The 57,671-nt window shown below is 72.7% G+C and carries 43 protein-coding genes (2 of these 43 running past the window's edge); 16 read left to right on the top strand and 27 right to left on the bottom strand.

Annotated features, from left to right (window positions below):
* Positions 1 to 353, top strand: the end of a protein-coding gene (locus WMF26_RS48885; protein WP_437998301.1) for an aspartyl/asparaginyl beta-hydroxylase domain-containing protein. It extends 502 nt beyond the left edge of the window; 353 of the gene's 855 nt are visible here — the last part of the coding sequence; its start codon lies off the left edge, out of view; its stop codon occupies positions 351 to 353.
* Positions 354 to 573: 220 nt separating this feature from the next.
* Positions 574 to 1,047, top strand: coding sequence for a hypothetical protein (locus WMF26_RS48880; protein WP_437998300.1), 474 nt, complete (start codon positions 574 to 576; stop codon positions 1,045 to 1,047).
* Positions 1,048 to 1,064: 17 nt separating this feature from the next.
* Here WMF26_RS48880 and WMF26_RS48875 read toward each other — a convergent pair whose 3' ends face one another.
* From WMF26_RS48875 to WMF26_RS48855, 5 genes are read right to left on the bottom strand one after another with little or no spacing between them, the layout of a single operon-like run.
* Positions 1,065 to 1,421, bottom strand: coding sequence for a response regulator (locus WMF26_RS48875; RefSeq protein WP_437998299.1), 357 nt, complete (start codon positions 1,419 to 1,421; stop codon positions 1,065 to 1,067).
* A gap of 16 nt (positions 1,422 to 1,437) precedes the next feature.
* Positions 1,438 to 2,172, bottom strand: a complete 735-nt coding sequence (locus tag WMF26_RS48870; RefSeq protein WP_437998298.1) for a response regulator — start codon at positions 2,170 to 2,172, stop codon at positions 1,438 to 1,440.
* 21 nt (positions 2,173 to 2,193) lie between these two features.
* The gene (locus WMF26_RS48865; protein ID WP_437998297.1) at positions 2,194 to 3,711 is read right to left on the bottom strand and encodes a sensor histidine kinase; all 1,518 of its coding nucleotides are present in this window, start codon (positions 3,709 to 3,711) and stop codon (positions 2,194 to 2,196) included.
* Positions 3,712 to 3,736: 25 nt separating this feature from the next.
* Entirely contained in the window at positions 3,737 to 4,477 is a 741-nt protein-coding gene (locus WMF26_RS48860; protein ID WP_437998296.1) for an ATP-binding protein, read from the bottom strand.
* Positions 4,478 to 4,532: 55 nt separating this feature from the next.
* Entirely contained in the window at positions 4,533 to 5,138 is a 606-nt protein-coding gene (locus WMF26_RS48855) for a response regulator (protein WP_437998295.1), read from the bottom strand.
* Between the two features lie 559 nt (positions 5,139 to 5,697).
* Between WMF26_RS48855 and WMF26_RS48850 the strand changes: the two genes are divergently transcribed.
* The 6 genes from WMF26_RS48850 to WMF26_RS48825 all read left to right on the top strand — a co-directional run bounded on the left by WMF26_RS48850 (position 5,698) and on the right by WMF26_RS48825 (position 9,224).
* Positions 5,698 to 5,901: a hypothetical protein gene (locus tag WMF26_RS48850; protein ID WP_437998294.1), complete on the top strand. Its 204-nt coding sequence runs from the start codon at positions 5,698 to 5,700 to the stop codon at positions 5,899 to 5,901.
* A gap of 47 nt (positions 5,902 to 5,948) precedes the next feature.
* The gene (locus WMF26_RS48845) at positions 5,949 to 6,440 is read left to right on the top strand and encodes a GreA/GreB family elongation factor (protein WP_437316766.1); all 492 of its coding nucleotides are present in this window, start codon (positions 5,949 to 5,951) and stop codon (positions 6,438 to 6,440) included.
* A gap of 154 nt (positions 6,441 to 6,594) precedes the next feature.
* Positions 6,595 to 7,743 carry a Spy/CpxP family protein refolding chaperone gene (locus WMF26_RS48840; protein WP_437998293.1) on the top strand — a complete coding sequence of 383 codons (1,149 nt, stop codon included), beginning with the start codon at positions 6,595 to 6,597 and terminating at the stop codon, positions 7,741 to 7,743.
* 29 nt (positions 7,744 to 7,772) lie between these two features.
* The gene (locus WMF26_RS48835; RefSeq protein WP_437334803.1) at positions 7,773 to 8,345 is read left to right on the top strand and encodes an RNA polymerase sigma factor; all 573 of its coding nucleotides are present in this window, start codon (positions 7,773 to 7,775) and stop codon (positions 8,343 to 8,345) included.
* The gene (locus WMF26_RS48830; protein ID WP_437998292.1) at positions 8,338 to 8,727 is read left to right on the top strand and encodes a hypothetical protein; all 390 of its coding nucleotides are present in this window, start codon (positions 8,338 to 8,340) and stop codon (positions 8,725 to 8,727) included. The genes WMF26_RS48835 and WMF26_RS48830 overlap by 8 nt, the downstream gene beginning before the upstream one ends.
* Positions 8,724 to 9,224, top strand: coding sequence for a hypothetical protein (locus WMF26_RS48825; protein ID WP_437998291.1), 501 nt, complete (start codon positions 8,724 to 8,726; stop codon positions 9,222 to 9,224). Before WMF26_RS48830 ends, WMF26_RS48825 begins: the two co-directional genes overlap by 4 nt.
* Positions 9,225 to 9,234: 10 nt before the next feature.
* Here the strand turns inward: WMF26_RS48825 and WMF26_RS48820 are convergent, their stop codons facing one another.
* Positions 9,235 to 10,158, bottom strand: a complete 924-nt coding sequence (locus tag WMF26_RS48820) for an NAD(P)/FAD-dependent oxidoreductase (protein WP_437998290.1) — start codon at positions 10,156 to 10,158, stop codon at positions 9,235 to 9,237.
* A gap of 162 nt (positions 10,159 to 10,320) precedes the next feature.
* Here WMF26_RS48820 and WMF26_RS48815 point away from each other — a divergent pair, with 162 nt between their 5' ends.
* Together WMF26_RS48815 and WMF26_RS48810 are read left to right on the top strand one after the other, a co-directional pair.
* Positions 10,321 to 11,322 carry a DUF4349 domain-containing protein gene (locus WMF26_RS48815; protein ID WP_437998289.1) on the top strand — a complete coding sequence of 334 codons (1,002 nt, stop codon included), beginning with the start codon at positions 10,321 to 10,323 and terminating at the stop codon, positions 11,320 to 11,322.
* Positions 11,323 to 12,025: 703 nt separating this feature from the next.
* Positions 12,026 to 12,748 (top strand): hypothetical protein, encoded by a 723-nt coding sequence (locus WMF26_RS48810; protein ID WP_437998288.1) that lies wholly within the window; start codon positions 12,026 to 12,028, stop codon positions 12,746 to 12,748.
* Positions 12,749 to 12,798: 50 nt separating this feature from the next.
* Here the strand turns inward: WMF26_RS48810 and WMF26_RS48805 are convergent, their stop codons facing one another.
* The 16 genes from WMF26_RS48805 to WMF26_RS48730 form a co-directional block, all read right to left on the bottom strand.
* Complete coding sequence (locus WMF26_RS48805) at positions 12,799 to 13,725, bottom strand: cyclase family protein (RefSeq protein WP_437998287.1); 927 nt, start codon at positions 13,723 to 13,725, stop codon at positions 12,799 to 12,801.
* Between the two features lie 62 nt (positions 13,726 to 13,787).
* A complete protein-coding gene (locus WMF26_RS48800) occupies positions 13,788 to 15,185 on the bottom strand; it encodes a pyridoxal-phosphate dependent enzyme (protein ID WP_437316758.1) in 1,398 nt (465 codons plus the stop codon).
* Between the two features lie 140 nt (positions 15,186 to 15,325).
* A complete protein-coding gene (locus tag WMF26_RS48795) occupies positions 15,326 to 17,047 on the bottom strand; it encodes a helix-hairpin-helix domain-containing protein (protein ID WP_437998286.1) in 1,722 nt (573 codons plus the stop codon).
* Between the two features lie 187 nt (positions 17,048 to 17,234).
* Complete coding sequence (locus WMF26_RS48790; RefSeq protein WP_437998285.1) at positions 17,235 to 17,714, bottom strand: hypothetical protein; 480 nt, start codon at positions 17,712 to 17,714, stop codon at positions 17,235 to 17,237.
* Positions 17,715 to 18,176: 462 nt separating this feature from the next.
* Positions 18,177 to 19,775 carry a hypothetical protein gene (locus WMF26_RS48785; protein ID WP_437998284.1) on the bottom strand — a complete coding sequence of 533 codons (1,599 nt, stop codon included), beginning with the start codon at positions 19,773 to 19,775 and terminating at the stop codon, positions 18,177 to 18,179.
* Positions 19,772 to 22,726 carry a hypothetical protein gene (locus WMF26_RS48780; protein ID WP_437998283.1) on the bottom strand — a complete coding sequence of 985 codons (2,955 nt, stop codon included), beginning with the start codon at positions 22,724 to 22,726 and terminating at the stop codon, positions 19,772 to 19,774. The genes WMF26_RS48785 and WMF26_RS48780 overlap by 4 nt, the downstream gene beginning before the upstream one ends.
* 75 nt (positions 22,727 to 22,801) lie before the next feature.
* Positions 22,802 to 24,355: a hypothetical protein gene (locus tag WMF26_RS48775; RefSeq protein WP_437998282.1), complete on the bottom strand. Its 1,554-nt coding sequence runs from the start codon at positions 24,353 to 24,355 to the stop codon at positions 22,802 to 22,804.
* A 6-nt stretch (positions 24,356 to 24,361) separates the two neighbouring features.
* Positions 24,362 to 26,794 (bottom strand): type VI secretion system Vgr family protein, encoded by a 2,433-nt coding sequence (locus tag WMF26_RS48770; protein ID WP_437998281.1) that lies wholly within the window; start codon positions 26,792 to 26,794, stop codon positions 24,362 to 24,364.
* Positions 26,795 to 26,968: 174 nt separating this feature from the next.
* Positions 26,969 to 27,649 carry a hypothetical protein gene (locus WMF26_RS48765; RefSeq protein WP_437998280.1) on the bottom strand — a complete coding sequence of 227 codons (681 nt, stop codon included), beginning with the start codon at positions 27,647 to 27,649 and terminating at the stop codon, positions 26,969 to 26,971.
* An 18-nt stretch (positions 27,650 to 27,667) separates the two neighbouring features.
* Complete coding sequence (locus WMF26_RS48760; protein WP_437998279.1) at positions 27,668 to 31,621, bottom strand: DUF6531 domain-containing protein; 3,954 nt, start codon at positions 31,619 to 31,621, stop codon at positions 27,668 to 27,670.
* 442 nt (positions 31,622 to 32,063) lie between these two features.
* Complete coding sequence (locus WMF26_RS48755) at positions 32,064 to 32,495, bottom strand: hypothetical protein (RefSeq protein ID WP_437334792.1); 432 nt, start codon at positions 32,493 to 32,495, stop codon at positions 32,064 to 32,066.
* A 279-nt stretch (positions 32,496 to 32,774) separates the two neighbouring features.
* Positions 32,775 to 34,148: an SIR2 family protein gene (locus WMF26_RS48750; protein WP_437998278.1), complete on the bottom strand. Its 1,374-nt coding sequence runs from the start codon at positions 34,146 to 34,148 to the stop codon at positions 32,775 to 32,777.
* Positions 34,149 to 34,309: 161 nt separating this feature from the next.
* The gene (locus tag WMF26_RS48745; protein WP_437998277.1) at positions 34,310 to 35,434 is read right to left on the bottom strand and encodes a hypothetical protein; all 1,125 of its coding nucleotides are present in this window, start codon (positions 35,432 to 35,434) and stop codon (positions 34,310 to 34,312) included.
* A 319-nt stretch (positions 35,435 to 35,753) separates the two neighbouring features.
* On the bottom strand, positions 35,754 to 37,982 hold the full coding sequence (locus WMF26_RS48740) for a biotin carboxylase N-terminal domain-containing protein (protein WP_437998276.1): 2,229 nt from the start codon (positions 37,980 to 37,982) through the stop codon (positions 35,754 to 35,756).
* A gap of 112 nt (positions 37,983 to 38,094) precedes the next feature.
* Positions 38,095 to 39,405 (bottom strand): tetratricopeptide repeat protein, encoded by a 1,311-nt coding sequence (locus WMF26_RS48735; RefSeq protein WP_437998275.1) that lies wholly within the window; start codon positions 39,403 to 39,405, stop codon positions 38,095 to 38,097.
* The gene (locus tag WMF26_RS48730) at positions 39,402 to 40,106 is read right to left on the bottom strand and encodes an RNA polymerase sigma factor (protein ID WP_437998274.1); all 705 of its coding nucleotides are present in this window, start codon (positions 40,104 to 40,106) and stop codon (positions 39,402 to 39,404) included. Before WMF26_RS48730 ends, WMF26_RS48735 begins: the two co-directional genes overlap by 4 nt.
* 379 nt (positions 40,107 to 40,485) lie before the next feature.
* Between WMF26_RS48730 and WMF26_RS48725 the strand changes: the two genes are divergently transcribed.
* Both WMF26_RS48725 and WMF26_RS48720 read left to right on the top strand, forming a co-directional pair.
* Complete coding sequence (locus tag WMF26_RS48725) at positions 40,486 to 40,707, top strand: hypothetical protein (protein ID WP_061623997.1); 222 nt, start codon at positions 40,486 to 40,488, stop codon at positions 40,705 to 40,707.
* A gap of 337 nt (positions 40,708 to 41,044) precedes the next feature.
* Entirely contained in the window at positions 41,045 to 42,130 is a 1,086-nt protein-coding gene (locus WMF26_RS48720) for a hypothetical protein (protein ID WP_437334785.1), read from the top strand.
* A 57-nt stretch (positions 42,131 to 42,187) separates the two neighbouring features.
* Here the strand turns inward: WMF26_RS48720 and WMF26_RS48715 are convergent, their stop codons facing one another.
* Together WMF26_RS48715 and WMF26_RS48710 are read right to left on the bottom strand one after the other, a co-directional pair.
* The gene (locus WMF26_RS48715; RefSeq protein ID WP_437316745.1) at positions 42,188 to 43,342 is read right to left on the bottom strand and encodes a ferritin-like domain-containing protein; all 1,155 of its coding nucleotides are present in this window, start codon (positions 43,340 to 43,342) and stop codon (positions 42,188 to 42,190) included.
* Positions 43,343 to 43,629: 287 nt separating this feature from the next.
* A complete protein-coding gene (locus tag WMF26_RS48710; protein ID WP_437998273.1) occupies positions 43,630 to 45,120 on the bottom strand; it encodes a serine/threonine-protein kinase in 1,491 nt (496 codons plus the stop codon).
* 247 nt (positions 45,121 to 45,367) lie between these two features.
* Here WMF26_RS48710 and WMF26_RS48705 point away from each other — a divergent pair, with 247 nt between their 5' ends.
* The 4 genes from WMF26_RS48705 (at position 45,368) to WMF26_RS48690 (ending at position 52,114) form a co-directional block, all read left to right on the top strand.
* Positions 45,368 to 46,135, top strand: a complete 768-nt coding sequence (locus WMF26_RS48705) for a hypothetical protein (RefSeq protein WP_437952900.1) — start codon at positions 45,368 to 45,370, stop codon at positions 46,133 to 46,135.
* Between the two features lie 7 nt (positions 46,136 to 46,142).
* Entirely contained in the window at positions 46,143 to 50,414 is a 4,272-nt protein-coding gene (locus WMF26_RS48700) for a serine/threonine-protein kinase (protein ID WP_437998272.1), read from the top strand.
* 552 nt (positions 50,415 to 50,966) lie between these two features.
* The gene (locus tag WMF26_RS48695) at positions 50,967 to 51,287 is read left to right on the top strand and encodes a hypothetical protein (RefSeq protein WP_437998271.1); all 321 of its coding nucleotides are present in this window, start codon (positions 50,967 to 50,969) and stop codon (positions 51,285 to 51,287) included.
* A gap of 17 nt (positions 51,288 to 51,304) precedes the next feature.
* Positions 51,305 to 52,114: a sugar phosphate nucleotidyltransferase gene (locus WMF26_RS48690; RefSeq protein WP_438002497.1), complete on the top strand. Its 810-nt coding sequence runs from the start codon at positions 51,305 to 51,307 to the stop codon at positions 52,112 to 52,114.
* A 4-nt stretch (positions 52,115 to 52,118) separates the two neighbouring features.
* Here the strand turns inward: WMF26_RS48690 and WMF26_RS48685 are convergent, their stop codons facing one another.
* The 3 genes from WMF26_RS48685 to WMF26_RS48675 form a co-directional block, all read right to left on the bottom strand.
* Complete coding sequence (locus WMF26_RS48685) at positions 52,119 to 56,060, bottom strand: protein kinase domain-containing protein (RefSeq protein WP_437998270.1); 3,942 nt, start codon at positions 56,058 to 56,060, stop codon at positions 52,119 to 52,121.
* Positions 56,061 to 56,071: 11 nt separating this feature from the next.
* Positions 56,072 to 56,809, bottom strand: a complete 738-nt coding sequence (locus WMF26_RS48680) for a hypothetical protein (protein WP_437998269.1) — start codon at positions 56,807 to 56,809, stop codon at positions 56,072 to 56,074.
* Between the two features lie 300 nt (positions 56,810 to 57,109).
* Positions 57,110 to 57,671, bottom strand: the final stretch of a protein-coding gene (locus WMF26_RS48675) for a glutamine--tRNA ligase/YqeY domain fusion protein (protein WP_437998268.1). Its footprint extends 1,793 nt past the window's final position; only the last 562 of its 2,355 coding nucleotides appear in the window; its start codon lies off the right edge, out of view; its stop codon occupies positions 57,110 to 57,112.

Here is a 57,671-nt window from a genome sequence, read left to right as displayed (position 1 = left end):
ACCTGATCCTCGACTGCTACATGAACGGAACGCTGGAGGAGCTCGTCTCCAGCGAGTTCCTGCATCCGGACGCGCTGCGGGACAAGCCGAGGCTCTCGGAGGAGCGCTTCGCGGAGCTCTGCCGCACCGCCGACGGGCTGGCGAGCGGAGGACGCCAGGGCGCCGCAGAGGACCTGTTCCGGAAGGCGTTTCACGATCACGACCTGGGCTCCCTGTCGACCTACGACCTGCTCGCGCGCTATCACGAGGAGCGCGGCGACGCCGCCCGGCGGGATCACTGGCTCAGCGAGAAGATCACCTTCCTGAACCTCAACGTGCCCGGACACCCGTTTTATCAGCCCGCCCAAGCGTGAGGCCTGCAGCTCCGGCGATTGAGGATGGAGGACTGGGGCTCGGAGCGGCCCCCGCGGGTGCTCCCAGGTTCGCTCACATCGGCCATCGCACCGCGCGTCCGGCGGTGGAAGCGGCGCTGCGAACGGAAAAATGAGCCTGCTTGCCAGCGAGGCCGGCCCCCCATAGCATGAACGGTTGCGGGCTCGCGGAGCCTCCGCGCTTCGAGAGGACGGGCGGATCATGCTTAGGATCAAACACGCACAGACAGGCGCGCTGGACGACCTCTCGCTGACCGGCGCCGAGGCGCGCCCTCCGGCCCGATCGGAGCGGGAGCGGCTCGCCGGCCCGCGCGACGCCGCCCCGCCCGGCGAGGGCCGCCTCAAGCCCGCCCCGGCGCGGCGCTGCGTCACGGCGCGCGCCGTCCGCTCCGACATGCTGCTCGTGCTGCTCGCCGCGCTCGCCGCCGGCGGCGCCCTCGGGTGCGGCCACGCGTGCAACCACGGCTTCTCGCCGTGCCCGGCGGTGTCCCCCGCGACCACGGTGTCGAGCTCGGCGGCCGCGAAGGGCACCTGCCCGACCGAGTATCGCCCCCTGTGCCCGGGCCTCGAACCGCGCTGCGTGACCGACCGGAACGGCTGCCAGGTCTGCGATTGCGCCGAGACCGGCGCCGCCCCGCTCCACCCCCGCGACGTGCAGCCGCCCGAAGCGCGGTAATCCAGGCGCTCGAGGCGTCAGCCGACGAGCCGCCGCAGCCGCTCGAGCAGCTCCGGGAAGCCGATCCCCTTGGCGAGCACCGCGTCGGGCGCCGGCGCCCCGCCGAGGTCGTCGGCGCCGATCCCGCTGAGCAGCACCGCCTTCGCGGCCGGCAGGCGCGCCCGCAGCGCCGGCAGGAGGTCGGTGCCGAGGCCGTCGCCGAGGTTCTGATCGAGCAGCGCGAGATCGTACGCCGCGCCCTCCGCCGCGAGCATCCGGCCGGCCTCGGCGAACGAGCCGGCCAGGTCGACCTGGAAGCCCTCGTCCTCGAGCAGCGTCGCGAGCACCATCCGCGACGACGCGTCGTCGTCCACGAGCAGCACCGTCAAGCGCATGCGGCCCCCTCAGCCCTCAGCACGTCCCTGGATCGCTCCTGGCGCGCGCGATCGTGTGCATCAGCTCGCGCACGCCGAACGGCTTGTGCAGGCAGGCGTACCCGCCCCGGCTCGTGAACGCGTGGATCAGCTCCGGCGCCGCGTGGCCGGTCATCGCGATCACCGTGATCGGCCTGCTCATCCGCCGGAGCTGCTCGTACGTCTTCATCCCGTCCAGGGACGGCATGGCCAGGTCGAGCACGCACACGTCGACCGCCTCGTCGCGCGCGCGCTGGATCGCCGTCTGCCCGTCGTACACGGCCTCGGCGCGCAGCCCCGCCGCGTTGAGCCCCGCCACGATCGACTCCGCCACGGCGGGCAGGTCGTCCACCACGAGCACGCCGCGCGACCCGAGCGCCCGCGCGACGATCCTCATGAGGTGATCCATCGAGAACGGCTTGTAGATGACCGCGTACACCCCCTCGCCGATGCCCTCCTCGATGAGCTGCTCGATCGCGAACGCGGTCATCAGCACCACCGTGAGATCCGGCTGGACCCGCCGGAGCTCGCGGAACGTCTCGACCCCGTTGAGCCCGGGCATCTTCACGTCGGTCAGCACGAGCGCGAAGCGCTGCTGCCGCACGAGCTCGAGGGCGTGCGCGCCGTCGCGCGCCTCGACGACCTCGTACCCTTCGAGCTCGAGGTTCGCGGCGACGGTGGCGCGCATCCCCTCTTCGTCGTCCACCACGAGCACCCGCCTGGTCGCTTCCATCGACGGCTGTCCCTTCCCCGCTCACGCGGGCTGCGCCGAGTGTACCTCCGGCGCCGCCGCGAGCGGCAGCCGGATGATGAACGTCGTCCCCGCGCCGGGCGCGCTCTCCACCCCGATCGCGCCGCCGTGCATCCGGACGATGCCGGCGGTGATGGCGAGGCCGAGGCCCGTCCCCTTCAGCTTCGTGCTGAAGAGCGGCTCGAAGATCTTCGCGAGGTGCTCTCGCTCGATCCCCGCCCCGTTGTCCTCCACCGTCAGGACCAGCGCGCCGTCGCACACCCGCGCAGACGCGACCACGCGGCCCTCGCGCCCGGCCGGGATCGCCTCGGCCGCGTTCTGGATCAGGTTGACGAGCACCTGACGGAACTGGTCCTTGTCGAGGCTCGGCACGGGCAGCGCGGCCGGCACCTGGTTCACGAGGCGCACGTGCGCGGGCGCCTCGACGACCGACATCGCGTCGTCGACGAGGGGCGCGAGCGGGCACGCGGAGCGGCAGAGCCTGCGCTCCCGCGCGAAGTCCAGGAGATCGCCGATGATCCGGGTGCACGAGAGCAGCTCCTTCTCCATGAGGACGAGGAACTGGGCGACGCGCGGGTCGGCGCCGAGCTCGGTGCCGGCGAGGCGCTTCTTGAGGTAGTACGCCGCGTTCCGGATGGCGCCGAGCGGGTTGCGGAGCTCGTGGCCGACGCTCGCCGCGAGCTGCCCGATGGCGGCGAGCCGCTCGACGCGCAGCCGCGACTCCTGGGCCTCGCGCAGGCGCTCGGCCATGTGGCGGAGCGCGGCGCCGATGCGCCCGAACTCGTGCTTCCCGAGGTCGGGCACGCGGTAGTCGAGGTCGCCGCCGGCGATGCGCCGCGAGCACTCGGCGAGCGCGCCGAACCCCCGCGCCATCGCGCGCAGGAGCCCGCCGAGGAGCGCGACGAGGAGCACGAGCGCCGCCGTCATCAGGGCGACGCCGGCGATCCGGATCCGCGCGCTCTCGCGGCCCGCCGCCGCGGCGTTCCGCGCGACGTCGCGCCGCGCGTCGCGGATGGCCGCGTCGATGTGAGGCACGAAGCCGCGCTCGTACTCGGCCTCGGGGCGCTCCACGAACCGCCGGTTGGCGGCGAGCCGCTCCCCGCCGCTCGCCATGCGGGACACCTCGCCCACGTCCCCGGTGATCCTCGCGAGGCTCGCGCGCATCTTGCGCAGGCGCTCGTCGTTCTCACGCGCCTCGCCCGGCTCCTCGCGGAGGTGCGGGTGCTCGACCCACGCCCGCTCGATCGCCTCCACCGCGGCGAGGTCCCGCGCGACGACCTCGGTCAGGTAGCGGAGCTCCTCGGTGTCGCCGCCGCCGAGGGAGATCTCCGCCGCCTCCCGCATGTAGCGGCCGGCGTGGTTGGCGAGCGTGATGTGGCGGGTGAGCTGCTCGTACGACAGCTCGGAGCGCCGCTGGAGCAGCGAGAGCCGGTCGGACGTCACGTAGAGCGCGCCCGAGGCGAGCAGGACGACCGCCGCGGCCACGGCGAAGATCAGCGCGAGGGTAGCGCGGATGCTCATCGCGGCGCCTCCGGCGCGGCCGCCGTCACGGCGGCGGCTCCGCGGGGCCGGCCGCGGGCGGCGGCCCGGGCGTGGCCGCGAGGGGCAGCTCGACGCACGCCCGCGTGCCGCGGGGCGCGGCGTCGGCGATGGTGAGCGTGCCGTAGTAGCGGCGCGCCACGCGCCCGGCGATGTTGAGCCCGAGGCCGAGGCGGCCGGGCTTGGTGGTGTAGAACGGGCGCGCGATCGCCTCGCGCTCCGCCGCGGGCACGCCGGCCCCGGCGTCGATGACCTCGATGCGGTAGCGCGCGCCGACCGCGCGCCCGCGCAGCGTGACCACCCCGCCGCCGGGCATCGACTCCGCCGCGTTCTCCACGAGGCACCGCACCGCCACGGACAGCTCGGCCGGATCGAGCTCGACAACGCCGTCCACCGCGTCGAGATCCACGCGGACCCCCGGCTCGGCGATGCGCGCGCACGCCGCGGCCAGGCGGACGCACTCGAGGGCGCTCGCGCTCACCGGCTTGCGCCGGAGGTGCGGCCTCGCGTCGGTGACGCCGTCGACGAGCGCGCTCGCCGCGATCGCCTCCTCGTCGATGACGTGGAGGAACTGCTCGACCCGCGGATCGCCCTGGAAGGCCTGCTCCCGGGCGATCTTGCGCTTGAGGAAGAACGCCGCGTTGCGGATCGTCCCGAGGCAATTGCGCAGATCGTGGCGCATCGCCGCGACGATCTCCTCGGCCGTCGCGATCTGCTCCGCCGCGCCGAGCGGATCCCGGCTCATCATCGCGGGGCGCCACCTCCGCCGGCCCTCTCGGCGCCGTGCGCGCCGCGGCGGGCCGTCACTTGAGGGTTCGGGCCGGGAGCCCGGCGTCCACGAGCCGCGCCCCGCCGAGGGAGATCGACGTGCGGGAGGACGGGGGCGGGTACGAGCTCACCCTGGCGCGCTGCGAGGACTCCGGCGCGTCGCGGGTCTCCGGCGACCTGAGCGACGGCGCGCTCCGCAGCGAGGGGGGCGCGATGGTCTCGCGCGGCGTGGACGACGAGCCCGCGAGCGCGTCGACCGACCGCCTCGTGCTGGCGAGGCGCGCGAGCTCCAGGACGATCCGGGTGGTCCGGGCGGGATCGAACGGCTTGAGGATGACGTAGTGACGGCCGCCCTCGCTGGAGCGGATGAACTCCTCGGCGCCGGTGATCAGCAGGCAGCTCGTGTAGAGCGGCAGGGCGGCGACGCGCTTGAGGAGCTCTTCGCCGTTCATCCCCGGCATCTTGTAATCGGAGCAGACCACGTGGAACTGGCCTGTGTGCAGCAGCTCGAGCGCCCGGTGGGCGGACGCGCAGGTCGTGACGTCGACGTCATCGGCGAGGATCGCCGCGATGCTGTCCAGCATCCTCTGCTCGTCGTCGACGACGAGCACGCGCAGCCGCTCCTGGGCATTCAGGCTCACGATACTCCTCTTGTGTGCTCGTACGGGGATGGAACGCCTGCCTGGCGAGCGATCACGGGAGCCCTCGCGTCATGTCCCGCATGCCGCTCGGATCGCTCGCCAGAGCGAGGTCTCACGGCGCAACCGCGCCGCGGCCTCGCGCCCTCGTGCCGATGCATTCCGTCTCGGAGCAGCGGCGTGGGCAGATTAGGAATCTACACCACCGACCCTACTCGGTAAAGGAATTCCTGAGCTCGTGCGCGATCGTCATCGCGCAGGTGCCTCGTCGCGAAAGGAGCGCCCGTTGCTCCAGGCTGATCCTGGCCGCTCGGGGCTGCTCCTGGCCGCTCTTGCTCACTGCGTTGTTCACCGTTTTGAAACACTCGATTCACGCGAACGATAAGCGCGTCTGCAGCCAGCGCTCATGGATTGCACCTCTGCAAGGAACGCGTGATTTCAACTCTGCTCCACGAGAGAGGCCTGCATTGCAGATCCGCAAGGAGCGCCTCGATGTCGCTCGTCGGTCCTCGGTCGCCTCCTGTCGTTCTCGGCCGCCGTCGAGCGCGGCTCCTCCGGGAAGGTGGGCCCGAAGGTCGATGTGCTCGCCCGGCTCGAGCGCGATGGGAACACCGTGCGCGGGCGTCACTTCTACGCTCACCTCGGCGTCGATCTCCCGCTCGCCGGGTCGGTCACCGACACCGGCGACATCGCGCTCAGCGCCCGGGGCGAGGGGCGCTCCGGAGCGCGCCAGCCTGCCGCCGTCCCGGGCAGCGCTCCTGGCTGACGGCGGAGTGACCGCCGCGATCCGGTCTGGTAGGGTGTCGGCCGTCCATGCCTCCGGCCATCGACAAGCGCGCGCTGCTCGCGGCCCTCAAGGACCAGCTCGCCCGCGAGCTCGAGCGCTCGACCGAGCGGGCGCGCGACGCCGCGAGCGCGGCGACCCACGAGGAGAACCGCGCCGAGGGCGACAAGGACATGCGCGCCACCGAGGCGTCGTACGTGGCGCGGGGCCACAGCGAGCGCGTGCATCAGCTCGAGCAGGCGCTCGCGAAGCTCGGCGCCTGCGCGGTGCGCGACTTCGGCCCCGGCGCCCGCATCGAGAGCTCGGCGCTCGTCGAGCTGGAGAGCGGGAAGCGGCGCGCGCTCTATTTCCTGCTGCCGGCCGGCGGCGGCGAGCGCATGCAGTTCGAGGGGGTCGAGGTGCAGACCCTCGCGACGACGAGCCCGCTCGGCGCGTCCCTGCTGGGCCTGTCGGAGGGCGACGAGGCCGAGGTCTCCACGCCGCAAGGGACGCGCATCTACCTGATCGCCAGCGTGCGGTGAGGCCACGCCGCGCGGGCCCGCGTCGGCGGGCAGCCGGCTGGCTGCCGGGCCCGCCTCCAAAAAAAGCGGACCTCCGTAGGGAGCCCCTGCCCGGCGGCGTCCCAGGGACGAACGACCCGCTCGGCACGATGCGGGCGACCCAGGAGAAGAGTCCATGATGCAGTCTCGTTGGTGGAGGCTTGGTGGGATCTTGCCGCTCGTCGGCGCGCTCGTCGGTGCGGCCGGTTGCACGGCGGAGACGGGCCAGAGCGACACGTCGCCGAGCGAGGAGGCCGCCGCGGCGGCGCTCGCCCAGGGGCCTTCGAGGGGCGGCCGCCCCGGCGAGGCCGCGGGTCATCGGAAGGGCTTCGGCGGGCACCGCGGCGGCCCGGAGCGCCTCCTGGGCGCCGCGCTCCACGAGCTCGACCTGTCGGACGCGCAGAAGGCGACGATCGAGGGCGCCCTCGAGGGCCTGCGCGAGGGCGCGCCGGCGCGCCCGAGGGACGGGGCCGGCTTCGCGGCGCTCGCCGAGGGCGTGCGCGCGGGCAAGATCGATCGGGCGGCGATCGCGGCGAAGCTGCCCGACGCCGGCCGCGCCGACGAGGAGCGCCGCGCGCGCGTCGCCGGGGCGCTGAGCACGCTGCACGCCACGCTCACCAAGGAGCAGCGCCGGCAGCTCGTCGACGCGATCGCCGCGAAGATGGACGAGCATGGCGCGATGGCCGCGCGCGGCGAGCGGGGCGGCCGGCACCACCGCGGCCCGGACGGCGAGCGCGGCGGGATGGGCGGGCCGGGCATGAAGGGCGGCCCGGGCATGAAGGGCGGCCCGGGCATGAAGGGCGGCCCGCTGGGCCACCTCCTCCGCGGGCTCGACCTGCGCGACGATCAGCGCGCGCAGATCGACCGGGCCCTCGAGGGCATGCGGCCGAGCGACGCCGACAGGAGCGCGCGGCCCGCGGATCACGAGGCGAGGCGCGCCGAGATGCGCGCGCGGCTCGAGGCGTTCGCCGCCGATCGCTTCGACGCGAGCGCGCTCCTTTCGGCCGCCGACGCGAAGGTGGGCCCGCGGGCGCACCTCGACCGCATGGTCGACGCGCTGGCCGCGATCGTCCCGGTCCTCGACGAGGCGCAGCGCAACGCGCTCGCCGACCGCCTCGAGCAGGGGCCGGCCGCGGGCAGGCCCGAGCGCGGCCCGTTCCGCGGCGAGCGCGGTCCGTTCCGCGGCGAGCGCGGTCCGTTCCGCGGCGAGCGCGGCGAGGAACGCGGCGAGCGCGGCCCGTTCCGCGGCGAGCGCGGCGGGGAACGCGACCTCGAGCGCCGCTGAGCGCTGGTCCCGATGGCGCGCGCGGAGCGATGGGCGCAGAATCGCGGGGGCACGTGATCGTCGACCTGAGGCTCGTCGCAGCGCGCGTCGCCGGGGGCGACGACGCGGCCTTCCGGCAGATCGTCGAGCACACGCGCGCGCCGATGTACCGCCTCGCCGCGCGCCTCGTCGGCGACCTCGCCGAGGCCGAGGACGCCTTGCAGGAGGCGTTCGTCGACGCCTACCGCGCCCTGCGCGAAGGGCGCTACGACGGGAGATCGAAGGTGGAGACCTGGCTGTACCGCATCGTGACGAACGCCTGCCTCGACGCCCTCCGGCGCCGCCGCGACACCCCGCGCGAGGCGCGCGAGGCGACCGAGCCGCGCTTCGACGGCCTCGTGTCCGCCGAGGCGCGCGTCGCGCTCCGCGAGCTCGACGCCCTGCTCGCCGCGCTGCCGCCGCAGGAGCGCGCCGCGCTCGTCCTCGTCGCCGTCGAGGGGCTGCCCGCGAAGGAGGCGGCGGCCGCGCTCGGTTGCTCCGAGGGCGCCGTCGAGCAACGTTTGGTGCGCGCCCGCGCGGCGCTCCGCGCGCGACGGACCGAGGAGGAGGCGCCGCATGCCTGACCGCGACGACGACCGGACCGAGCTCGATCGGGAGCTCGCGCGCCTCGCGGCCGCGACCGCTCGCCTCGACGCCGACGACCGCTTCACCGAGGCCGTGCTGCGCGCCGCCGCGGCGGCCGACGACCCGCTGGCCCGCATCGCGGCCGCGACCGCCGATCTCGCGCCGGACGCCGCCTTCACCGAGGCCGTCGTCCGCGCCGCGACGGCCGCGCCCCGGCCCGCGCGGCCCGCGATGGCCGACGGCATCGTCCGCTCCGGTCGCGCCGCCATCGTCGTCACCGCCCTCGCGGCGGCCGCGAGCGTCCTCTTCTTCCTGCAGACGCAGCGCGACGTCGACAGCGCGATCATGGCCTCCGTGGAGGCCATCGAGGCGTTCGAATGACCCCGTCCTCCTCCGCTCCCGCGCCCCCGCCCTCCGCGCCCCCGCCCCCCGCGCCTCCGCCCGCCGCCCCTGCGCGCTGGAAGCCCCTGGCCGTGCTCGCCGCCGTCTTCCTCTTCGGCGGCGTCGCCGGCGCGGCGCTCGGCCGCGGCATGGCCCTGCGCGACCTCGAGGCCACGTTCCGGGGTCCTCCGGCCGAGGCGCGCGCGCAGTTCCGCCTCCGGGCGATGCGCCGCCACCTCGACCTCACGGACCGCCAGGTGCGCGAGCTCCGCGCCACCCTGGCCGACGCGGAGACCGAGCGGGACCGGCTCCTCTCCGAGTGCCGCCCCGGGCTCGACGCCCTCCGCGACCGCACCGACGCGCGCGTGAAGAGCGTGCTCACGCCCGACCAGCTCACGCGCTACGAGGAGTTCGAGGCGGAGCGGCGGCGGCGTCCCGGCCCGCCGCCGCACGGGCCGGGGCACCGCGGCCGCGGCCCGGGCGGCCGCGGCGATTGAGGGCCGCCGATCAGAGGAGGTCCTCCTCCTGCAGGGCGCAGTTGACCCCGAACGCCGCGTCGGCGCCCTCGGCGGCGGCCATGATGGCGAGCAGCACGTCCTTCGACGCGTCCCCCGCGACGAAGACGCCTTCGCAGGTCGTCTCCTCGTGCTTGGCCGCCGTCTCCACGCCGCGCTCCTCGGTGACCTTGCAGCGGAGCTTCCTGGCCAGCTCCGACCCCTGCTCCTGCTTCGTCTTCAGGAAGAGGGAGCGCCGCTCCACGGCGCTGCCGTCCTCGAGCACGACGCGCTCGAGCGCCCCGTCCCTGCCCTCGAGCCGGGCGATCCGCTCCTCGCGCACGCCGATCCCGTGCCGCGCGAGCCGCGCCGCGTCGGACCTGGACAGCGACGCTGCACCATCCGTGAACAGGATCACATCATCGCTCCACGTCTTCATGTTCAGGGCCAGCGCGACCCCCGTGCAGCCCTGTCCATAGACGCCTATCGGCTGTCCGCGCGCTTCCCAGCCATCGCAGTAGGGGCAATGGTGCACGCTCGTTCCGTACATGGCGGGGAGGCCCGGGAGATCCGGCAGCCGGTCGACGAGCCCCGTGGCGAGCAGCAGCTTGCGGGAGCGCAGGCGCTCGCCGCCCTCCAGCGTCACCTCGAACCGCTTCCCGTCGCGGCGCACGTCGGCGACGGCCACGTCCCGGATCTCGACGCCGTAGGGCTCGAGCTGCTCGCGCCCCAGCCGCCTGAGCTCGGGCGGCGCGATGCCGTCGCGCGACAGGAAGCCGTGCATCGCGACCGCCGCGTCGTTGCGGTACCGCCCCGAGTCGCACACGAGGACGCGCCTCCGGCACCGACCCAGGATGAGCGCCGCGCTGAGGCCGGCCGGACCTCCGCCGACGATGATCACGTCGTATTCCTGGGTCTCTTCGGTGCTCGTCGACATGGCTCGGCGGCCGCCGAGCAACGAGCGCGCCGAGGCCCCGTCGCGCTCGCTCTCCCGCGAGCCGCACGGGGGGAGCTGGGCTCAAGGCGCCCGGCAGGCGTCCTCGCGACCGATCCCTGCGCCTCGTTCGCGGGGCGCGCCCCTCGCCGCTACGCTCACCGCATGCGCCTGCGCCCGAGCCTGTCCGCCGCGTTGCTCTCCGCCCTGACCCTGACGAGCGCTTGTAGCCGATCGGATCGCTCGAGCGCGGCGCCGGCGGAGCCCGCCCCCGCGCCGGTGCAGGCAGCGGCGCTCAACCTGCAATCCCAGGGACCTTCGCCCGGGGCGCCTCCGCTCGCCCAGCGTGCGATGAGGATCACCGTCGAGACCACGATCCTGGTCGACGCCCTCGATCCGGCGATGCAACGGCTCCGGGCCTCGGTCGAGGAGCACGGCGGTTACGTGAGCGAGGCCAGGATGCACGGCGGCCCGCACCAGAGCGCGTCTCTCGAGGCGCGTGTCCCCTCGGCGCGGGTAGGCGCATTCCGCGCCGTACTGGCCTCGCTCGGCGAGGTGGTCGCCGACGCCGAGAAGGCCGAGGACGTGACCGAGCAGCGCGCGGACATCGGCGCCCGGCTGCGCAACGCTCGCGCTCAGGAGAAGCGGCTGCTCGATCTCCTGTCGGACAGGACCGGGAGCCTCGCGGACGTGATCGCCGTCGAGAAGCAGCTCGGGGCCGTGCGCGAGGCGATCGAGCAGATCGAGGCGCAGGAGCGGCTGCTGGAGGGGCAGATCGCCTATGCGAGCGTGAAGATCTCGGTGACGACGCGCCGCGAGGAGCAGACCCTCGGCGCCGGCGCCAGGATCGCCCGCGCGGCCAGGGAGGGAGTCGAGAACGCGGACGCTTTCGTCGTGAACACCGTGGTCCTCCTGGCGGCGGCCGGGCCTACCTTGCTGCTGCTTTCGGCGCTCGGCGTGGCGCTGTTCTACGCCATTCTCGCCCTCGTCCGGCGTCAGCAGCGGCGCTCCGCGGCGAGCTTCCGTCCGCCCTTCCAGGCGGGTCCCATACATCCTTATCATCATCCTCCGACCGGCGCGCCGCCGGCCGAGGGCCAGCAGCCTCACCCGACCGGCGCGCCGCCGGCGCAGGCTCCGCACGGCGGCGGCGAGTCCGGCCCGGGGTGAAGCCCAGGCGAGGCTCCGTGCCCATCGAAGATCGCCTGCTCGCCCGGGCGCACGCGCCTCCCCGATAACGCCGCTCGAAGACCTCGGCGACGCGCTCGGAAGCGTGGTGTCTCCTGCCGTCGGGTGGCGGCGGACCTGCCCCCCCGGAGAGGCCGCATGAAGGCCGCAAACCACGAATACACTTCAGCTTTTCCCTTCCCGCCCTCGTGTCGTAATCTTGCTATCACGTGCCGCTGCCCGCCCGGGCCATGCGCGCGCACGCCGTCGCACAGCGCATGTCAGCGGCACACAAGCCGCTCGCCCTCGTTCTGTCATGCCTTCATTCATTGTGAGGTTTCGATCATCAATCGCCCTTCGTTCGATTCGATACGAAGCGCGATGAGCGGCGGCGCTTGGCGCGACACACAGCCTTGCGCTCGCCCTCCACGCTCCGGACAGAGCAGACTCGCGATCATCGATTCAATAATTTTACATAGGTGCTCTCTTGAGCACTGGACACCGATGGCCATTCACCGGTAGAAAGAATTCGACCTTCGACGAGACCGCGAAGGGACGAACCCGGGGGGGGACGACTATGTACCGGATCAGCACCGCTGATTTCGCAGCGCTGGCGCTCGTGTTTCTCGTGTCCTGCGTCACGGACCAGGGAGAGGAGGAGGGGCCTGTAGGAATTGCCCCTAATGCGCTTGAGTACCTCAATGCGATGAACCCCAACGCGCTCAACCCCAATGCGCTCAATCCCAACGCGCTCAACCCGAACGCGTTGAGCCTGAGCGCCCTCAGCCCCGGCGCCCTCAGCCCAGCGGCCCTGAGCGCGATCCAGGATCCGGGCGCAGCGGGCGACCTGTCGCGCCAGCTCCTCAGCTATGTGGTCGGCTGTGCGCTCACCCCCGCGCAGTCGTTCCGCTTCTCGTGGACCGACGGCGCGGGCACGGTCCGTCATGAGGTGTACTGGGGGCTCATCGGCCTCGTGCCGAGCTGGATCGACAAGCCGCTCGGCCAGACCGACCAGCAGTGGATCTCGGCGTGCCTCGCGTCGCGGACGAACTGGTACGGCGTCTCCGTGACGATCTCCTCGAGGGCCAGCCACCCGGCCATCGACAAGACGGACTCCCCCGAGCTCGCGAGCTACACGCGAATGGAAGGCGCGTTCTGGGGCAATCTCTTCGCCCCCGCTCCGTACCTGAATGCTTGCTACAACGCGGCCAACCGTGATCACTCGCGGTCGCTGGCCCGAGAGTGCGCTGCCGGTCACCTCGACGCCAGCGGAGCCGCGCAGCCATGCGGGATGGTGAGCATCCGCGGGACGTGCGACAGCTACTGCCAGCAGCTCAATCTTCGCGGGATGTACTACCCGAGCTGCGTCAACAACCTCACCGGCAGCCCGGACTCGACCACGCGGGTGATCACCGTCTTCCTGCCTTAGCGCGCCTCACGGCCCCCGTCGACAGAGCGGCTCGCGCCCTCGATCACCGCCTACTTCCCCTGGCCCCCGGACCCCGGCGGCACCAGCGCCAGCACCCGGGCCGGCGCCCCGCTGCCGTGCGCGAGCGGGAGCGGCGCGACCACCACGACCGCCCCGGCCTCGGGGAGCTGCTCCAGGTTGGCGAGGTTCTCGATGTGGTAGCCGCCCGCGCCGAGGAAGGCCTTGTGCTGCTCGAACGTCTGGCTCGGCCCCGGATCGGTCGACAGCGTGTCGATACCCACGCACCGCACGCCGCGCTCGTGCAGATAGCGGCTCGCCTCCACGGAGACCCCGGGAAAGTGCATCACGCCCTTCGCGTCCTGGTTCAGGTACTTCACCGGATCGGACCAGCGCGCCCCCCACCCGGTCCGGATCAGCACGATGTGCTTCGCGCCGAGCGCCCCGTGCCGCGCCTCCCAGCCCCGGAGATCGTCCACGGTGACCTGATGGTCGGGGCTCGCCGCGACCTTCGCCGTCACGTCCACGACCGCCGCCGGCCCGACGAGCTGCTCCGGCGCGATCTGCTCGACGGTCGGCGCCCCGGTCTTGAAGTGCGCCGGCGCGTCCACGTGCGTGCCCGCGTGCTCGTCCATCGAGAACCGGCTGGAGTAATACGCATCCTTCTCGACGGTGCTGAGCGTCTCCGACGCATAGGGCTTGTTGCCGGGGAACAGCGGCATCTGCGGCGTGATCGGGTGCGTCAGGTCGACCACCCGCGCCGTGGCGACGTCGAGCGCCGCGGGCGCCGCCTGCGCCGCGGACGACGGCGCCGCCCCGCCCGCGTGCGCCGCGGGCGGCGGCGCCGCGGCGGGCGGCGACCCCGCGGCCGACGCGCACGCCGACAGGGCGAGCGCCGCGGGGCCCAGCGCGTACGCCGCCGCCCCCCTGGCACCCGCTTGAAGGAAGCCGACCACGCCCGTTCCGTGCGCCTTGTGCATGGCGCGCATGTCACCACGAGCCAGCCCCCGCCACAAGGCGCGCGGGCGGGCCCTCGCCCGGCTCAGACCTCGTGCAGCTTCACCCGGCGTCGCAGGTGATTGAGCAGATCGATGCGGGTGACGAGCCCGACGAACTCGTCGCCGTCGGTCACGATGGGCACGAGCCCCGCGTCGAACATCGGGAGGAGATCCCGGATCGGCGTGCGCACGTCGACCGTCCGGAGCCGCGTCGTCATCGCCGTCTCCACCGGCTGCCGGAAGCGCGACACGTCGTCGACGGCCGCGAGGAGGAGGTCCGACTCGTCCACCAGGCCGACGATCTTGCCGTCCTCCAGGACCGGGAGCTGCGACACGTCGTAGAGCTTCATCCGCGCATAGGCGACCAGGAGCGCGTCCGTCCGCTGCACCGTGACCACGGCCCTGTCGGCGTGGCGGCGCGTGATCACGTCGCGCAGGTCGCCTGTGGGCTCACGGTCCGTGAAGCCCTGATCGGCCATCCAGAAATCGTTGTACATCTTCGACAGGTACTTGTTGCCGCTGTCGCACACGAGCGTGCAGACGCGCTTGGGCGACGACTGTTCGCGGCAGTAGCGCAGCGCGGCCGCGAGGAGCGTCCCCGACGACGAGCCGGCGAGGATGCCCGTTTTGGAGAGGAGCAGCCGGGCCGTCTCCAGGCTCTCTCGGTCGGAGATGGTGTACGCGTGCTTGACCCGGGAGAGGTCGAGGATCGGGGGGAGGAAGTCCTCGCCGATGCCCTCGACGAGCCAGGAGCCCGCCTTGCCGAGGTTGCCGGTCTTGACGTAGCCCGCGAGCACCGAGCCCTCCGGGTCGGCGAGCACCATCTCGCAGCGCGGCTGCGCCGCCGCGAAGTAGCGCGAGAGCCCGGTCATGGTGCCGCCGGAGCCGACGCCGCACACCATCGCGTCGATGCGGCGATCGAGCTGCGCGTCGATCTCCGGGCCGGTCCCGGTCTCGTGCGCGAGCGCGTTGGCGGGGTTCTCGAACTGGTTCACGTAGAACGCGCCCTCCTCGCGCGCGATGCGGGCCGCGAGGTCCTGGTAATAGCTCGGGTGGCCCTTCTCGACGTCGGAGCGCGTCATCACCACCTGCGCGCCGAGCGCCTTCAGGTGAAAGACCTTCTCCTGGCTCATCTTGTCGGGGATGACGAGCGTCAGCCGGTAGCCCTTCCGCGCCGCGACGAGCGCGAGGCCGAGGCCCGTGTTGCCCGCCGTCGCCTCGACCAGGTGCCGCCGATCGCCGCCGAGCTGCCCGGCGCGCTCGGCCGCCTCGATCATCGACAGGCCGATGCGATCCTTGATGCTGCCGCCGGGGTTCTGGCTCTCCATCTTGAGAAAGAGCTCGCACGGGCCGGTGTCGAGCTGAGTGACCTGGATCATCGGGGTGCGGCCGATGAGAGAGACGATGTTCTCGGCGGGCGGAGGGATCGGCATCGGCGTCATGACCGCTCAACGGTCACACGGCGCGCACCGTCTGTCGAGGTGCTCGGCGCGCAGGTGGCGATGACGCGCGCGTCAACGCGGACAGCCTGGGAAAACGGACAAAGGTCCGCTATGATGGATTGTCCCTGACGGCGCGCGCGTCAGGCGGCGGGCCGCACGGCCTTCTTGAACGCGGCGGGGCCGAGCGCGTTCAGCACCTCGCCCCGGCGGAGGCCGCCTCGCCGCGCGGTCCCCACGCCGAAGCGCAGGTTGTGGAGCGCGTTCGTCGAGTGGGCGTCCGTCGAGATCACGAAGCGGATACCGCGCTTGCGCGCCTCCTTGATCCACCGAGGCTCCATGTCGAGGCGATACGGATCTCCGTTCACCTCGACGGCGGCCCTCGACTCGGCCACGGCGTCGAGCACCTCCTCGACGTGGCACGCGAACGGCTCGCGCCGCTGGATGAGCCGGCCGAGCGCGTGCCCCCAGATCTTGAAGACCGGCTGCTTCATGGCGCTCACCAGCCTGCGCGTCATCTGGTCGGCGTCCATCTTCATGCGCGAGTGGATGCTCGCGATGATCACGTCGAACTGCTCGAGGATCGCGTCCGGATAATCGAGCTTGCCCGACTCCAGGATATCGGACTCGGTGCCCCGGAGGAGCTTCACGCGCACGCGCTCCTGCACGCGGGCGATCTCGTCCCATTGCTGCTTGAGCCGGTCGAGGCCGACGCCGCCCGCGTAGTGGGCGGCGGGCGAGTGATCGGTGATGGTGAGGTATTTCATCCCCATCGCCTCGGCCTCCAGGGCCATCTCCTCGACCGTGTTCTTGCCGTCCGAATACACCGTGTGGCAGTGCACCATCCCCTGGATATCGCCCTCCTCGATGAGCGCGTCGTCGCGGCCGTCGCGGGCGGCGGCAGCGACGATGTCCTCGGCGCCCTCGCGGAGCTCGGGCGCGATGTACGGGAGGCCGAGGTGCCGGTAGAGATCTTCCTCCGTCTTGGCGGAGAGGCGTTTGTTGCCCCGGAGGAGGCCTCGCTCGTCGAGGGTGAGCCCGAGCTCGCGCGCGAGCGCGCCGAGCGCCGAGAGGTACGCGGGCGCGCCGGTCCTGTGGTGGAGCGCGGCGGCGTAGTACCGGGGCGGCACGCAGAGGAGCTCGCCCCGGAGGCCGCCCGAGAACCTCACCGTGCACCGCGCGTCGTCGCGCGCCTCGACCTCGGCGACGCGCGGGAACCGGGCGAACCAGTCGACAACCTGCGCGGCGTCGTCGGTCGCGGCCACGACGTCGACGTCGGCCACCGTCTCTTCCCAGCGCCGGATCGCCCCCGCGAGGTCGGCTTGCGCGGTGGCCTCGCACCCGCGCACGTGGGCGAGGAGCGGCTCGGCGAGCTCGAGCGCGTCCACGAGGAGGACGCGCTCGTCGCGCGTCTCGTAGCGGTAGATCCCCTCGAGCAGGCTCGCCTCGGTCTTCGCGCCGAAGCCCTTCACGGCGCGGACCTTCCCGGTGAGACAGGCCCTCTTGAGCTCCTCGACGCTGCCGACGCCGAGCGCGTCGTGGAGCGCCTTGATCCGCTTGAGGCTCATCCCCGGCACCTGGGAGAGCTCGAGGACGCCGGGGGGCAGCTCGGCGCGGAGCTTCTCGAGCTGCTCGGAGCGCCCGGTCTTGTAGAGCTCGGCGATCTGGCTTGCGAGCGCCGCGCCGATGCCCCTGAGCTCGGTCAGGCGCTTGTGCTGGATGAGCTCGCCGAGGTCGTCCGTGAGCTCCTCCAGGGCCTCGGCGCCGGTCTCGTAGGCGCGCGCGCGGTAGGGGTTCTCTCCCTTGATCTGGAGGAGCATGGCCATCTCGCGGAGGGCCCGGGCGATGTCGAGCTTGTCGAGCATGGATGGCGGCAATTATAGCATTTGCAGGCCACGGGCCATGCCGCGCGGGCCGCGACGGCGAGGCAGTTTGCCACAGCGACACGCCAGGTGACGCGGGTACGTCGTCGACGCGGGCGCCTGCGGCTTCAGCGCAGCCGAGCATGGCGGCGGCCGCGGCCGTGAGCCCCGCCCGTCGCCCAGCTCCTGGTCATCGCTGGACTCCCGGAGCCGGCTCTTTGATCTGCACCGTGACACGAGCTACCGAGCACTCGGGCGGGCAATCCGGACCGTTGGGTCGCTCGACCTCATAGAACGGCGCCACGCGGGTATCCAAGAGGACCGCCTGGTCACGCACCACGCGGACAGCGACCACCTTCGGTCGCACGCCGTAGACCGTAACGCCCGCCAGGGAGCCGTTCCCCTGACGGATGCTGCACTCGTCGATGATCTCCTGGTTGCCGGAGCTGGGCAGGGATGCAGCGCAACGCCGCGTCACGCCGTCGACATCGATCATGAAATAATAGCGACCGGTCGCGACGAGCTCGGGCTCGAACTGGATTTCGAGGTAGTCGCCGCAAGCGGCCTCCGTGCACGCCTTGGTGCCTCCGGTCCGGCACGAAGCCAGCCCGATGAAGAGGATGGCGGCCGTGGCGCGATCGAGTCTGCGCGGCATGGATGTCAATGACATGCGTGTCCTCCTGATGTTCCGAGCACGGTCCGCAGCAGCGCGACCTCCCCGAACGCTCATCACCACCCCCGGTGAAGCCCCAGCCACTTCTCGCTACGTCCTCCGCCACCTCCGGTGAAGCCCCAGCCACTTCCCGCTACGTCCTCTACCACCCCCGGTGAAGGCTCAGGCGCTTCTCGCTACGTCCTCTACCACCCCCGGTGAAGGCTCAGGCGCTTCTCGCTACGTCCTCCGCCACCTCCGGTGAAGCCCCAGCCACTTCCCGCTACGTCCTCCGCCACCTCCGGTGAAGCCCCAGCCACTTCCCGCTACGTCCTCCACCACCTCCGGTGAAGCCCCAGGCACTTCCCGCTACGTCCTCCACCACCTCCGGTGAAGCCCCAGGCACTTCCCGCTACGTCCTCCACGACACCCGGCCGAGCCCGGCGCACCTGAGGAACCAGCGCCGCTCGGTTCCCGCCCCTACTTGCACCCCAGCCGGCACACCATCGCCGCCGTGTAGGCGCACCCGTGGTCGCCCCAGATCGAGGAGCTCGGCCCCGTGCACCGGAACGCGCACCCGCGCCCGTCCGCGGTCGCCTCGGCCGTCAGCCGGTAGCCCTCCGCGTTGCAGCTCCCCGTCGACGACAGGCAGCTCGACAGCTGCGGCTCGCACTGGTCCACGACGTACCCGGCCGGGCACGTCCAGTCGACGCTCGCCCGCCCGTAGTCCGGCGACCGCCCGGTCTCGGTCGCGATCGGCTCGTGCTTCGAGAAGGTCGGCATCCCCGTCGTGACCTGGAGCGGCACCACGACCGCGCGCTCGCGCGGCACCACCGGGGAGGCCGCGTCCTTGGGCTGCACGACGAACGTGTCGCGCCGCGTCTGCCGCTCGCAGCCGGCCGTCGCGCCCTCCGGCGCCCACGAGAACGTGAGCTCCGCGCTCCCGTGCGCGGGGACCTCGACCGTGCGCTCGCCGTGCGTCACCCGGATGTCGACCTGCGCGCGGTTCGTGAGGAGCGCCTGCGCCGTCCCGGCGGCGCCGTACGGCACCACGCCGAGATCGACCGGCTGCGGCGTGATCTCCGGCTCGGCGAGCGAGAAACGGCACACGTCCGCCACCGGGTAGATCGCGTACGCCAGCGGCACCGCCTTCTTCACCTCGAGGCGCAGCGCGCCGAACGCCTGCCCGCCGCCCTTCGCGCCCGCCACCGGCGCGCCCTCGACGCCCTCGATGGCCAGCTCCCCCACCGAGGTCATCGTGACGCGGCGGTCCCCCGCCTCGATCCGGGCCTTGAACAGGCCGATCGCCGTGCCGTGCGCCTCGCCGGCGGTCACGTCCGTCTCGTAGGCGACCATCGCGCCGCGCTTCACCGCCCCGATGAAGTGTGTCGCGCGGCCGCAAGCGCAGCCGCCGCCCGACGCCGGCACGACGCTCTCGGTCGGCTCGAAGAACTGCGGGTCCTCGTCCGCGACCAGCGCCATCGCGACCAGCCGCAGCCGGCGCTTGTCGAGCGTCCCGCCGGCGCTGAAGTACGCCGGCAGATCGACGTCGGCCCCCACGAGGACCGAGTCGACGGCGATGCCCACGTAGCGGAAGTCGATCGCGCGCTCGCCCTCGCCAGGCGCCGGCCCGCCCTGCGCCGCCGCGGAGGCCGTGGCGCCCGGCGCCGCCGTCGCGCCCGGCGCCGACGTCGCGCCCGGCGCCGACGTCGCGCCCGCGACCGCCAGCGCAGGCGTCGCCGCCGCCTTCGGCTGGGCGCAGGCGACGCCGACCGGCGAGAACGCCCCCGCCGCGCTCCGCGACAGCCCGCGGCCCGGCACCATCGCGCTCGAGGTGTCGAGCAGGTAGTCGTGCCGCACGTCGCTGAACGCCCGCGCGGCCTCGAGCAGCGCCCCCGCCTGCGAGCAGCCGCCGCCCTTGCAGGCCGGCAGGACCGCCGCGCCAGGCCGGCGCGACGGCGGCGCCGGCACCTCCGGCGGCCCGGGGCAGCCGAGCGCCGAGGCCAGCACCCCCAGGAGGAGCGCGCCCGCGCGCGCCGGCGCGGCGCGCCCCGGGCGAGCCCGACCCGCGCCGCTCACGGCCATGCGATCGTCATCCACCGGACGCGCCCCGAGCCGCTCACCGCGTCGTCCGCAAAGAACAGCGACGCGCCGGACCGCCCCGCGAGCGCCGGCGACACGTCCCGCGACGCGCTGCCCGTCAGCCACGCCAGCGGCTTCAGGGGCGGCGCCGCCGCCTCGCCGGGCGCCAGCGTGAAGGCGCTCAGCGCCACCGAGTCCCCCGGCGCCGACGCGAGCACGCCGCGGCAGGCCTTGTCGCACGCGAGCGCGATCGACGACACCGAGGCGCCGTCCGGACCGTCGATCGTCACCGGCGGGCCCTGCATCGCGCCGCCGTTGTCGAGCCACACCAGCCGCGCGCGCCCGCCCGCCCCGCCGGCCGCGCCCCCGCCGCCGGCCGCCGCGCCGTCGCCTGCAGGCTCGTCGACCCAGCCGACGAGGACCCCGCCCTCGTGCGGCGCGAGCACCGGGCTGCGCGAATGCTCGGGCGACGCGTGGAGCCGCGCCTCGTCGCCGATCCGCTGCAGCGTCTTCGCGTCGAGCCGCGCGAAGAACACGTCGCCGGTCGCCTCGCCGCCCGCCGCGCCGGCCGCGGCCGCGTCGCCCGCCGGCCGCGCGTCCGACCAGACGAGCCACGCCTCCTGGCCGCGCACCGCGATCTGCACCTCGGCCGCGTCGAGCGGCGCGTTCGTGATGCGCCGGTCCGGCGCCGTCCGGTTCAGCGCGCGGTCCACCCGCGCCGCGTACACCTCGGCGTTGCCGTCGCGCGTGTCGACCCACGCGACGATGAAGCCGCCCGCGCCGTCATAGGCGATCGCCACGTCGGACGCCTCGCTCGCGGCGCCGCCCTGCTTCTTCCGCGGGGCCGTGGTGAGCTTCTTCTGCGCGAGCTTCGCGCCGGTCGCGTCGACCTTGGTGACGTAGACCTGCGTCTCGCCCCGCTCGCGCGCGACCCACGCGATCACGCTCTCGGCCTGCGCCGCGCCGCCCTTGCCCTTCGGATCGGCCGGCGCCGGCGGCGCCGTCGCGATGGCGACGCCGCCGAGCGACGACGCCTTCTGCGAGAGGACGTTCAGCTTGCCGAGGCCGCCGGGCGACGCGGCGCGCACCGCCAGCGTCGCCGACAGGTCCTGCCCGCGGGGCGCGCCGTCCGACGCCCCCTCCACGAAGTACGTGACCCACGCCGCGAGCGCCGCGCCGCCCTCGAGCTCGGCGGCCGCCACCTTGGCGAGCGGGTCGCCCTCGGCGAGCGCGCGCACCGCGGTCGCGCGCGGCGGCGGATCCCGGTCCTCCCGGAACGCGGGCGCGCGCCACGCGCTCTCCCGCACCGGCAGCGACACGAGCGCGAGCGGCGCCCGCGCGCCCGCCGCGCCCGCCGCGCCCGCCGCCCTGGCGGCGCCGCCCTGCTGCGCGCCGCCCTGCTGCGCGCCGGCCCCGGCCGCCGCGCTCGCCAGCGTCACGCACGCGCCCTTGTGGCAGCTCAGCCCGCGCACGAGGTACGGCACGCCGCCCGTCGCCGCGAACGGCGCGGCGCGCACCGGCTCCGCCGCCCGCACCGAGAGATCCGGGCCGAAGCGCACGAAGGTCGGCCAGATCGGCGGCGCGGCCGCCGCGTCGCGGGCGGCCTTGAGCGTCGCCGGCGCGAGCGTCACCGCGGCGAAGCCGTCGCCGTCGGCCGTGAGGTCCGGCGGCCCGCTCGCGCTGAAGACGAGCGCCGCCCGCTCCGCACCCAGCGCGCCGTCCGGTCCGACCGACGCCAGGTGGATGAGGCGCCCCGCCCCGCCGACCTCCGCGCCGCCATCGCCGCCGCGGGGGCGCAAGACGTCCTCCCACGCGAGCAGCGCCCGCCCGCCCGCCCCGGCGGGCGGCGCGACGAGCGACACGAGCGCCTGCTCGCCGGACGGCGGCGTCGCCTGCCGCGGCGCGACGACCACCTTGCCGCCCGGCTCGGCCGCCGCGAGGTACACGGCGCTGTCGATGTCCCGCTCGTCGGTCCAGGTGAGCAGGTAGCGCCCGCCGACCTCGGCGATCTCGAGATCGATCTGCGCGGTCGGCTCGGGGCTGACGGCCACCGGCGCCGAGACCTTCCCGGCCGCGTCGATCTCCAGGAGCGAGACGGAGCCGAGCTTCGCGGCCTCGCCGGCGTCCTCCGCGTCCGCCTTGCGCGCGGCCTTGCCCTGGGCCCTGGGCGGCGGCGCGGCCGGCGGGAGCACGAGGGCGACCGCCGCGCCGCGCTTGGTGGCGACCGCGTTCCACCCGAGCACCTCGCGCGCGACCGACGCGGGCGCCGTCGGCTTGATCGCGGCGCCCTTGTCCTGCGCGAGGACGGTCATGACCACGTCGACGCGGTCCTCGCGCGGCATCTCCCACAGCACGAGCGCCCCCTTCGCGTTCGGGAGCACGTCGAGCCACGTGATCTCCTCGGCCGTCTGCGCGACCGCGCTCGCCGGGGCGACCGGCTTGCCGGCCGGGTCGAGCGCGAGCGCGCGCACCGCGCGGCTCCCCCCGATCTGCTCGATCCACGCGGCGATGTAGCCCTGCGGCCCGGCGCGGAGCGCGGCGACGGGCACGTCGGCGGCGGCCGGCCCGGCGTCGACGACGTCCCCCCGCGGCGCGCCGTCGGCGCCGATGACGCGGGTCCTCCACCTGCCGCCCGCCGCGTAGAGCAGGAGCGCCTCGTCGCCGCGCCGGGCGAAGTAGGGCGTCGCGTCCTCGTCCTCGAGCTCCGCGACCACCTGGGCCGGCAGGAGCGGCGGCCCCTCCGGCGCCTTCGGCTGCGCGGGCGGCGTCTTCACGACGCGCGCCGGCCGCGCGGCGGGGGCCTGCGCGGCGCCGGAGCACCCGAGCAGCAGCGCGAGCGCGGCGCCGAGCAGCGCCGGCGCGCGGCGACGGAGCGCGGCGCCGCGCGGGCGGCCTGCGTCGCGCTGCGGGCCGCGTCGAACCGAGGGGAGAGCACTGCGGACGAGCATGGCGGCGACCATGCCAGAAGCGAAGGGCCCCCGCTACAGGGCGCCGTCCGGAGTCTCGTCGTGGAGCTCGGCGCGCTAGCCCGCGCCCGGCCCCTGCTTGGTGGAGCGGAAGGGCAAGACCGGACCGCTCGGGACGCGCGAGATCGGCGCCGTCCTGGTCTCCAGCGGTTCGAGCTCGTCAGGGTCCTGCAAGGCCGCGCCTTCCTCGCGCTCGGGCGGTGGCTCCGCCCGCTGCGGCGGTTCCCGCACACCTCGGCCGGCCTGTGCCACGGACCGATCCGACTCCGCCGAGACCCCGTGGAGATCGGCCGACGGGTGCACGGCCGCATCCAGGAGCGCTCGCACGTGCTCCGCCTGGAGCCGCAGGCCGACACGCTGCAGAAGCTCCACGAGCGCGCTGGCCACCTGGGGAAAGGTGCTGGCGCAGCGAATCGGCGCGTCCAGCGCAGCGCCCGCGTCGACCGCCTCTTGCCATGCGGCCACCGCGTCCTCTCGGCGACCGTCGAGGAGAGAGCACGTGCCCGCCATGCGGAGGGCCTCGATCGTGAGGAGGGAGATCCGTCCCCTCTTGGCCGCGCTGGCCGACGCGCGGTATGCGACCGCTGCAGGCGTGTACCGCTTTGCCGTGAAGTACGCGCCGCCCGCGCCGAGCCAGGCTTGGCAGACGACCGGCCAGGCCTCTCTGCCCTCGGCGAGCTGTGCCGCCTTTCGATAGCTCTCGATGGCGAGATCCACCGTGTTCGCCGCGAGGCACGCCCCACCGAGGGCGATGAGCACCATCGGCTCTTCGAGCACGAGTCCCTCCGCCCTGCACAGCTCGCGCGCTCTTCGGTAGTCCTCCGCCGCGCCGAGGGGATCGCGCGACGCGGTCTTTTGGCCTGCGCCGAGCAGGAAGGCACGCAGCCGCGCCGCTGCGCCGACCGAGGGGAGCCTGCGCCCGGCCGCCGCCTCCAGCGCACGCTGCTGCTCCTCGGTAGGCAGCGGGGGGCCCTGGATCGCCGGACCTGCGCTGCTGGCGGCGCCGAGATGCTTGAGAAAGTCCACGAGCTCGTCGGCATCGACGTGGAAGCGTGCGCCGTCCTCGCCGAGGACGCCGTTCAACGGCCCTCCAGGCGGGTTCCACACGGCGATCCGAACGCGCTTCGAGAAGCGCGTTCGCTGGAGCGCCGCGATGCTGTCCCTCCAGCCGGATCCGCACTCCACCCGGCCCGGCAAGAGCGCCAGGAGCACGCCGTCGAGGCGCTCTCCGAGCAACGTCGCCGCGCGCTCGAGCGCGCGCACGGCGCGCTCGAGCGGCAGGACCGCCTGCTCGCCAGCTCGCCTTCCATCGGGCGCGAAGATGGGCAGCGAGACCCCTTCTTCCTCCGCGCCCCGCCGGATGAGCTCGTAGCCCTCCGAGATCGCGCGCGCCAGGCCTTCGAAGTAAGCGCGCGGATCGAGGAACGGCTCCTCATGAAGGAACAACGGCCGCCGGTTCTCCGGGGCGAGCTCTTGGATCCTCAAGGTCTTGGCCACCTCGACGCGCTCGGACGGGCTCGCGACGACAGGCAAGATCGGGCCGCGGCCGGAGCGCCAGAACGCCTCGGCCTCGGCGAGGAACGCCTTGGAGGCTCGGGTGATCGGGTCCATACGGCCTCAGTTGATCTTGACCATGCCGCCCGTGACATCCACGGTGCCGCCGGCGATCTTGACGGCGCCGCCGGTGATCTCGACGCCGCTGCCGCTGATCTTGATGGCGCTGCCGCCGGCGCCGAGGACGATCTCGCCGCTCGCGGTCACGTGGACGCTCGCGCCCTGCAGCGCGGCCTCGGCCGCGGCGATGAGGCTCAGGTTGGCGCCGGCCTGAACGCCGGCGTTAGCACCTGCCGACGTCGCGATGTTTGCACCGGCGGTCTGCGTGATGTCCGCTGCCCCGCTCAGCTCGACCGCGCCCGAGATCGTGTGCGTCATCGTCCCGGATACGGTCACCGATCGGCTTCCAGAGACGGTCTCCTCGGCGTTCCCCGAGACCGTGACGGCCTTGTTGCCGGCGACGATCTGGTCCGCGTTACCGCCCACCGACTCGCTCCGGTTGCCCGAGACGGAGATCGATCGATTCCCCCCGACAGAGAGAGCGTCGTCGGCGGCGATCGACGTGGTCTGGCTCGCTCCGACCGAGAGGGACTGATCGGCGCCGACCGACACCGTCCGATCGGCGCCGACGCTCAGGCTCTGATTGGCGCCCACGCTGCTGCTCTGGTCGACGCTGATGGAGCTGGTCTGGCTGCCCTTGACGGAGACGGATTCATCTCCGTCGACGCTCTCGGTGTTGTTCCCCTTGACCGAGGTGGCGCGATCACCGCCGGTCGACTCCGTTCGGTTGACGCCGACGTCCGAGGAGCTGTCGTTGCTCACCTTCTCGGAGCGGTCGTGTCCCACGGTGCTGTTCCAGTCTTTTCCGGCGTGCATCTTGATCTGCTCCTTGCCCGCGGTGTCGTCGAAGCCGAACTCGTTGTGCACGCCTGCGCCTGGGCTAGCGAACGACTTGAACATGCTCACGGTCGCAGCCCCGGAGGCCGGGGCCGGCGGGCGGTTCGCGCCGTTGTAGACGCGGCCCGTGACGAGGGGCCTGTCGGGATCGCCGTCGAGGTGATCCACGATCACCTCGACGCCGACGCGCGGGTGCCACACGCCGCCCTCGCCGACGCCGGCGAACACCTGGCTCACTCGTACCCAGCAGGAGCTCGGCTCCTTGGCGAGGCGCTCCTCGTCGAGGTCCCAGTGGAACCTGAGCCGCACGCACCCGATCTCGGCGCCGGGAGGCCCGCCGACATGGATCTCCGCCCCCTGGGACCGCGGATCGGTGGTGACGAACGCCGTCTGGGAGCCGACGATCCGCGGCTTTGGGGTCACGCGCGGCGGCCGGAAGCGGGACTCCGCGGGCGCGCCTCCCTTACCGCGCCGGGCGCACTCGAACGAGCACGAGAAGGGCACGGATGACGGAGTCGCAGAAAGCGTGACCGTGCCCTGCTGCTCGCCGCGGACGTCGAGCTTGGTGACGAGGTACTCGCCGTCGTAGCGGGCCTTTTCGTGATCGAGCTGGAAGACGGAGCCCGCCGACAGCACCCTGGCGAGCCCGTCGCCCACCGCGTACTCGGCCTCGGTACGGTATCGATCGAGGCGCGCCTGGGCCAGGGGATCGCCCTGACTGGGGGCGTCGTGGGAGAAGCCGCCGGGGTAGCGGATCTCGAACAGGTCCTCCTTGTCGCTCGTGGCTTCTGCGAGCAGGGCGAGCGCTGGTTTGCGCCAGTCGTAGTCCCTGAGGCGCACCTTTCTCTCGCGCAACCTCGCGCCGAGCTTCACGCTGGTCACCGCGCGGCCTGCGACGTGGCTGCCGAGCGGCTCGAACGGATCGAGGCACGCTTTGCCCTGGTCGGTGTCGGAGAGTACGAGCAGGCAGGCGCCCGCGCCGTTCTCGAAATGGTAGCTGATGCCTTCCTCTTCGAGCAGGCGCGACACGAAGGCGAGGTCGCTCTCGTTGTACTGGACGCAGTAGGGCCTGACGTGCGCGTCGTCGATGCGCGAGGGGTCGTCGATGCGCCAGGTGAACTTCTCCGCTGGAGGGGAGAAGCTCGAGACATCGCCGTCGTCCTCCTTCACCGCGGCGGCGTCCTCCAGCGTCAGGCTCGGGTCGCCCTGGAGGACGGCCTCGACGATGGCGCGCGTGGTCTTCTCCAGGAAGATGCGGCAGCGCGTCCGGTGGTTCGCCCGGACGAGCGACGGCATGAGGAGCACGCGATAGAGCATACCTTCGGGCACGGGGTGGAGCTCCTCCGCCTCGGCGAGGACGCCGTGGACGAGCTTGTAGGCCGGCCGTGTGAGGGTGGCGATGCGCAGGGTGGCGCGCGCGCCGATGAGGTCGTGCGGGTCGACCTCGGGGGCAGGGTCGCGGGCGAGGAGGGTGATGTCGTAGCGGTAGAGGCTGGAGATCTGCTCGCGGCCCTGGAAGCTGACCACCTGGAGGTGCGCCCAGGGGCCGCCGGGCGCGTCGGCGCCCTCGAAGGCGAAGGTGAAGTCGGGGGTGGTCATGGCTATGATGCCCTACGCTTAGGGTTTGCTGGGTCGGCAACGAGATCGTGCTTTGTTGATTCTCAATTTTTGACAGCAAAACATCGCCGCATCAACATCAACGGACATGACATTTATTTTACAATTACCCAAGGCAACACACAAAATCTCCCCATTACACCAAGTGCGCCATCTTCATTCGTCATTTTCAACACCTTCGTGCGCCAACACACGCTCGTTTAGCCAGCTGCGCAGATGCCCCGTATCTTCACTCCATCGAACCAGCATGATCTCCACGCTGTCAGAAAACGCGAGCAGGGATGGCCCCAGCTTGTCGATCTTGCGCAGCGACAGAATATGGAAAAGCATCTTATGAATCGATTTGACATCCACCAGGAGACCGCGCATCGCCTGAGTTGCAGACAACAAAACGCCTTCTTGGTTGAGCCACACCCTGAAGTCATCGACAGCCGTGACGAGCGCGTCGATACCCTCTGTTGGCACCAGCGCGGAGTCGTTGTGCTCGAGCAAGCTGTCGCACGCCATGGAAGGAAGCCCAATCTCGCTGTTTCCAAGCATGTCGCGGCAACACAACTCCACCCGCTCGCGTAGTGGAGCTATATGGAGTGGCCAATGCGGAACAATATAATCCAAGATATCTGCGCAGTGTTCGTGGAGCATGTCAATAGCGATCGCACGCTCTCGGCGGCCGGCCATCTCGGCTATGCGAATTTCTGTTTCTCGAAGATCGCAAAGTAGCTCGCCGACGTGCCATACAAGGAGTTCCTCTTCTCCGAGGACATGTCGGATCCAAGAGTCCAGCTCGAGCGACATGCGAACGAGCGAACCGACACTCGACGACACTTCCTGCAACAATGGACCCATCGTATTTGCTCACATCCCCGGAAGAAGTGGTCCAATGATTTTTTCAATATTCTGTTGACTGAGTATCTGGTTCGCGTGCTGTCGAGCCGTCTCCAGCTCCTGCAGCATTTCTTCGGTTACCCCTTGTTTGTTGAGGAGGGCGCGAATTTGCCGCTCCGATTTTCCTCGCATGTCCCTGGATAGGCTATTAATAAATGTCTCCAGCTCGTTCGCCCAATGCTGGTACGTACCCTGAGTAACTCGCTCTTGATGATCTGCCGTCTGGCCGCATACGGATTTTCCAGTAATGCGAGCAAGGTGTTTTGCGATGGGTCGCAATGGTCCTTGGAGCCCAACCAGCCCAAGAGGATCGGACGCAATGCTTATGTCTTGTACGTATTGGAAGAGACCGATTCCACCGGCTAGCCTAATCGGGTCCGGGCTGATATATCTTCCCGTTTCCCGATCATAGTACCGGAACCGATTATAATAGAGCCCCGTCTCCTCATCCTGGTACTGCCCCGGCCACCGCCACGGGCACCCCGTCCGCGCCACCTCCTCTCGCGCCACGCCGTACAAATCCACCTGCGCCTTCCAGGCGATCTCCCCGCCCTCGTCGAACAGCGCGACCGGCGTCCCGAGATGATCCGTCACCACCCCGTACCGCCTGTCGCCCTCCACCTTGGCGATCGGCGCGAACGTCCCCGGCTCGAACTCCCACGTGACGAGCGCCTCCCCCTCCGTCACCTCGTGCACCAGGTCGTTGCCATCCCAGACGAACGTCGTCGTCCGCTCACCGACCGTCTTCCGCACCCGCCGACCGAGCGCATCGTAGCCGAACGTCACCCGCTGCCCGTCTGGCCGGACGACCTCGCGGAGCTGCCCCGCGTGGTCCCATGCATACAGCCACCGCTTCCCGTCGGGCATCACCTTCTCGACGATCTGCCCGTCGTCGTCGTGCACGTAGCGCACGCCCCCCGCTGCTTCCAGCCGCCCGCCCCGGCCATACGTCCTGTCGCTCCGGTCCGGGCTCCTGTACACGTTCCCCACGGCATCCGGCGCCCGGTGCTGCACCGACCCGTCCGGCCGCGCGGCCGCCACGAGGTACGACCGGGCGTCGTGCTCGAACCACGTCGGCCCGGCGTGCACATCGATGAGGCCCGCGATCTGATCGTGCGACCGCCACCGATACCCCGTGCCCATCAGCGGCTCGCCACCCCGCGCCGTCCGATGCACCCGGGGCCGCCCGGAGGCATCGCGCTCCCAGGAGCTCACCACCTCGCCCGGCAGCGCCCGCTCCACCTCGCCCCCCGCCGCGTCGCGCCTCAGCGTCGCCTGCCACGGCGCGCGCACCGGTCCGCCCTTGGCCAGCGACTCCGGCGTGAAATCCTTCCACCTCGGGTCCCGCCCGAACACCAGCCCGAGCAGATCCCCATTGCCATCGTAATCGTACGTGGTCTCGTGCCCCAGGCTCGTCCGCCGCCCCACCCGGTTCCCGACCGCGTCGTACCGGCTCTCGATCGTCCGCCCGCCAGCGTGCTCCTCGATCACGCGCCCGAGCGCGTCGCGCACGAACCTCACCTCCGCGTCGCCGTTCCCGGCCAGGACCAACCGGCCAAGCGCGTCATAGCCATACGCGACCTCCTCCCCCTTGGGGATCGGGTCGCCCATCACCGGCTTCCTGGGAATGACCACCCTGGTCGCGCGCCCGAGCGCGTCGCGCTCGATCTTCGTCCGCTTCCTCTGCCCGTTCACCGTCTCGACGCACCGACCCGCGCGATCGTACAGGAACTCCAGCGTGCGCCCGTCGAACCCACGCTCCCGCACCACCCGGCCGGCGAGGTCCACGTCGATCGCGTACTCCTCGCCAAGCTCGTTCGTCACGCCGACGAGGTCCTCCTCCGTGTCGTACGTGTACCGGACCGTCCCGCCCGCCGGGTCGATCCGCTCGACCAGCTTGTTGAACCCCTCGTACCGAAAGCGCGTCGTGTTGCCGAGCCCATCCGTGCGCTCGATCAGGTTGCCCTCGCCGTCGTACGCCAGCCGCAGCACCGAGCCGTCCGGCAGCCGCACCGCGACCGGCCGATCGCACGCGTCCCTCGTGACCGCCGTCTCGCCGCCGAGCGCGTTCACCTGGCGGACCACGCTCCCTCGAGCGTTCACCTCGTAGCGCGTCGCGTGCCCCTCCCAGTCGATCGCCTCGGCGAGCTCGCCTGCCGTCGTGTAGCGCAGCGCGAGCGTCCGCCCCTTCGCGTCCTCGACGGAGACCAGATTCCCCCGCCGATCGTGCCTGAAACGGGCCACGTTCCCGAGCGGATCCTCCGCCCTCCGGATCTTCCCCCGCGCGTCGAACTCACGCCTCCACACGCCCCCCGCCGCGTCGACCCGCTCCACCGGAAGGTTCAGCTCATCGAAACGCCATCGCGTCTCCTGGCCGAGCGCGTCGCGCTCCAGCACCCGGTTCCCACGCGCGTCGTAGGCCCACTCCGTCCGGTGACCCAGCCCGTCGACCTCGGCGACCTTTCGATAGCTCGAGTCCCATTCGTACAGCTTCTCCCGCCCGGTCGGATCGACCTCGCGATCCACGAGGCCCGCAGCGTTTCCATGGTAGAGCGTCCGGCCGCCGCGCGAGTCGTCCACCACCGTGAAGTGGCGGTGCTTGTCGTACGTGATCCGTCGATCGTAGATGCCGCCGTCGCCCCAGGTCCTGACGCACCAGCCGTCCGGATGGTACCAGTCGTACTCGAAGTAGAAGCTCAGGCCATTCCGGTTCGTCTCCTGGACCAGCACGCCGCCCTTGTACGCGTACCGCACCGGCCGCCTCATCGGATCGAGCGCCGCCGCGAGCCGCCCCTCTCCGTCGTACTCGTACGCGACGAGGTCGATCCACCCCTCTCGGCAGCGCATCCGGATGGAGCGGAGCCGCCCCTCCGCGACGGCGAGCTCCAGCACCCTGCCTACGCTGTCCACGACCTGGCGGAGCCGGCCGCCCTCGTAACGGAGCTCCACAGCGTTCTCGCAGCGATCGGTGATCCTCACGAGCGGGTGCGTCACCGGAGCGCCTCGCACCGACTCGAAATGCAGGCGCCGGCCGTCCCAGAAGGTCAGCTGGTAGCCTCGCTGCGTCCGCTCGAGCGTGTACCGGTCGATGTCGTCCCAGAACGACCCGCCGGGCGGCAAGGCGTCGTGCGTGCGCTCCCGCCCGTCGGGCAGGCGCACCCGCACGCTGTCGGCCCGCTCGTCGGCCGACGCGGCGAGCGGGTGATGCCAGCCGGGGCCGAGCGGGCCGTCCCCCACATCGCGACTGTAGTAGTTCCTCTCGAACTTCAGCGGGATCGGGCCGGGCAGCTCGAAGTCCACCGCGTCCGCGAGCACCTCGCCGGTCACGACATCGACGGGGTGTCCGGTCAAGAAGCAGATGACCCTGGACAGCCTCGGACCAGCCCTGGTCACGCGATGCAGGAAGTCCGAGAACCACTTGGTGCGAATGCCACGGGTGACGGCCGCGAGGATATCGAACGAATCCGGTCCACCCACCAGCACCGGCGCCCCCATCGGGACGGCCATGCACACCGAGGTCGGCAAGTTGATCGGGAAGTTGCACGTCATCACCATCGACGTCAGCCGCCCAGCCGACGCCCCCGCCATGCTGACGGTCTTGCTGCCCGTGATGATCGTGCCTGCGTTGTCCGGGATATCGTTCGGCGCGAACGAGACGCCAGGAGGCGTGGGCAGATGCGGGATCCCCTTCGCATCAGTGCCGGTATTTCCCACGGGCATCATGTTGATGAACACCGGGCCCCCGCCCCCGAACACGGCCCCGATGGCCGCGCCAAGCGCCGCGCCGAGCGGATCGAACACCACCCCGATGAAAGGGTGGGGCAACGGCGTCGGGACCGGCGCGGGGGCGGGCGGAGCCGGCACCAGCACCATATGGACGTCGACACCGAGCACCGGATCGCCGAATTTCGCTGCCTCGAACACGCGTCGCGTCCCCGTTCAAGCGCCTGCAGGCGCCGCCCAACGCCCGGCGCGTCTATGCAGGCTTCCCCCGTGAAGCCGCTCCATTACCCCTCATGGAGCCATCTTCATCTATAGCAGGAAGAGAGCGTCTGCGTACTCGGAACGTATTGAAGCGGGACGACATGACCGGTTCAAACGACATTACGTCCATCCCAAAATCGATGGTCCTGCGTCAGTCGCCACCTCATTGGCCCACCTCAAAGCTCACCGGGAGGGCGACATCATGCTTGACAGGTGCAGAACCCTGGTGCAGCGGGGCGCCGGAGCCGGCCGCCAGCGGAGGAGCTCCGGCCCCTCGGGAGATGACCGCGTCAGCACCGCGCGGTCTCCGCTGTCAGCGATGGGCGCTCCGCTGGTTCCTTCTCCACAAGCCCGCTGAAGCGCGGACGCGGATCGCGCGAAGCTAGAACGCGAGCAGCCGCCCGAGCAGCGATCTGTACCTGCGCAGGGCGAGCCGGAGCTCCTCCGTCGACGCCTCCGGCTGCCCGGGCGCTCCGTCGATCAGGCGTTGCAGCTCGCCGCGCTCCTCGCGGAAGCTCTGCGCGACCCGCTGGATCACCTCGGCCAGGAGCGCGTCGGCCTGCTCGACCGACAGGCGCGGCGCCTCGATGAAGCCCGCCTGGATCGCGCTCCAGCGCTCGGACAGCTCGCGCGCCTCCTCCGGCGTGAGCACGGGCGAGCGCTCCGGCCAGGGCTCTCCGGTAGGTCCGCCGCACGCCGTGTAGACGGCCGGTTGCCGGCGCGACTCCGGCGGAGGCTCCTCGTCCGCGATCCGCGCCTCGGGCTGGCTGCTCTCGCGCGCCGTCACCATCCGCTCTCTGTGCAATGGGCTCACGATGGCCACCTCTCCGCTCGTTCGCGTGGTCAGCCCCGTGGGCCAAGCAAGCCGCATGCGCGTCGCGGCGTGCGTCCGCGCCCGCCGCGGGCCGCAGCGCGGCAAGGCCAGAGGCCCAGAAGAGCCCGAGAAAACCCCGAGCGCCCGGGCTGGCGAGGCCGCCCGGCCCGCCTCGCCCGGGCGCGCGCCGCGGCGATCCCTCACGAGGCGAGGAGGCGGAAGAGTGCGGAATACGCGCGCTCCGCGGCGGAGCCGCCGCCCGGGCGAGGGCGCCCGGGCTCACCGGAGCGAGGCGCGCAGCTTCGTCACCACCGCGCGGATCTCCCGCGCCACCTGGAGGAACGCCTCATCCTCATCCGACCACTTGCTCACGGGCTTCTTGTCCCGCGGCACCGCCTGGAGCTCGGCGAAGCGCGTCGTCTCCCAGTCGCAGGGGCGGAGCAGGATCGGCACGACCGCGGCCTGCCCGGCGGCGCGCCGCTCCATGGCGCGCGCCACCTGCGCGTCGCCCTGCTCGGACGCGAGGTAGCTCGCGCTCACGAGGAGCAGGATCAGATCGGCCGCCTCGAGCTGCTCGCCGATCGCGCGCTCCAGGTCCTCGCCCGCGCCGATCTTCCCGCTGTGCCACGGCGCGATCAGCCCCTCGCGCTTGAGCGGGCTCATGTGCGCCTCGAGGCGCGCGAGCAGCTCCTCGTCGCGCGACGCGTAGGAGAAGAAGACGCGCACCGGCCGCGCCTTGGCGGGGTGCGTGTTCGCCGGCGGGACGGCGGTGGGGTGCGCGCTCGACGCCGGCTGCGGCGCCGGCGCGGGCGTCGCGACGCGCGGCGGCGGCTGCGCCGGCGCGGCGGCCGGCTCCAGGCCGAGGAGGAGCTGCGCGACCTCGGCGTGATCGCCGGCCTGGTTCTCGTAGACGATGAGCCGGACGCCCGACTCCTCGAGCAGCCGGCGGCGGAACGGGGGCACGCCCTTCGGGAGCAGCGCGAAATGCATGGGGGGCTGGCCGCCCGCGAGGGCGCGCACGCGGGCGAGCGTCTGGTCGATGTTGTCGTCGGCGAGGCCAAAGCCCACGAACAGGATGGAGTGCGTGCGGTAGAGGGCGCCGAACGCGTCCTGCAGGAGCGGCGAGCCGAAGATCGCCCGGTCGTACTGGTCGCGCGAGAACACCCAGGTGTCCCACGCGCGCAGCGTGCCGTGCAGCTTCAGGATGAAGCGCCTGTCCATGGCGATGTCGGCCGTCGGCCGGTCGACCATGCGCCACTCGCCCTGGAACGCGCGCTCCAGGAAGCGATCGATGTTGGTGGTGAGCACCGCCTTGAGCCTCGGCTTGAGCGCGGCGATCGCCTGCGCCACCTCGGGCACCTCGCGGCCGGTGTCGTCGAGCTCCTTGTCGACGGTCCAGTTGAAGTCCTGCGGCCCGAGCGCGAGCTTCGCGGCGGAGAGCGCGTTGATGAGCTGGTTCGAGGCGATGTACTGCTGGATCTCGTCGACCACCGCGGGGTCGGCGCCCTTCCTCCGCGCGCGGTCGCGCAGCCGCTCGGCGAGCTGCTTCCAGGTCGGCATGCCCGCCGCGGCCGACACGCCCGCGCCCGCGAAGACGATCAGGTTCCCTGACGCGTAGCGCTCGCGCAGCTGCTCGAGGATCTCGTCATCCATCGACGATCACGATACCGCGGATCCGCGCCCGCAGGCGGCGCGGCGCCGCGCCGGCGAGGCGCGCATCTCTCCTCACCGCCGCGGGGCGGAGCGCCTGCCGCTCTCGCCGCCGCGGCGCCGCGCCCCTCTCCTCACCGCCGCGGGGGAGCGCGCCCCTCTGCTCACCGCGGCGGCGAGGAGCGCCGCTCCGTGGCGAGCGACAGGCCGACCCCCAGCCAGACCCCCTCGACGGCGCCCGCGGCGCCGCCTTCGGCCTCGTACGGCGCAGGCCGGAGCACCACCCCGGGGTCCAGCGTGAGCCCGAGCCACAGGGGGCCGCCCAGCCGGGTCTCCACGCCGACCCCGAGGCCGGCGCGGGCGGACCAGGTATCGCGCTCGCCCGCGATGCCGTCGACGGAAGCGGCGGCCGGCAGCCGGACCGAGGCGACCGAGGCGGAGGCGCCGATCGACAGGCGCCACGAGGCGGCGAGCCAGAGGCGGTAGTCGCCCGAGAAACCGCCCTCGAGCCAGCGCAGCGTCTCGCCGCCGGACGGGGTGGCCAGCAGGCGGGCGAACAGCGACTCGGTGAGCCGCAGGCGCCGCAGACCGAGCGTCAGGCCGGCGCCGCCGAGCACGTGCGGCCCGCCCGAGACGACCGCCGCGTAGGGTCCGGCCGAGACGGACAGCGCGTCGAGATCGCGCGAGGCGAGCTCGACCTCGTCCGGGGTGGGGCGCCGCGGCGGCGGCGGCCGCCGCGGGGCGCGCGCGCGGCGCATCTCGGCGAGGATCATCTCGGAGGCGGCGATCGCGACGAGGCGCGCGGCGACGTCGGAGGTGAGGCCGGAGACGGCGATCTGCCGCCGCACGACCGCGCGGCCGTCGAGGCGCACCTGGATCTCGAGGCGGGCGGCGGTGGGCCGGTCGACCCACACGTTCGCCACGCGGTCGCCGAGCGGGCCGACCGGCTCGGCGGCGAGCGCCGCGCCGTCCGGGAGCTCGATCTCGAGCAGGCGCCGCACGCGGACGCTCGAGACCTCCTCCGCCGCGCCGCGCGACAGCGCGACGCGCACCTCGATGGGCGCAGCCGCGGCGGGCAGCTGCGGCGCGCTCGGCGCAGAGGTCGAGCCGCTGCTCGCCACGAACGCCCGCGGCTCGGCCGCCGCGGCGGGGGCGGCGGAGCCCAGCAGGAGGGCGAGCGCGACGAGGGCGCGCGCGCGCGGATCCCGGCGCGGGGCGCGCGCCGGGGGCAGGCGGCGGAGGCCCTCCCGCTGCGGCCGCGTCCGCGCCGGAGATGATCCGCTGGGCATCCTCGCACCGGCCATCGGGGTACTTGGCCACATACCCCGTTGCGGTCTGGATTGCCTCTTTCTTGTCGACCGCGACCGCCTCACCCAGGCCGCGGTTGCCGGACGACACCACCGCGGCGCCGCCCTCGAACGAGGGCGACGGCGCGCGCTCGTAATATTTCGCTGCCAGCGCTCTCGTCGCGTCGTGTCTCGCGCCGAGCCTCCGGGGCCCCACCGCGCGCGGTGGTCCACCGGCTGGGAGCTTCAGCGCTTCCGGAGCGGACTGGCCGCCATCTCCTCGCGACGCCGCCCGCCGCCCGATCGCGGCGACGTCCCCGGGCTACGCCTCTTCGCGGAACGCGGCCACCACCCAGTTCACGTGGCGGCCTCGATCGTCGAAGCTCGAATGGCGCTTGAACAGCGGCAGCCTCAGGATCCGCACGTGATCCTGGAGGTTCGTCTTGAACGGTGAGCCCGCGATCGGCGTCCCATCGGGGCGCACCTGCCGCCCCTCGATCTTCATCTTCTTCAGCACCTCGAGGGACGCGAGCCGCAAGAGCTCATAGGCCTTGTCCGGGTCCTTGCTGCTCACCGACACGATGAGCTTGCCGAACGTCGGGTCCTTGTTGACCAGGACGTCCCCGGCCTCGAAGCCGCAGTCGAACCGGATCTTCAGGTCGGTGAGGCCCTTGTCCTCGAGCGCCTCGCGGATCGCGCCAACGTCGGGGAGCGCGATGCGGTCGAAGATGCCGGCGTTCGGCAGGAACAGCCCCTTCCCGCCGTCCCGCGAGTCCCTGAGATCCGGATTCCAGCTCTCCGCGTTGATGCGGAACTCGCGGCTGCAGTGCGTCTGCACCACCTGCTCTTGCTCGAAGTCGATGGCCTGCCCGTCCGCGATGCGCATCTGCCACGCGACGAGGTTCACGGGGACGCGGCTCCGCTTCCGCTTGATGGCGTAGCTCTCCTCGCTGACGGGGTGCTCCACCTGGATGCGCGTATTCATCTCCAGGAAGTAGAACTTCCCGTCCTTGAACATCAGCTCCACGGTCCCCGCGCCCACGTAGCCGACGCGCTCCGCAATCTGCACGGCGAGCCCGCAGATCCGCTCCTCGAGGCCGGGGTACCGCCGGAGCAGGGCCGGCGGCGCCTCTTCCTGGATCTTCTGGCTGGCGCGCTGCTCGCTGCAGTCGCGCATGCCGAAGTGCCGCGTGTTGCCGTAGCGATCCCGCAGCACCTGCACCTCCAGGTGGATCGTCTCCGGGATGTTCTGCTCGAACATCACGCCCGGCTGCCAGTTGTACGCCTTGATCTCGCCGAGGACCTTCTGGATGGCCTGGGGCACCTGCTCCGCGGTCGGGATGACCGCCTGCCCGCGCCCCCCGCCGCCGTTCGCGGCCTTGAGGCGCCCCGGGAAGGTGAAGCGCCCGGCGGCGTGCGTCTCCACGATGGTCCGCTGGATCTCTTCGGGATCGTCGCTGTCGATGACGAGGCCCGGCGTCACCGCCGTCGCGTCGAACGCCTGGGCCATCAGGCGGAATTTCCGCTTGTCGCCGGCGTTCTCCACGACGTCCTGCATCGGACCGATGAAGACGATGTTCTTCTGGCGGAAGTGCCGTATCGCCGCGGCGTTCTCCGCGAGCGGGCCGTACCCGGGGTAGAGGCCCGCGCGCGAGAGCTCCTCTTCCCAGTCGTCCCCGAAGCGCCGCTCGAACTCGGCCCTCACCTTGTCCGCGATCTGGACGTAGTTCGCGTAGCTCTCGCGGAAGCTCCCCTCGAGGCCCACCGCGAACCCGCCGCCCTCGCGCGCGATCCGCACCTGCAGCGCGTTCTCGTCGTCCTTCAGGCTGTAGAGGACCACGGGGACCTTGCCGAGCGCGATCGCCTCGCGCGTCGCCCGGACGCCCATCTCCCCCTTGTCCGCCACGAGGACGTACTTGAGCTGGCCCGCGCTCACCGTCGTGGCGGGGTAGCTGTCCAGCCGGTGCACGGCGGCGTAGAGCAGATCCAGCGCCTGCGCGTCGTCCCGCTGGAGCTCTCCGGCCCGGGAGCGCAGGAGCTCCGCCGCCTGATCGCGCAGCGAGGGCTCGTCCTGCTCCAGGATCAGGAACTTGAGGAAGCGCTCCTCCTCGAAGTCGCGGCGCTTCAGCGCCCGGAGCAGCCCGCCCTCCAGGTACCGGGCGAACCCGGCGCGGTCCTCGGGCGTGATCGACGCGCGCGCCTCCCGGATCCGCGACAAGAGGCCCTCCGCCGCCGACAGGAGCTCCTTCACCCGCTCGTCGCCGAGGAGCTCCCGGCGCAGCGCCGCCTCAAGCGCGCGCTGCCAGCCGAAGTGCTCTCTCCACACCTCGCCGTTGGCGATCAGGTACCGCAGCCCGAGGAGGCGGTGCGCGTCCTTGCCGCCGGCCAGCGTGCCGAGGTCGAGCAGCGAGAACCCCGGGAGGCCCATCGCCGTGGTGAACGCCTCCATCGAGGAGACGTAGCCGCCTCGTGGCAACACCAGCTTCCACGACGGGAGAGCCAGAACGTCCTTGCGAGCGGGGAGGGAGCTGGTGCGGACGGCGGTGGTCATCCTGAGCGGTTCTCCGGCGCAGCAAGCAAGCGCAGAGCCGTTACGGGATGTCAAGCCTGTCGGTCGGAGAGCCCGGGCCGCCGAGCGCCGCCCGGGGACCGGCGCGCGCGGATCACGGCGCGGGGCTCGCGTCGGGGGCGGGCGGAGGCTGGGGCGGCGCGGCCTCCTCCTCGCCCTCCTCGGCCGCCGCGTCGCCCGAGACGAGCCGCTGGACGTCCTCGCACCGGCCGTCCGGGTACTTGGCCACGTACTCCTTGGCCATCTGCGAGGCCTCTTCCTTGCGCCCGGCGACGAGCTCGGTGCGGATGCGCTTGCAGAACGAGTCCTCCGCGAGGTTGCCCTCGGGCGACAGCGAGCGCGCCTGGTCCAGATACTTCGCCGCCTGCGCCTGATCGCCCATGCTGGCGTAGAGGTCGCCGAGCTTGTAGGCCGCGATCGGCGCGTACGCGTCGGTCGGGAAGCTCTCGACGACGCGCGCGAAGGCGCGCATCGCCGCGGAGAGATCGCCGCCCTTCGCGCGCAGGAGATCGCTGAGGTCCATCAGCTCCCTCGCCGTCTTCGCGGAGGCGATGGCGCCGTCGACGCCGCCGCTCTGCTGCTTCAGGCTCTGCAGCGCCTCGGCGACGTTGCCCGCGTTGTACCGCGCGCGCCAGTCGGGCGCGGCGGCCGGCGCCGCGGCCGCCGGCGCGTCGGACGGCGGCGCGACCGGCGCCACCTCCGCGCTCGAGCGCGGCAGCGACGCCACGCGGGCGCGCCGGGGCTCCTCCGGCGGCGCCACCACCGCCGTGGGCTGCCGGATCGGCACGCCCTCCTCGGCGTCGCCGCGCCCGAGCTCCCGCGAGCCGGCCGGCGACGTGAGCTTGACGGACCCGTCCGCGACGTTGACGTCGATGTCGTCGACGTTGTGCCTCACGCGCAGCACACTGCCCGCCGCCGCCGCGAGCCGGGCCTCCCCGGCCACGATCGAGAGTGCCGCCGTGCGCGTCCCGCTCACGGTGTCGAGCCACGCCTCGCCCTGCACGAGCCGCAGCGTCAGCGCGCCGCCGTCCGCCTGCTCGACCTCGACGGTGGTGCCCGCCGTGAGCGAGATCGTCCCGCCGCCCGGCAGCTGGAAGGTGCGCCCCCGCGAGCCCGCGGCGAACACGTCGACCAGCGACGGCACGTCGTCGGTCGGCGCCACGGCGGTGAGCGGCGTCGCGGCCTGCTCCTCGCTCCAGATCGCCTTGCCGAGCCACAGGCCGCCGGCGAACGCCGAGAGCGCCGCCGCCGCGAGCATCGCGGCCACGCCCGCGCGGCGCGGCGACGACGGCTCGCGCGCCGCGAGGTCGTGCTCGATGCGGTCCCAGACGCGCGCGATCCGCTCTTCGGTCGCGTGGTCGCGCAGATCTGCCGGAGCGATCCGGGGTAGCCCTCGCCGGCTCATGATGACGCCTCGCTGTTGGTGGGATCCACAAAATGACCGTCGAGGAAGTGTTGCGCCCGTGAAATCCGCCGCTTGACCGTGGCCAGCGAGCAGTCGGTCATCTGCGCGACCGTCTCGAGATCGTGCCCCTCGACCGAGCGGAGGATCCACGCGATCCGGTCGTCGGCCGGCAGCGTCTGGAGCAGGGCGTAGATCTGCGCGATCTGCGCGCGCGCGTGGGGAGAGGCGGCCGGGCTCGCGAGCGCGTCGAGATCGACCGGCTCGCTCGACTTGCCCATCCCGAGCATCCCGAGCAGCCGCGTGCGCCGCATCCGCGAGCGGACCTTGTGGACGACGATCGAGCCGAGCCAGGCGCGGAAGGCGGCGGGGTCCACGAGGTCGCCGAGGCGCTCGAAGGCGCGGAGGAACGCGTCGTGCACGATGTCCTCCACGTCGCGCGCCGAGCCCTCGATGCGCGTCGCGAGGTGGATGGCGAAGGCCGCGTGCCGCCGGTAGAGCTGCTCGAGCGCGCCCACGTCCCCGCGCGCGCCGAGCACCACGAGCTGCGCGTCCGGCAGCTCCGTAAGGCCTCCCCCCCGCTCCGCCGGCGCGCCCGCGACGGCGCCCCGCCTGTCCGCGGCATTCCCAGCGCGCGCGCCCCCGGACCGGACATCGCTCCGGCCGCGCTCCTCCGGGGAGAAGGCGGGGCCGGCCTCGCCCACGTCCGCCTGAGCCTCCGCAGCCGGGGCGGCCGGGACGACCGGTTCGACAAGGCGCAGGCGCCCTCGCTGAGGTCTCAGAGCCATGGGTTCGTGTACCTGAAAAGAAGCAGCCTGGGTGTTCGAGCCGCCGTGCGGGAAGCGGCCCCTGGGCCGAGGAGGCGCGCCGCGCCCCGGTCTCCTGTCCGGGGCAGCGTCGGGAGAGCCCCGAGCCTCCCACAGTTTTCTAGACGCCTGGTGGGGCCCGGGCGGCTCATCGAAAAAACTGTGAGCCGTTCTGTCCCCCTGCGGCGTCTGGGTGGGTGGCCGCCGGATTTGGACTGCGGCTCCTACGTTTGCTGGTTGGGGGTGGCCTCGCCGCCCCGTTTTTCGGAGGATTCCCATGAACAAGCTCGTTCTTGCGCTCGTCGCCGTGTCCGTCTCGTCCCTCGCCGTTGCCTGCGGCGGCAGCGCCCCGGCCGCGAGCGACCCGTCGGCGGCCCCGGCGTCGACCGAGGCGGCCCCCGCCTCGACCGAGACGGCGCCCGCGGCGACCCCGGAGTCGGCCCCCTCGGCTCCGGCCGACCCGGCGGCGGCGAACCCGGCCGAGGCTCCCAAGCAGTGAGCCCTCTGCGCGGCGCGTCGCTTCCTTCGTGAAGCGCGCGCTGCGGAGCGCTTTGGGCGGCGCCTCTCCGGAGGTGCCGCCCTCTTTCATTTTGTGCCCTTGTGCCGCGCGGCTCCGCCCCCGCCCATCCGACCGCGCCGCCGGGCCAGCAGCTCGCCGCCCGCCGTCATCGCCCCGATCGCGCGGCGAAACGCGGCGCGCCCGTGCTTTGCCCCCATCGCGCGGGCGCTCTCCAGGTATGTTCCGTCCGCACGCCGTCGGCGGACGGCTCAGCGCGGCGCAGCCGCGGACCGCTCCCGCGCCTCCTTACAACCCGATCTCGCATGGGGCCGATCGTATGGGTACCACTAGCCGGCTGAGCTTCCTGCTGCGGTCCGGGCGGCATCGCCCTGGCCTCTTCTTCTCCGCGCGCGCTCTCGCGTGGTCGGCGCTCGTCGCCGCCGCGGGGGCCGGGCTCGGGGCGGGCTGCGGCCGCACCGAGGCGTGGGACGATCCCGGACCGTCCGGCGGCTGGCCCTCGGCGGCGTGCGGCGACGGTGTCTGCGACGGCGCGGAGGACTGCGGGAGCTGCGCCCCGGACTGCGGCCTCTGCCAGGGGTGCGGCGACGGCGCCTGCGACGGCGCCGAGTCGTGCGCGAGCTGCTCGAGCGACTGCGGCGTCTGCGGGGCGTGCGGCGACGGCGCCTGCGCCGCCCCCGAGAACTGCGGCAACTGCGCCTCGGACTGCGGCCTCTGCCCGAGCTGCGGCGACGGCGCCTGCGACGAGGCGAGCGAGTCGTGCGCGAGCTGTCCGAACGACTGCGGCCCGTGTCCCAGCTGCGGCGACGGCGCGTGCGGCGGCGCCGACACGTGCCTCACGTGCCCGGCCGACTGCGGCGTGTGCGACGGCTGCGGCGACGGCCGCTGCGCGGCGCCGGAGGACTGCTCCTCGTGCGCCCCCGACTGCGGCGCCTGCGCCTCCTGCGGCAACGGGGTGTGCAACGTCGGGCTCGAGAGCTGCTTCTCGTGCCCCGCGGACTGCGGCGCCTGCGCCTCCTGCGGCGACGGCGCCTGCTCGGGGACGGAGACGTGCGCGTCGTGCCAGCGCGACTGCGGCGTGTGCTCGGTGTGCCCGAACGGCGTCTGCGAGAGCTTCGAGACGTGCTCCAACTGTCCGGCGGACTGCGGCGCGTGCGAGCCCGCGGACTGCCTGGAGGTGATCACCTGCGCCTCCCGGTGCATCGATCTCGCGCAGTCGCCCCCCGCCTTCAGCCTGGCGTGCGTCTCGAGCTGCGTGTCGCGGGGCTGCGCCGACGTCCAGTTCTTCGTCGATCAGGTCATGACGTGCGCCCTCCCGTTGCTCCCCGTCTGCAACGGCGACTTCGACTGCATCCAGGAGGAGTGCGCCGTCGAGGTCGCGGCCTGCATCGGGGCGACCTGCTGACCGGCTCCCGGAGGCCGGCGCGGGCGCCCGCGCCGCCGCGCCTCGATCGCCGCGGCCTCACGCGTCGTCGAGCAGCTCCTTGGCCGTCAGCTCGCTGGCCGACCGCCCGTGCTCGTACTCGAGCAGCCCGATCGAGGCGTAGCGCGGCCGGATCCGCCCGGAGAGCAGGCCGATCCGCTTCAGGTTCGGCACGATCCGCTTGAACATCGTCCGGCGGAAGAACCCCATCAGGTCGCTCTCGAGCATGAGCTTGTCCCACTCGCACCGCGTCATGCGGTGGGCATAGAACTCGTCATAGAACTCGTGCGCCAAGAACCGGTTGCGGAGCAGCAGCGACAGCTCGAACGCCCAGTCCTCCCGCTCCCTCCGCGCCCGCTCGCCTATGCCCTCGCGGTAGAACCTGGTCAGCGCGAGGACCCCATAATGCACGTGGCGCGCCTCGTCGGTGATCACCGACCGGAGGACGTCCTTGAGCAGCGGCTCGCTCGTCACCTGTCGAATCGAGCTGAACGCGCCGAGCGCGAGGCCCTCGATCATGATCTGCATGCCGAGGAACTTCATGTCCCACCGGCCGTCGCTCATGATCGCGTCGATGACGACATACAGGTTGTCGTTGATCTCGTAGAGCTTCTCCAGCTTCTGCGTGAGGTAGGCGTGGAACACCTCCACGTGGCGCCCCTCGTCGGCGACCTGCGTGCTCCCGTAGAGCTTGGCGTCGAGCGAGGGCACACACTCGGTGACCTGCGACGCCGCGAACAGGGCCCCCTGCTCGCCGTGCAGGAACTGGCTCAGCATCCAGGAGAGGAGCCCGTGGCGCTGCGCCGCCCGCTCCCGCTCCGAGAGCCTCCCCCAGATCGGCAGCTTGGACGGCGGCATCCAGCTGTCGGGCAAGAGCGGCATCGCCGGATCGAGCCAATCGACGTCGCGAGACCAGTCGAGGTCGGTCGTCGCGTTCCACTGGGACGTCTTGGCCAGATGGTAGAGCCTCGCCATGTCTGGGTCGTCCCGCCCGTAACTCCAGTTAAAGCTGGCCTCGTATCCAACCGAGATATCGGTCGAGCCCACGCCCTTGCCGCGCCGCTGGACGAAGCCGCGAAAGGCTGGCCCGAGCAGCGATGCGAGCACCCGGACGTTGCCGCTGCTCGATGCGTCGCGGAGGAGAGGGGCGGAATCGAGGAGGGTCTGGATAGCTTGCTGGAGGCGCATGGACATGAGAGCTTTCCGGAGCGGCGAGGCGCGGACGCGAGGTCGAGCAGCCCGCGGGCCGCCTTTATAATGGCATCTATCGTCGGGCGGCAATCGCCTCTTGATCGTTTTTGCGTCGTCATATCGACTCCGGGAGATCCCGAGTCCGACAGGGGGTCCACGCCGAGCGCGCGCCCGTCGCTTCCCTGACATCGCACCTCGCGGGGGGCCGGGCTTCGGACGTGGCGCGGCGGGCGCGGCGCGGCGCGGCGGGCGTAGCGCGGCGCGCGGCGAGGGCCGCGCGCCCCGGCGCCTCAGATCGCGCGGCTGCGCAAGGTCGGCGCCGGCGAGGAGCACTGCGCCGAGGGCTCTCCGATCAGCGCGAGGCGGCCCGGCCCGGCGGAGAGCTCGAGTCCGCCGACTCCCCGGATCGCCTCCTCGGTCGCGCAGAGCCCGTGCACCGGCTCGGCCGGCGCCCACGCGCCGACCCGCGCCAGGTCGCCGCCGATGATCTCCGGATGGGGCATCCAGCGCACCACGACCCGCCCGGCGTGCAGGCACAGGTTCGGGTGCACGCGCGCGTCCGGGCGGCTCCTCTGCGCGATCTCCTCGTGCAGCGCGGCGGCGATCGCGATCACCGCCGCCCGCTCCCGCAGCGCCTCGCCGGCGTCGCAGGAGAGCAAGCGCGCGGCGAGGATCTCGCTGCCGGTCACCGACACCAGCGTGAGCCCGGCGTCGCGGAGGCGCTCCTCCGCGAGGTCCAGCACGAGGCCGAGCTCCTCGGCGAGCGCGTCGTCGAGATCGTCGGCGTCGGTGCACAGCCGCAGGTCGAGGTACACCGCGATCGCGTCCGTCTCGAGCTCCGGCGTGCTGCTCCGCCCCGACGTCGGCTCGCCCACGGCCTCGCGGAGCGCGCAGAGGAAGCTCTTCACCGACGGGTAGCGGTGCTCCGGCTGCTTCTCCAGGCAGCGCAGGACGATCGCGTCGAGCGCGGGCGGCAGCGGGGTCCGCCGGCTCGGGCGCGGCGGCGGCTCCTCCAGGTGCTGCCGGAGCAGCTCGGCCGCGTCCGGCGAGTAGAACGGGAGCTTGCCCGTGAGGAGCCGGTGGAGCAGGACGCCGAGCGCGTACACGTCGACGCGCGCGTCGAGGGGGCCGCCGAGGATCTGCTCGGGCGCCATGATCGTGAGCGTGCCTGGCGCCCTCCCCGCCGTGGTGAAGCCGCTCGCCCCCTCCTCGGGCTCCATCAGCTTGGCGATCCCGAAATCGAGGAGCTTGACCGCGCGCGGCGCGCCCCGCGAGACGAAGATGTTGCTGCCCTTCACGTCGCGGTGGATGATGCCGGCGGCGTGCGCCGCGTCGAGCGCCGAACAGACCGGCTCGAGCAGCTCGAGCGCCCGCTCCGGCGAGAGCCTCCCCTCCTGCCGGAGGAGCACGTCGAGCGTCAGCCCGTCGAGGTGCTCCATCACGTAAAACGGCCGGCCGTCCGGGAGCTCGCCGGCGTCATGAATGTCGACGATGCCAGGGTGGTTGAGCAGCCTCACCACCTCGATCTCGCGCAGGAAGCGCTTCACCATCTTCGGCGAGGCGGCGAGCGTCCCGTGCAGCACCTTCATCGCCACGCGCGCGCCCGTCTGGAGATGTCTCGCCTCGTACACAGCGCCACATCCGCCCCGGGCGATGGGCGCCACAACACTGTAATTGCCCGCGCGCGCGCCGCACGGGAGCTCTCCTCGGGAGAACGACCTCTCCTCTAGGGAAAACGCCCTCGTCTCGTTATCGCGCGTCGCCAACCCATCCAATGTCATAACCCCCCCGATACGACTAAGGGCTCACCCGAGCGACGTTTTTACCAGCACGTGACGATCGTGTTGTCGCTACACGTCGCTTCACCTGGTGGTACAGTAAATCCATCGTTGTCCCGACGGTAGCCTATTCCATCTGCTGGCGGAACGGGGGAGGGAACTGATGAAAGGGCGAATTCACGCGCGGCACCTGCGCACGCTTTCGTTGGTCGCATTGCTGCCCTGCTGCGGTGGCAGCGACGGATTTCCTGTGGAGTCGGGGTCGGTCGAGGCAGCCTCAAGTGCGCTCCGCAATCACAACGCCCTCAACCCCAACGCCCTCAACCCCAACGCCCTCAACCCCAACGCCCTCAACCCCAACGCGCTCGCCCCGAACAGACTCGAGGGGAGCAGCCTGGCGCCGACCGCCTTCTCCGCCATCACCGACCCAGGGGAGCTCGGCGCGATGTCCAGGCAGCTCCTTCAATACATTGTCAGCTGCGCGCTCAGCACGTCGCAGTCGCTCCGCTTCTCGTGGCGCGACGAGCTCGACGAGCCGCACGACGAGGTCTACTGGGGGCACCTCGGCCTCGCCCCGAGCTGGGCCGACGAGCCGCTGAGCGCCTCCCGGAGGCAGTGGGTCTCGGCCTGCGTGGCCTCGCGCGCAAACCGGGCTGGCGTCTCGGTGATGATCTCGTCGCGCGGGACGCATCAGGCCCTCAGGTACCCGGACCGGAGCGAGATGGCGTCCTTTCCGAGGGAGGAGGGCGCGTTCTGGGGCGACCTGTTCACGAGCGCCCCCCGCTTCTATGCCTGCTACAACGAGTCCAACGCCGAGAGGTCGCGCGACCACAGCAGGGACTGCGCTACGGGGCTCCCCGACCCGGAGGGCGGCGTCCGGGAATGCCCGAACATTCACATCGTGGGCTCATGCGATCTCGTGTGCGGCCCGCTCCACGCCGCCAGCGGCTATCGCCCGAGCTGCACCAACGATCGAGGCGAGTCGTCGTCCGCGGTGATTACGACGTTCCTGCCCTGAGGCCCCCATGTCGCCCGATGTTCGTCGAGACGGACGCGGCGCCCACACGGGTGGGCTCGCCGCGCGGTGCAGGGAATGCGGCAGGCGGGTCGCGCGCGCGGACCCCGGGTGCCCGCAGCACGGCCCGGCGCTGCGGCACGCCGGTCCGGAGCCCGGCGCCCCGAGCGGCGCGGACGACGCCAGCACCGGCTGGCGCAGCGAGGCGCCGCCGCCCAGCATCGCGGGCTACCGCGACGTCCGCCTCGCCGGCGCGGGCGGGTTCGGGGCCGTGTTCGCGGCCGAGCCGGAGGGCGGCGGTCCGACCGTGGCGATCAAGGTCGCGCGCGAAGACCGCCCCGACGCCGGCGTCCGCCTCGTCGAGGAGATGCGGGCCCTCCACGACATCGGCCCGCCCCACGTGCCCGCCGTCCACGCGTGCGGCCAGCTCCCCTCCGGGCTGCCGTACTTCGTCATGGATTACCTCGACGGCCCGACGCTCGCCGACCGCATGGTCGCCTCCGGCGTCGCCGGCCCGGTGCCGGCGCGCGCGGCGTGCTCCCTCGTCCGCGCCGCGCTCCGGGCGCTCGAGGCGGTGCACGCGCGCGGCTACGTGCACCGCGACATCAAGCCCGAGAACATCTTCATCCATCCCGGCGCGCCGCTGTCCGCCGCCGCCCGGGACGGCGGGCACCGCGCCACCATCATCGATCTCGGCCTCGCGGCGGGGCACCGCGACCCGTCGCTCCGCATCACCGCCGAGAGCGAGGCGCCCGGCACCGCCGAGTACATGGCGCCCGAGCAGTGCGACGGCCACGGCGACATCGACGTGCGCGCAGACGTGTATGCGCTCGGCGTCGTGCTGTTCGAGCTCCTCACCGGCAAACCGCCGTTCTGGGGCCCTCCCGCCCTGGTGCGGCAGGATCACCTGAGCCGCCGCCCCCCGCGCCCCTCCTCGATCGCGCCGATCTCCGGGTCGCTCGAGGACATCGTGCTCCGGTGCCTCGCCAAGGACAGGAATCAGCGCTTCGAGACCGCCGCGGCGCTCGGCGCCGCCCTGGAGACCTTCGAGCGCGCCCAGGAGCGCCGCCCCTCGCGCCTCCGGCGCCTCACCACGGAGCCGCCGCCGAGCGCCCGCCGCGTCGAGCGGCGCGCGGTCGCGCTCCTCTTCTTCGAGGCCGAGCTCGACGTCGTGGCCCTCCAGCGGAGGCTCGGCGCGCTCGGCGGCGAGCTCGCGCACGCCGCCGGCAACCGCTTCGTCGCCGTCTTCGACCACGCGGACGGCGCGAGCCCGCTGCGCCGCGCGATGCACGCCGGCCGAGAGCTCGAGCAGCAGCGCGTCCTCGCCCGCGGGCTGCTCGACCTCGCGTCCGTGTCCGTCCAGCCGCGGCCCGACGGCTCGCGCCGGTTCCTGAGCCCGCTCTTCCACCGGGAGGATCGCTTCGCGCCGGACCGCCCCCCGGGGCTCACCCTGTCGCCGGCCGCCGTGGAGGCGCTCGGCGACGGCGGCGCGCAGCCCCCGGGCGACTCCCTCCCCCCGCCAGGGCCGCCCTCCGTTCGATCCGGGCCGACCTCCGCCCGGCCCGACGCCGACACCGCGTTCGACACCGGCTCGCAGCCGCTCTTCGGCCGGAACGACGTCCTCGACGCGCTCGTCGCCGGCGCGCGCGACGCCGCGGCGAACGCGACGCCCACCATCGCCAGCGTCATCGGCGTGGCCGGCCACGGCAAGAGCCGCCTCGCCGGCGCGCTCGTGCAGCGGCTGCGCGAGATCGACGGCCGCGCCGAGGTGATCGAGCTCCGCACCGGCGAGCCGGTGGCCGGCGGGGCCGACCGCGTCGTCCGGGAGATCCTCCAGCAGGCGCTCGCGCTGCCGTCGTCCCCGCCCGCCGACGGCGGCAGCGAGCTCCTCCGGCGCCGCCTCGGCGCCGCGCAGGAGCGGCTCGGGGCCGCCGTGGCGCTCGCGCTCGGCTGGATCAGCGACGGCGCGCTCGCCGAGGAGCGCTACCCGGAGCTCCGCGCGCTCTCCGCGGCGCCCGGCGCGCTCCGCGCCGCGCTCACCGTGGCGGCCGGCGAGGCGCTCCGCCGGAGGTCGCGGAGGACGCCGCTCTTCGTGGTGCTCGACGACGCGCACGCGGCGGACGACGCGGCGCTCGCCGCGCTCGAGTACGCGGCGCTCGCCGAGGCGCAGGCGCGGCTCTTCATCTGCGCCTTCGGCCGGCCGAGCTTCGAGAGCGCGCGCCCCGACTGGGGCGAGCGCGCCGCGCGCCGCGAGACCTACCGCCTCGAGGCGCTCGATCGCGAGAGCGCGATCGCCCTCTGCCGGCGGCTGCTCCTGCCCGCCGAGGACGTGCCCGAGCCCGCGCTCGCGCACCTCGTCGAGCGCGCGCAGGGCGTCCCGCTCCTGCTCATCGAGCTCGTGCGCGGCCTCAAGCGCGAGGGCATCGTGCGCCGGCACCCGCGGGGCGACGCCTGGTACCTCGCGACGGACGAGCTCGATCGCCTGCCGGACATGCCGCTCCTCGACTGGCTCGCGCTCGGCGAGATCGACGCGCTCCCGCCCGCGCTGCAGGCGCACGCGCGCCTCATCGCGCTCCTCGGCCCGGACGTCGCCGTCGCCGAGGTGGCCGGCGTGCTGAAGCGGCTCGACGAGCACGGCGAGGCGGACGACCTCCCGCTCGACGGCGAGGTGGCGGTGAAGCGGCTGCTCGCCGCGGGCCTGCTCGTCCAGGATCGCCGAGGCCGCATCGGCTTCCGCCACGCGCTGGTCCGCGATTCGGTGGCCCGCGGCGCGCCCGAGGCGCTCCGCCGGCGCGTCCACCTCGCGGCCTTCAAGCTGCACCGCGACGCCGCCGACGAAGACGAGGGCGAGCGCGACGCGCCCCACCTCAAGGACGCGCGCCTGCTCCCGTTCGCGTACCACGCGGCCCAGGCGGGGCTCGGCGAGGTCGCCGAGGCCGCCTACCTCACCCTGGCCGAGCGCGCGCGCGCCCGGCACGCCTACCTCGACGCGGAGTCGTTCTACAGCCGCGCGCTGGAGCAGCCGATCGAGCCGACGGCCCCGAGCGCCGGCGCCCCGCGGGGCCACGCGCCCGGCGCGCCGGCCCGCGCGCGACCCGACCGCGCGGCGGCGCACCGGGGCCGCGGCCTCATGCGCTACCGCCTCGGCCGCTACCACGACGCGCTCGCCGACTTCGCCAGCGCGCGGACCATCGCGCGCGCGCGGGGCGACGTCCCGGCGCAGATCGACATCCTCCTCGACGAGGCCACGGCGCTCGACTGGATGGACGAGTTCAAGAGCTCCGAGGAGCGCGTCGAGGAGGCGCGCGCGCTCGCCGAGGGGCTCGCGCTGTCGCCGGCGCTGGCCGCGCGCCTCGCGCTCGGCGTCGGTCGCTCGCTCCACCGCTTCAGCCGGGAGGAGGAGGCGGCCGCCGCGCTCGAGCGGGCGGCGGCGGACTCCGCCTCGCTCGGGGCCGACGGCTACGAGACGCGGGTCATCTCGCTGCTCATGCTCGGCTTCGTCCTCCAGGGGCTCGGCCGCCTCGACGACGCCGAGGAGGCGCTCGGCCAGGCGATCGCGCTCTGCGAAGCGCACCACGACACGCTGCACCTCGGCTCGGTGACGAACAACCGCGCGCTCCTCTGGGCGTGCCGCGGCGACAAGGCCCGGATGATCGCCGACCTCGAGCGGGTGCTCTCGCTGGCGCGCGAGCTCGGCCAGAGCGGGCTCGAGCGGATCGGCGAGTACAACCTCGGCGAGTACCTCTACCTCATGGACGACCTCGCGGCGGCGAGGCCGCACATCGAGCGCGCGCTCGAGATCGAGGAGCACCGCTTCTGCGGGATGTGCCGGCCGGTCGCCCTGCTCCTCAAGACGCGCTTTCTCTTCTATTGCGGCGAGCACGCCGAGGCCCGCGCGCTGTTCGAGCGGATGCGCGAGATGCAGGAGCAAGCGCGCGCCGAGGGGCGCGTCGACGCGCTGATGGTCCCCTCGGAGGAGGTGCTCTGCGCGATGATCGACCTGGCGACGCGGGACGGGAGCGACGCCGCGTGGGACGCGCTCGTGGAGCGCTCGGCGCAGAGCTCGGTCGGCCAGGAGCACATCGAGGTGCTCGAGATCCGCTCGGTCACCGCGCTGCGCCGCGGCCGGCTCGCCGCCGCGCGAAGCGCGCTCTCGGCCGCGCTCCTGGCCGCGGAGCGCATCCCGAACGTGATGGCCGACCGGCTGCGCCGCCACGCCGCCGCCATCGCCGAGCGCGAAGCCGCAGAGCCCGCCGTGGAGCGGCCGACGTTGCCCGCGTGAGCGCACCTCGGCGGTCGATGTGTTCCATGGGATCACCCGCGCGGGGTCGTCGCCTGCCGTCGTGACAGAAACCTGACGCGGGTCGTCACACCACCGCTCGCTACGTCCGTGCCTGATGCCCTCTCGGGCATTCACTGTAGAGACTGCCACCTTTCCTGTCCGGGATCGCGCTTTGTGAGAGCGTCAATCCCGAGGCGATTGCCACTCGCTCGCGCGAGCGCGCGCCGCGCGAGCCCCGCGTCGGCTTGACAAGGGTGGATCGCGATCGGCTTGACATGTCATGAGTCCATCACGAATCGATAGCCGCGATCCGGGCTCAGCTTGACAAAGCGGGTCTCGCGCTCGACTTGATCTCGAGGTCCGCAGGTACGATGTTGAACTCCGATTCACACGCCCCGCGCATCCGCGTCCGCCACCCAGTCACGCGGCGCCGCCTCGATCGCGCGGGCGAGCGGCGTCTCCACGGCGCAAGGATCGCACAACCATTTGAATTGGTTGAACAAAATGCCCACAAGTAAGCGTCGCTCGCGCTCGCCGGAGCGAGCATTGAAGATGGTGAACCTGGAGCTCGGTATACGCTCGTCCCAAGGCAGTGAGCTCGCCTCGTCGCCGCGGGGTCTCGCTCCCGCGCTCACCGTGGAGCGCCGCCGCGCCGCCCCCGCGCAGCACAATATACGTCACGCCGCTCACCGCGCCGCGCGTGGCAATCCCGGACATGAACGTGATTTCCTCGACATGGACTACATCGCTTCACCGAAGCGAGGGCGCCGCGATCTCGAGCGCGGCGCGCCCGTGATCCAGCGCTGCGCCGCCCCTCACCGCCGCTCCGCCGCGCCGCGCGGCGGGCCGCTCTCGGCGGGGGTGCGCGCGTGAGAGGACGACAGGCCACCGTGTGGGGGCTCATCCCGGCTGCCGGCCGGGAGCCCGGGATTCAGCCGCTCGCCTTCTCGAGCGAGCTCCTCCCGATCGGCAGCCGGCTTGAGCAGGGCGCCGTGCAGCCCCGCGCCGCGAGCGAGCACCTCGTCGAGCGCATGCTGCGCGCCGGCGCGACCCGGATCTGCTTCGTCGTCTCGCCAGGCAGGTCGGAGCTCCTCGAGTACTACGGGGCCGCCATCGGGCAGGCGAGCCTGTCGTACGCCGTCCAGCCGCGTCCGGCTGGCCTCTGCGACGCGGTCTTCCGCGCGCTCCCGCTCATCGCGCCCGACGATCTCGTGTTCGTCGGCCTCCCGGACGCGCTCTGGTTCCCCGAAGACGGGCTGTCCGCGCTCGTGGCTCAGGCGCTCTCGTTCCTCCTCTTCCCGTTCGACCGCCCGGGGCGCTTCGAAGCCGTCGTCACCGACGGCCATGGGCGCGTCGTCGAGATCCAGGCGAGGCGCCGCGACGCCGCGTCGCGCTGGATCTGGGGCGCCTTCAAGCTGACCGGCGCCGTGCTCCAGGAGCTCTACGGGCTCTGGTGCGAGCGGGGCCGGCGCGACGAGCACATCGGCCCCCTCGTCAACGAGTACATCGCCCGCGGGGGCGTGGCGCTCGGCGTCCCCGCCGGGCACGCGTACGTCGAGGTCGGGACCGTCGACGGCTACCGCGAGGCCCTCCGCCTCCTGAGCTCCCGGACGAGCCCGCAAGCGGCCGGGGACGGCGAGCGGCGCGAGCCCGCCGGCGCGCCCGCCGCGCTGCGCGCGGCCGGGGGCGAGGCCCCCTGACCCGTCACCCGGCGAGCGCCAGCGTCCTCGCGTTGTCGGGCACGCACGTCAAGAAGCGCTCGCGGAAGCTCGGATCGCTGATCTTCTCCGCGCGGCTGAGCAGGTGCTCGCGCGCGGCGGCGAGCGCCTCCGCCGCCTCCCGCTCGGCGCCGGCGGCGGCCAGCGCCTCGGCGTACGCGAGCCGCACCAGCGCCTCGCCCTCCTCGAGCGAGCCCGCCTCCTCGAGCTGCGCGAACGCCTCGCGCGCGGCCGGCAGCGCCTCGTCCTTCCGGCCTTGCGCGAGCAGCGCGCGCGAGAGCACCGCGACCGCGGCGGCGCGCAGCGGCGGCACCACCGTCAGCGCCTCGACCGCCGCGCGCGCCTCGCGCTCGGCGCCCGCCGGGTCGCCCGAGAGCAGCAGGATCTTCGCGAGGTACGTCAGCGTCACGCCCTCCATCCGCCGGTCGCCCTGCTGCTGGAACGCCGCCGCCGCGCGCTGCTCGAGGAGCTTCGCCTCCTCCAGCTGCCCGAGGTGGGCGATGACGTAGCCGAGGTTCTGGAGCGCCGCCGTCTCCAGGTCGTCGAGGCCCATGCGCTGCGCCGCCGCGAGCGCCGTGCGGAGCGCCGACTCCGCCACCTCGAAGTCGCCGAGCTCGCCGTACAAAAAGCCCAGGTTCTCGCGCACCGTGCAGGCGTTCCGGCGATCGCCGGCCTGCTCGAACGCCGCGAGCGCCGCCGTGAGCCCGCTCAGCGCCGCCCCGATGTCGCCCTTCGTCTGCGCCCGGAACGCGCGCGCCTGCTGGTAGAGCCCCACCGCCTGCGGCTCGAGCCCGGCGGGCTCGCTCGCGACCGCCTCGAGCATCTGGATCAGCCGGTCGGCCGCCGCGTAACGGCCGCCGAAGACCAGGTACGTCGCGCCCTCGCACAGGCACATGATCCGGGCGCTCATCGCGCCCGCCGCCTCGGCCACCCGCGTCGTCCAGGCCTCGACCCGATCGAAGTGGCCGAGCTTCCCCTCCGCGACGATCACCTGCCCGATGGCGCGGAACCACGCCGAGCTGCCGATCCGGACGAGGCTCGCCGCCTCGGTGCCGCGCTGCACGGCGAGCGCCGTCTCCTGCTGCCACAGGCTGATCTCGGCCTCCACGAGCCGCAGCCGCCCGAGCTCCTCGTCGGCCGCCCCGCACCGCACGCCCATCTCGGCGCGCGCGAGCGCGCTCGCGAGATCGTTCGCCTCCAGCGCCTGCTCCGCGGCCCGCCGGTACCACTTCACCGCGCGCGCCGGCTCGCCGCCGAGCCGGAAGTGCTCCGCCATCGCCATCGCGTCGGTGTGCCCGCTCCGCTCGAGCCACTCGCCGGCCAGCTTGTGGCCGAGGGCGCGGTCCGGCTCCGTCAGCATCGCGTACGCGGCCTCGCGCACGATCGCGTGGCGGAAGACGTAGTCGGTCGGGATGAGCCACCCCGGCGTCTGGGCCGGCGCGATGAGCTCGCGCGCCGCCAGCGCGTCGAGCCACGTCTCGGTCTCCTTCACGCGCGAGGCGCCGCCGAGCAGCGCCGCAACCGCGAGCTTCGAGAACCGATCGCCGAAGATGCTCGCCGCCCGCAGCACCCGCTTCGCCTCGTGACCCTCGGCGTCGAGCCGCGCCTCGACCGTGCCCAGCACCGAGTCGGGCAGCACGTCCCCCTTGCCGTCGGCGACCGCGCGGATGAGCTCCTCCAGGTAGAACGGGTTGCCGTCGGCCCGCTCCACGACCCGGGCCACGATCTCGGCGGGCGTGTCCTCGCCGAGCGCGCTGCGCACCATCCGCTCGCTCGCCTTGGCGGGCAGCGGCCCGAGCTTGATCGTCTGCACCTCGCGATCCGTCCACAGGCCGGGGAACTGCTTGGTGACCTCGGGTCGGGCCAGCGCGAGCAGCGTGAGCGGCAGATCCCGGAGGTTCCGCAGCGTCTGGTCGATGAGGCGCACGGTCGCCGGGTCGCCCCACTGCAGGTCCTCGAGCACGAGCAGCACCGGCTGCGCCGCGCACTCGGCGGCGAGCCAGTCCTCCCACGCCGCGCGCGTCGCGTCGGCCATCAGCATCGCGTTCTCGCGCGCCGCGCGCAGCCCGCTCGTCTCGCCGTCGGGGAACGGCGTCCGCGTGAGCTCGCCCAGGAACGCCGCGACCCGGTTCAGCGCGTCGCCGCTCAGGTGGCGCCCGAGCCGCCGCTTCAGCTTGCGCCGCCGGGCCTCCACCGGCTCGCCCTCGCGCATCCCCGCCGACTTGCGGATCGCGTCCGCGATGAGGCCGAACGGCGACCCCGCGGCCACCGACTCGGCCCGGCCGGCGAGGATCTCCACCGTCCCGAACTGGCGCCGCACCCGGGTGAGGAACTCCAGGCGGAGCCGCGACTTGCCGGCGCCGGCCGGGCCGATCACCAGGACCGCGCTCGCCAGCGACTCGCTCACGCAGCCGGAGAACACGCCCTCCAGCATGGACAGCTCGCGGCTGCGGCCGACCCAGACGCTCGGCTTGCCGAGCAGGACGGGGGTGCTCTCGTCGGCCGCCGTCTCGCTCGCGAGGAACGGCCCCTTCTCGTCCGTGTCGATCTTGAGCCGGCCGCCGACGACGCTGGCGGTGACGTCGTCGAGCCGGACGACGCCGCCCTGCGCCGCCCGCAGGGCGCGCACCCCCCGGTCGATCACGTCGCCCTCGATGAGCTTCGCCGACGACACCCCGCGCCCCGTCGCGACGGCGAGCGGGATGCCCGGGAACCGCGCGCGCAGGGCGAGCGCGCACCGCGCCGCCCGCTCCGCCCGGTCCACGGCGCTGCCGGCGCCGGCGAGGATCGCGATGAGCGACCCGCGCGAGATCTCGGTGATGTGCGCGCCGTACGGCTCCACCGCGGCGCGCACCTCCGAGCGAGGCACCGCGGAGCCGGGGCCCTCGTTCGAGATCTCCTGCAGCACGCTCGAGACGTCCGAGGCGCTCGGGACGCCGCCGGCCGCCGCCACGCTCATCTCGACGTCGTCCGGCTCGCCGGCGAGCACGAGCGACACGAGCCGCTGCTCGCTGCGCGTGAGGAAGCCCGGGGGCCGCGCCGAGCGCATCGTCGCGTCGCGCGGCGACGCAAGCGTGGCGGGCCGCGGCGTCGCCCAGGCGTCGAGCGCCTCCGCCAGCTGCGCGAGCTGCACCCCGACCTCGCCGCAGTCGCGCGGCCGCTCCTCGGGGTTCTTCGCCATCATCCGGTCGATGAGCTGCTCCAGCGGCTCCGGCACGTCCGCGCGGACGTCGCGCAGCCTCGGCGTCTGCTGGAACAGGAGCTTGGCGAGCGCGGCCATGACGTGCGCCCCCTCGAAGGCCGGGCGGCCCGCGATGCACTCGTAGAACACGCACGCCAGCGAGAACACGTCCGCGCGCGCGTCGAGGGAGCTCCCGCTCTCGATCTGCTCGGGCGCGATGTACCCCGGCGTCCCGAGGATCCCGCCGGTGTAGGTCAGCCGCCGCGACTCTCCGTCGGGCCGCGCGATCCCGAAGTCGACGAGCTTGAGCTGAGCGACGTCGCCGGCGACGAGGAAGATGTTGCTCGGCTTGACGTCGCGGTGGATGATCCCGCGCGAGTGCGCGAAGGCGAGCGCGTCCGCCGTCCTGCGCAGCACCCCGAGGCTCTCGGCGAGCGAGAGCTGCCGGCGCGCGAGGCACGCCGCCAGGTCCTCGCCCTCCAGCCACTCCATGGCGAGGTAGTGGTCCCCGGCGCCCGTCCGGCCGTGGGCGACGTACCGCACGATCCCGGGGTGGCTCAGCTCGGCGAGGATCTGCGACTCGCGCTCGAAGCGCTCGACGTCGAAGGCCTCGCGGCTGTGCAGGAGCTTGAGGGCGACGTGGCGCGCGTCGAGGCGATCGTGGGCGCGATAGACCGTCCCCATCCCCCCGGCCGCAACCTGCTGCTCGACGACGAATCGGCTCGCGAGGACGGCCCCGGACTCCACGCTGCTCGATGCTACTCGAGGAAGACGCTCACCGAGGCCTTGTAGCTGTCGGTACCGAGCGGAAAGATGCGGGTCCCGCACGGGAGCTCGATGAGGGGCTTCCGGTCGCGGCAGTCCGTGTAGCTGCCGTCGTGCCGCGGGCCGTCGCACACGTCCTCACACTTGCCCACGACGTCGACCACGCAGTCGTCGATCGAGGGGCCGCAGACGCGGGGGATCGACCTCTGCCCTGGCGCGAGGCAGGCGAAGCGACGCTGGTTCTTGAGGAAGACGTTGCCGTAGTAGGTCGCCTCCGGCTCCTCGTACGTGTCGCGCTCCCTCCTCGTGGACGAGAGCGCGTCGTTCTTGCCGCGGAGCGAGATCGGCACGTGCTCGCCCCGGTAGTTCACGCGGGAGAGGAGGCAGGCCGACACCCACTCCTGGCACTTTTCACCACAGGAGCCGTTCCTCCGGCCCCACTCGGGCGCGAGCCCGAGCTCCCCGACGAAGGTGTAGGAGCGGCGGTCGACCTCGACCGTAATCTTCTCGTGCTCGGGCAGAGCGCAGCTCACGATGAAGCTGAGGAGCTCCCGCGACTCGGGGTCACGGAGCGCCTCGCTGGTGAACGGATTGCCCATCAGACCGTTGTGGGTCAGCGCGTTGTGGGTCAGCGCGTTGTGGGTCAGCGCGTTGTAGGTCAGCGCGTTGTGGGTCAGCGCGTTGTGGGTCAGCGCGTTGTAGACCACGACCTCCTGCTGCACCTCCGCCACCAGCTCATCCTCACCCTCGAGGCCATCGAGCTCGGTAGACGCGATACAAGCGGCCTGCGAGGTCGACACCGCCACGCAGACGATGAGAGCGAATTGGCGTGCAGATTCCATAGTCCTATTTCATCTACACCACTCCCGCTCATAAGTTCAATTTTTTTATAGACATTTTGCGGGACATGTTTCTCCACACTGCCATGACACGCATCACGTAGTCAGGTGCCGGGCGGGGGACAACGCAGAGCGCAGCACTCCCGCGCACCCTGAGCAGGGGGGAAGCGAAGCAGCGTGTGGGTGGGAGAGTTACGCCAGTTTCCTGGTCAGCAGCGCATTGACCAGGTCGGGGTTCGCTTTGCCGCCGGAGGCCTTCATGGCCTGACCGACGAAGAACCCGATCAGCTTCGTATTGCCCGCGCGGAAGCGGGAGACCTCGCCGGGGTGCCCGGCGATGATCTGGTCGACGATGCGCTCCAGCGCGCCCTCGTCGGCCACCTGCCGGAGCCCTCTCTGCTCGACGATCGCCCGCGGGCTACCGCCCCGCTGCATTATCTCAGCGAGGACGTCTTTTGCTATCTTCGTCGAAATCGTCCCATCATCGATCAGCGCGAGGAGCTCGCCGAGCTGCGCACCTGAGAAGGGCAGGTCGCCTGCCTTCCTGTCCCTGAGCTCGCGCGAGATCGAGTGGATGACCCAGTTGGCGGCGCTCCTCGGGTTGTCGTGGACCGCCACCGCCTCCTCGAACAGCCGCAGGAGGCCGTCGTCCTCGGCCAGGACGACGGCGTCGTCGCCGGGGATCCCGCGTGTTTCGATGAGGTTTCTGGCCTTGTCGGCGCGGGCCGGATCGAGCCGCGCGAGCCGCTCCTCC

Source organism: Sorangium sp. So ce185 (assembly GCF_051526825.1).
Lineage (GTDB): Bacteria > Myxococcota_A > Polyangia > Polyangiales > Polyangiaceae > Sorangium > Sorangium cellulosum_D.
This window is presented reverse-complemented; position numbering and strand designations above follow the sequence as displayed.

Coding starts and splice junctions, on each gene's coding strand:
- WMF26_RS48735 (WP_437998275.1), bottom strand. CDS start 39,405: ATGAGCCGGCGAGGGCTACCCCGGATCGCTCCGGCAGATCTGCGCGAC.
- WMF26_RS48750 (WP_437998278.1), bottom strand. CDS start 34,148: ATGGATGACGAGATCCTCGAGCAGCTGCGCGAGCGCTACGCGTCAGGG.
- WMF26_RS48725 (WP_061623997.1), top strand. CDS start 40,486: ATGAACAAGCTCGTTCTTGCGCTCGTCGCCGTGTCCGTCTCGTCCCTC.
- WMF26_RS48815 (WP_437998289.1), top strand. CDS start 10,321: ATGCGCCTGCGCCCGAGCCTGTCCGCCGCGTTGCTCTCCGCCCTGACC.
- WMF26_RS48780 (WP_437998283.1), bottom strand. CDS start 22,726: ATGCTCGTCCGCAGTGCTCTCCCCTCGGTTCGACGCGGCCCGCAGCGC.
- WMF26_RS48825 (WP_437998291.1), top strand. CDS start 8,724: ATGACCCCGTCCTCCTCCGCTCCCGCGCCCCCGCCCTCCGCGCCCCCG.
- WMF26_RS48820 (WP_437998290.1), bottom strand. CDS start 10,158: ATGTCGACGAGCACCGAAGAGACCCAGGAATACGACGTGATCATCGTC.
- WMF26_RS48835 (WP_437334803.1), top strand. CDS start 7,773: ATGGGCGCAGAATCGCGGGGGCACGTGATCGTCGACCTGAGGCTCGTC.
- WMF26_RS48795 (WP_437998286.1), bottom strand. CDS start 17,047: ATGCTCGACAAGCTCGACATCGCCCGGGCCCTCCGCGAGATGGCCATG.
- WMF26_RS48860 (WP_437998296.1), bottom strand. CDS start 4,477: ATGATGAGCCGGGATCCGCTCGGCGCGGCGGAGCAGATCGCGACGGCC.
- WMF26_RS48695 (WP_437998271.1), top strand. CDS start 50,967: ATGGTGAACCTGGAGCTCGGTATACGCTCGTCCCAAGGCAGTGAGCTC.
- WMF26_RS48830 (WP_437998292.1), top strand. CDS start 8,338: ATGCCTGACCGCGACGACGACCGGACCGAGCTCGATCGGGAGCTCGCG.
- WMF26_RS48790 (WP_437998285.1), bottom strand. CDS start 17,714: ATGTCATTGACATCCATGCCGCGCAGACTCGATCGCGCCACGGCCGCC.
- WMF26_RS48870 (WP_437998298.1), bottom strand. CDS start 2,172: ATGGAAGCGACCAGGCGGGTGCTCGTGGTGGACGACGAAGAGGGGATG.
- WMF26_RS48880 (WP_437998300.1), top strand. CDS start 574: ATGCTTAGGATCAAACACGCACAGACAGGCGCGCTGGACGACCTCTCG.
- WMF26_RS48770 (WP_437998281.1), bottom strand. CDS start 26,794: ATGACCACCCCCGACTTCACCTTCGCCTTCGAGGGCGCCGACGCGCCC.
- WMF26_RS48810 (WP_437998288.1), top strand. CDS start 12,026: ATGAACCCCAACGCGCTCAACCCCAATGCGCTCAATCCCAACGCGCTC.
- WMF26_RS48845 (WP_437316766.1), top strand. CDS start 5,949: ATGCCTCCGGCCATCGACAAGCGCGCGCTGCTCGCGGCCCTCAAGGAC.
- WMF26_RS48740 (WP_437998276.1), bottom strand. CDS start 37,982: ATGACCACCGCCGTCCGCACCAGCTCCCTCCCCGCTCGCAAGGACGTT.
- WMF26_RS48775 (WP_437998282.1), bottom strand. CDS start 24,355: ATGGACCCGATCACCCGAGCCTCCAAGGCGTTCCTCGCCGAGGCCGAG.
- WMF26_RS48875 (WP_437998299.1), bottom strand. CDS start 1,421: ATGCGCTTGACGGTGCTGCTCGTGGACGACGACGCGTCGTCGCGGATG.
- WMF26_RS48865 (WP_437998297.1), bottom strand. CDS start 3,711: ATGAGCATCCGCGCTACCCTCGCGCTGATCTTCGCCGTGGCCGCGGCG.
- WMF26_RS48715 (WP_437316745.1), bottom strand. CDS start 43,342: ATGTCCATGCGCCTCCAGCAAGCTATCCAGACCCTCCTCGATTCCGCC.
- WMF26_RS48720 (WP_437334785.1), top strand. CDS start 41,045: ATGGGTACCACTAGCCGGCTGAGCTTCCTGCTGCGGTCCGGGCGGCAT.
- WMF26_RS48840 (WP_437998293.1), top strand. CDS start 6,595: ATGATGCAGTCTCGTTGGTGGAGGCTTGGTGGGATCTTGCCGCTCGTC.
- WMF26_RS48800 (WP_437316758.1), bottom strand. CDS start 15,185: ATGACGCCGATGCCGATCCCTCCGCCCGCCGAGAACATCGTCTCTCTC.
- WMF26_RS48745 (WP_437998277.1), bottom strand. CDS start 35,434: ATGCCCAGCGGATCATCTCCGGCGCGGACGCGGCCGCAGCGGGAGGGC.
- WMF26_RS48710 (WP_437998273.1), bottom strand. CDS start 45,120: ATGACATTGGATGGGTTGGCGACGCGCGATAACGAGACGAGGGCGTTT.
- WMF26_RS48805 (WP_437998287.1), bottom strand. CDS start 13,725: ATGCACAAGGCGCACGGAACGGGCGTGGTCGGCTTCCTTCAAGCGGGT.
- WMF26_RS48700 (WP_437998272.1), top strand. CDS start 46,143: ATGTCGCCCGATGTTCGTCGAGACGGACGCGGCGCCCACACGGGTGGG.